Genomic DNA, 54,111 nt, shown 5'->3' with positions numbered 1-54,111 from the left:
ACCGGGGTGGGGTTCTTCGGGATTTATAAGCAATTAAGCGAACTTGATATGACTCGGTAAGCGATATATGTGCAGCTTGCGTGCATTCACATCTAAAACCCAATAATCTACGATACCAGATTGAGCATAAGCTGGAGCTTTGACCTCTCGGTCATATTTGAGACTGCTATCGGCTATCTCAATCATCAGAAAGACTTCAGACGCAGTTGGATGATGGTCATCGTAATCTAGCGGATTGGGCATAACCACCGCAATATCTGGCTCTGGTTCTGAGTAATCATCAAGTTGAACAGGTGACTGAAGCCTTAGCAAAACTTGTTCACCCAAACGTTGGCGAAATAATCTCTCTGTTCTGGTAATTGCTGATTCGTGAGCAGTTCCTTTCGCTGACATTCGGATGAGTTGTCCTGCAATTAACTCAACTCGTTCCTCTGGATGAAAAATTCCAATTTCCGCCATGCGATGATATTCTTGAACGTTTAAAAGGCGAATACCAAGAACCATACCACTATTCCTCGCTCAACTCAAAATTCACCCGCTCATAAATATCACTAAAGCTAATTTGAAAATCTAGAGAATTTAGGGCTAAAATGGCATTTTTCCCTTCATGCTCTTTAAAAGTCCATTCTCCTTCTGCTTTTTTCACATATTGTTCCACAGAGAAACTGTACTGGTCAATCATAATATATTCTTGAAATTCAGCAATGGAACGGTAATATTTAAACTTGTCTGTTTTGTCATAATTTTTAGTGGAATTTGATAAAACTTCAACAATTAACAAGGGATTAGTAATAGTTGTCGTATTCGTTCCTTCGTATATCGGTTCACCTTTGACGACCATCACATTAGGATAAGTGTAGAGACGGTAACGAGGTATCCATACCTTTACATCTGTAAAATATATTTCATAAGCTTGTCCTTGTACTGTTAAAGGAAATTTTCTACAAAAGTTTCCAGCAATTTTATTATGGTTGGTTGTTCCCCCTGGGATTGGGATAATTTCTCCATCTCTATATTCACTTGTGTACTCGGCTTGCTCTTCTAATTCCAGATATTCTTCTGGGGTGTAATGGCGCTTTTGTGTTTGTAATACCATATTAAGTATCTCAAGTGAAAATAGCTACAGTCATTTGAATATGAATTTGTTGTAATCTGTTTATATTAAGCTTGTCACTCCGGCTTCTAGGGAGTGGTTACAGCAGATACTTATCCCTGCGATTGACCAAGCTCTGTGTGCAGCCAACAATGAATATGCTCAAAAACGAGAGTCCAAGAGATTGCAACCCTTGTGCCTTCATCTGATGCAATCAGGTTGGTCAGAAGCCGAATTGCACAGATTTGTAGCTAGCGGTAAGCGTGATGTTCAGTACAAATGGAAAATCTTGCGATCGCAGTTATCTCCGGAAGATAGACAAGCGATCGCCATCACGATTGATTGACACTCCCCACAGCATAGTAATGATGTTGTTGGTCAATTTACAAGGGTTTTATTGACATTCCAGCGTTTGCCCTGCCTAGCTGAGGCAGCTTATTTGGTTGATCTAGCTTTTTTCGAGTAGGTGCTTGAAATCTTGACGCCAGCCATCAAATTCTGTGATAAAGTTGTAGCCGCATACAGTCTCAAGCGATCGCTTGGAAATAACCTCTAGTATCCGTGCTGCACGGTCACGCGTTTCGTCTTGCGGTCCAAAAGGGTTGAGTCGCATCCTAGACCCTGGAGGGAATGCATAGTCACAAATAAACAACACCTTGCCATAAATATACATGGTAAAGCCTGGTGAGTGCCCACCAATATGGAAAGCTTCGATGCCATGCTCGCTGAAGTCACTCTTAAATTGTTGATCGACTGGAAACGTTCTAGCAAGCGGATGTTCGGCATCCAGAACGTGCAGATAAACTTTCGCATCAAAGAGCTCACGATACTGGTTGGATGCACCCAGAAAATCCTTGTGAGTGAAGTAGATAGCTTCTACTGGCTGCAAGTCTCGATTGAATGCTGATGGACAATCAATCCAGACCGCACCATCATCTGTTTCAATGCGATAAGCAGCATGTTCCAAACCAAGACGAGGCACAGATAGCAACTGCGTCACGTAGTCATTTACGTGATGCGGTGTGACTCGATACGTCTGCTCTGCCTCATCCCAAGTAACAAACTTATCATGGTGTACTCCGCAGAACGGACAGATATCAGGCATCTCACCAATCATGTTATAGCCACAAACGGTGCAAACCCACTGTCTATGGTACATAGTAAATTCCTCCGAAAATGTCAGGTTTGTTGTTATCTTCAACAAAGAGGCAACGGAAAGGGGAGCTTTCTTGCATGGGGTAATAATTCCCCTGCTAAAAAGTTTCAAGCCCCTAGATTTATTTATGGAAAAAGTGACGGTTCTTTGTTTCGACTTTCTAAAGAAAATTCTTTAGAAACTAATTGTATGGGGCTGTTTTCACGGAGTCTTGCACGTTCCTACTTTTTTAAACATATTCTTACTGACTTTTGAGAAATGCTTTGGGTGTGACTCCAATTAACCGTTTGAAGTGACGACTGAGATGGCTTTGATGAGTGAAGCCAAGACTGTAAGCAATTTCTGCAACAGTCAGTTCACCTTGCAGCAACAACTGTTTAGCCCGATTAATTCTGCGCTGGATCACATACTGATGCGGGGCAAACCCTGTTGACTGTTTGAATAAACTTGAAAAATAACTCGGACTCATTTGAGCGATCGCCGCTAACTTCGCTAGCGTCAAGTCTTGGTCAAGATGCTGATGAATATAGTCCACCACTTGCTGTAACGTACGCCTTGCCAAGCAGTTGGTGATTGGGGGTGGCGAATATTGGTGGACAGAATAACGCCGCAACAGATGAGCCATTAATGCTGTCGTCATTGCATCGACATACAAACGACCCCCAATTCCACCCGATTCCAATTCTGTTTTGAGGGTTAGCCCAATGCTGTGAATGAGAGGATCTGACGGGTTCAAGATGGGAAGCAGTTCTACATCGTTGGCATCGGTTGTCTCAACCATGTGCCGTGCCAATAAATCTGGTTCAAATGCCAGCACCATAAACTGATGCTCTGTCTCCCAATACGCCCAGGTTCGAGTATTGGCGGGTAACACTCTAACCGTCCCACGGCTCACCGGATTTAACAGGTTGAGTCCTTCAAAGGTTTCAACAATGGGCGATCGCAAGGTGCGATCGCTAATGATGATGCGATGCTGCGGACAGGAATGTTCAACCATTTCAGGGGGTGGCTGACGGTGATATTGCAGGTAGAGTCCGTCCCAATCGGTTGAATTGCTGGACAGGAGTGCTTTGTTTGGGTAAAGCATTGAAAGATCATCACCTGCAGCCAGATTAACCTGAATAGCCTCGTTTACCACCATAACTCATAGCCTTCCCTAGCCAGCTAAGCTGCCATCTTTTAACGTAGTCGAAATGACTTCATTTTAGCATAGAATTAGCTTTAGCTTTAGCTAAGTTTATGAATCAACAAACTTGGGTCTTGCTTTTTGAGTAAACTGTAACTGTTGTTCTAAAGCTGCCCAATCTTCGTGCTCAATCAAATGAATCAATTCATCTAGATTGTGGCGATACTGCTGGAGTGAATTGAGCAATGCTTGCCGATTGTACCGCGCCATCATCACTTTTAACTCTGGATTGCCACCACCAACACGACTTGTATCTCTAAAGCCAGAGCTAGCAAACTTTTGAGCTAATTGCAAGACATTTGTGTCCGTTTCACTCATACAAGCAGCAATTAATGAGGCACTAATTATTCCAGGTAAATGAGAAATCCAACTCACTGCTTTGTCATGATCTTCTGGAGAACAATGGTAGAGAGTTGCCCCAAGTTCATACACTATTTTCTCTACAATTGTGATTGCATCTGGTGGTGTTGTTGGCAGTGGTGTGAGGACATAAGGGTTTTTTTCAAATAAATTGGGGATTGCTGCTTCTATACCACTATCGGCTGTACCCGCCATTGGGTGTCCGCCGATAAAATTATCCCAAAGAGGAGCTATTGCTTTGACTATCGGTGTTTTAACTGAACCGACATCAGTAACGACTGTATCGGAAGGCAAATGAGCGATAAGCTGTTCTAATGTAGGAACAATCAGCCCTATGGGTGTACAGATAAAAACGACCTCTGCTTTTGCTAGCAAACTCATGTCAACAGAGGACTCATCTGTGCAGCCTAGGGCGATTGCTCGCTGACAGGTTGATTCTCGACGGCTAACGCCTAAAACATAATGTCCTTGCGATCGCAAGTCTAAACCTAAAGAGCCGCCTATCAGTCCTAGTCCTAAAATACCAATATTCATCTGTGTGTGATTTTGTGATTCTATATCATGTATATCTTGCAAAGCGCTGCTCAAAGACTGAAAATTTGGAGCTATGAAGTGAATTTCGCCTTTGTTCGTGCTTTTGACCAGAAGGATTACATTATATAAGTCATTAGTGAATGCTTATTCATCAATAACTAACAATCTTCAAAAGGAGGAATTAAAGATGCGTGATACCTTTAATAAAATGATGGGCAAGACCCGCTATGTGGTCTGTCGTATCATGCTACATTTAGGTGGTTCTGAGGTAGCACCAATTTTAGGAGTTTTGAATCGTGCTGCCAGAGAAGCCATAGATACCGAAGGTGACATAGAAACTTTGGGGGAAGGATTGGTAGAAATCTGCCAAACCCTACTGCAATACGATGAATATTGGCTTTCTGCAGCGAATGAAGGCGACGTTTTTTGGAGTGAAGGGGAGGCGGGAGATTATGTGAATGAATTATTTACAGATTCCGCTCAACGTTACCTCAGTGAACCAGATTTTGGTTCTGATTCGGCATACGATCAACCTTTATCGATTCCTGTCACGCGCAACGTCGTTGTCATGATTACAGTTGCTTATGAAGGAGAAGTTCCAGATTTAGAAACTGACTTAACTAACATGAATGCACTCAAAGAAGGCTTTAAAGCTTTAATAAACTTACACTACAAACATAAATTACGGGCAATTCAAGTGCATTTTTCACCAGCTAGGTTGGGCGACGAACTCACCAACGATCAGCTCTTACAATTTTACCCGGAATTAATTCCCCTGTAATTGGTTGGGTAGTCCGTACCTACCACTCAACTGAGAAATTGTTAAGCTCGGAGATAGGATGATAGTCAAATGTTGATGACAATCGTGCGTAAATTCACAGCCGTTTTTTTAGCCTTGAGTTTGTGTGTGACAACTGTCGCCTGCGGTGGCGGGGGCGCAAACCAAGCTACATCTCAAGTTAGAAACACTAATCAAAGTCAAACGACAGCAACCACCAAACTGAATGATGGTCAGTATCCGGTACAACAAGCGACCTACAATGATGCTGACGGCGAGTACACGCTATTTTTACTCAACGCCACGCCTCCCAATTTTAGAACCCAAAATTTACAAATGGCGCGGCTAACTGATGATGAAATCAAGGAAGGCAAGAAAAGTTACCTAAAGGTAGAGAATGGACAGCCAGCCTTGTACATCACAGAAGATTTCAAAATTGAGTACGTCCACAACGTTACCGAGACGAAAACGAATCCTCAAACTGGACAACCAGAAACAGTCGTCGTCCGTCAAGAAAATAGCTTTTGGGCACCTTTTGCTGGATCTGTTGCTGGTTCTTTAGCAGGACAGGCTCTTGGTAGTCTGTTGTTTAGACCTCAATATTATGTACCGCCTGCATACCAGCCTGGTGGAGTCTTGACTGGCTACGGTGGCTATGGTAGAAGTTATGGTGATGCGGTTCAAAGTTATCGCACTCGCTATAATGCAGCCCCAGCAGTAGAGAGAAACCGCACAGCTTTCCGCAGTACAGGAACAATTAGAAGGTCATATCCTGGTGATTCTTCAACTGTACGACGCACTACTCCAAATACAGGCAGTCGTGCTACTGGTTCCGGTTATGGTGGTAGTACCCTAACGCCTTCTGGTAGATCTAGTACGACTAGACGTGATTCTAGTCGTGGTTTTGGTAGTGGTGGTCGTTCTCGAGTCCCCCGCTCAACTGGTTTTGGTGGTAGAAGGCGATAAGAAAGGTTTTCTCATTACCTATACTTTGAGTAGAATCCCTCCCCATAAATGGATAAATGGGGAGGGTTTTTTGGAGCATGGATAATTGTGATTGACTTTTTGTACTTTTTATGCTAGCAACTTATGCTATGGACACAACTGGCTGCTGCCAACGCCCAACTGCTTTCCCAACCACTGCAAGTTCTTGCATCAAGCGATCGAAATGTTCTGGTGTGAGAGATTGTGGTCCATCAGACAAGGCTTTTGCTGGGTTGGGATGAACTTCAATCATCAAAGAGTCACATCCAGAGGCGATCGCCCCTAAACACATTGAAGGGACATAAGCAGCCCAGCCTGTACCGTGGCTGGGGTCAACCATAATTGGTAGGTGAGTTAACTTGCGCAGCACTGGTATAGCTGACAAATCCAAAGTATTCCGGGTGTACTGACGGTCAAAGGTGCGAATACCCCGCTCACACAAAATCACATTTGGATTTCCTGCGGCTAAAATATACTCCGCCGCCATCAACCAATCTTCAATAGTTGCAGACATTCCTCGCTTAAGGAGAACTGGTTTTGGCTGTGCTCCTACTTTCTTCAACAAGGAGAAGTTCTGCATATTCCTTGCGCCTACTTGGACAACATCTGCAACATCTGCAACTTTCTCCAGGTCTGCACTGTCCATGACTTCTGTAATAATACCCAGTCCGGTGACTTCGCGTGCCTTTACCAATAATTCCAAAGCACTCTCGCCGTGTCCTTGGAAGGCGTAAGGCGAGGTTCGGGGTTTATATGCGCCACCACGCAAAAACTGTGCCCCAGCTGCTTTGACTCGCCGCGCTGTCTCTACGATCATTTCTTCATTTTCTACTGAGCAGGGACCAGCAACAACGACCACAGGGTGATGTTCACCAAAAGGAACTACTCCATCGGGAGTGTTAACCATAACTTCAGAAGATTCCCCATGTCGAAACTGGCGGCTAGCCCGTTTAAAAGGTTGTTCTACTCGCAGCACTTGCTCAATCCAAGGGCTAATTTCTTGAATTTGTAGGGGATCTAAGTCAGCGGTGTCACCAACAAGACCAACGACTACCTTGTGTTTACCAACAATTTTTTCTGGTGTCAGCCCCCAAGTGCCTAGTTCCTTGCTTAGACGGTCTATTTCCACCTCAGGGGAACCAATTTTCATGACTATAATCATCTCTTCGTTCCTGCTTAGTTGAGTTCTTGCTTAGAATATTTGCTAAGTGACAATGTTTTTGTCGTTTCAAATATCAAGTTCGCTAAAGTCACAAAATCAATTTTTGAATATAGCGCTTAGTAGTCTCGTAAATAAAATCTTGAATCGAAAAAAAATCATAAATTTTAAATTTGTAATGTTGAAGTTACAAAATTTAAACTTCAACATTATTTTGTTTCAAATTTACTTAACACCACAGTGATTGGCTCACTGAGAACTGGTCATCATACGTTTTTTTGCCGAGTTTCTCGCCAAGCTGTCACCATTCGTTCCCAATTGGTAGTAAACTCATTCCAGCCCAACAGACCCCCAACTCTGTGTTCATCCCAAGAGGCTGAGAGAACACCATAAGTTATCCCTAGCACTCCCAAACCGAAAAAAGCCATGTTCACCAGTAACACAGCGATGGGAGGCAGTTTAACGTCAGCATAGATTAATAGCAAGTAACTGATAATGAGAGTGCTGATTCCCAAAGCTGTTGGTATGCCACAAAAACCAGCTACTCGGCGAATCATCCGTTGGCTAACGACTTGAGGCATTGCCATCTCTTGTTTGGTAAAAGGTGGCTTTTTATCGTCCTTTTTTCCAGATTCGGGCTTGGTTTCTGGTTGTTTGCCTTTTGCTTTGGCTGGTTTTTGACGCTTGTTGTTTGGTTCAAAAGGCAAGCCACTGCGTTCAGATTCAGCAGACATAAGCGATAGTCTCTATCCACGAATGCCGAGACGACCAATCAAAGCTTGATAATGTTCTCGGCTGTCCTCTTGAATATAAGATAAAAGACGCTTACGTTGGCCAATGAGCTTCAACAATCCTCGACGCGAGGAATGGTCTTTCTTGTTTGCCTGGAGATGTTCGCTAAGACGGTTAATGCGCGCTGTTAGCATTGCGACTTGAACATCAGCAGAGCCAGTGTCAGTTTCGTGAACTTGGTACTGTGTGATGATCTCTTGTTTGCGGTGTTGCGTTAAAGCCATGATCTGGTGAATGAATTTTTAGTGTATGCAGCAGTTTCCCATAATATCACAGCCATCCTGTTTAGAGTGTGGGGATAAGGAAGATAAAGAGAATTAGTGAACTACCTACACCTATATGCATCACTACCCGGAAAATTCAGGAAGTTTTTGAGACCTTAGGACTTACCATCTGCCACCAAACCGGTTTGGTGAGTTCGTATTTGGTTGCGAAACAAACGATTTTTGGTAGAAACCGGGTAACTTTTGCGTAAGTCCTAGTATTTTTTAAGCAGCTGGTGCAGAGACAGTTGTTACAGTGCGATTGTCTAAGATCGGCTTGCGGGTTTTCAGGTCAAATTTGTATCCATGTGGCAGGATATGAAGCTTTGCTCCGCAAACTGCCAAAGGTTCATCCTTCAAAATGTCGTCAACGTTGCTGTGCATGACCTCTGAATCATCAACAACTGTCACACAACCTTCCCCAATCACTTCAAACTCGCTATCTGTGACTACCATCGCGGTGTTCTCATCAATACCAAACCCTAAGACAACAGGCTGCTGTGCTAAAGCTGCGACTAGGCGTCCCAACCGCCCGCGTTGAGAGAAATGTTGGTCTATCACCACTCCTGGTAAGAAAGCTAAACCAGGACCTAGCTGCACAATTTCCATTCGAGGATTTGTCTCGGAGTCGCCTTCTACAATCATCACGTCTGGCATGACAGCGGCTCCCGCGCTTGTACCTCCTATAACTATACCTTCAGAAAATCGTTTGTGTATTGCGGCATTCAGTTCAGTATCCTTAAGAACATGAGTAATCCGGGCTTGGTCTCCTCCAGTAAAAAATATACCAGTAGCTTTATTAACCGCTTCTAACGCTGTAGATGAAGATGCATCTTCACGGGTTTCAGTATCAACTATACGAACATCCTCGGCACCTAGCCGTTCAAACACTTTAATATAATTTTCTCCGACTTCTCTTGGCAGTTCCGTTGCAGCCGTCATGATCACGAGCCTAGCTTTTGTACTCCCAGCGCGGCGAACAAATTCCCGAAGAATCTGGCAATCTGCCTCTTTATCTTCTGCTCCTCCAATAATGACTAATTGTCGCCGAATTTCACTGGCTACCATAGAGCCTCCTGATAAGAGTTATTTTTTTTATAAAACATGATGATTATAAAAGAAAAAACATCCATTTGGTAGATTTTAATACAAAAATATGATGCTTTTTATAGTAAAGAACGTTTGCGTGTAATAAAGACTAAGAACAACGACTCTTTGTTGACGTATTGTCCCCCACGTGTAAAATCCCCGTGACATCAAGTCAGAACAAATAAAGCGTTCAAATTTATGATGGAACGCGGTTTTGGGTTCCCCAGATTCAAAAAAGTTGGTCAGTATCGCTCTTTTGTGTTTCCGCAGTTCAAATCCAACCCAGTAACAGGTTTTCAAATCAAGTTGCCCAAGATTGGGGCGATGCCAATCAATTTGCATCGCCCAATTCCAGAGAGTTTTGTAGTCAAGCAGGTTAGAGTTGGAAGCATTGCGTCGGGATGGTACGCTCAATTGGTTTTGCAATCTGATGTTTCCGTACCAGATGTCATGCCAAATGGAAATTCCATTGGTATTGACGTAGGTTTGGAAAAGTTCTTGGCTGTATCTGACGGACGGCTGGTAGAAAGACCCCGGTTTTTCAATTCTTTGCAAGGCAAGCTCAAATCGCTGCAACGCAAGTTGAAAAACAAGACCAAAGGCTCTGCCAACTACCGGAAAGCGCAGCACAAGATACGTAGACTGCATGAACGCATTTATGACACACGCAAACAGTTCCACATCAATACGGCACACGCACTTTGTAACGATGTTGGCATGGTCTTTGCAGAAGATCTGAACCTGAAAGCGACTAGTCGCGGAATGTTGGCAAAACATTGTCTTGATGCTAGTTGGGGTAGCTTCCTTGAGATTCTTTCTTGGGTTTGTTGGAAGCGTGGGGTCTATTTTGCGAAAGTAAACCCTAACGGGACTAGTCAAACTTGCCCTCAATGTGGAACTCATACCGGGAAAAAGAAACTGTCTGAACGTGTTCATGTGTGTCATGAATGTGGGTATACAACAGACCGCGATGTTGCTGCCGCTATGGTGGTGGAACAAAGAGGTCTTGCAGCCGTGGGACTCACGGTCAAGCTGCCTGTGGAGGTGAGACAGCCCTGCAGGAGGGTTTCCCGACAGAGGGGACTGCGAACCCGAAGGGTATCGTTGTCCGGGGACGCAAGTCTAGGCACGACCCGTGAAACAGGAAGAACCAAGAAGTAATTCGAGGATACGCCCCCACTGTACTTGGTACTCCAAGTCAGTGGTGGGAGGATGTCACCTTTTGACCAAACTAAGGTTTGTATTGACTTTTGTATAAGTCTTGAATGCAACGTTTGCAATTTAAAAGCCTCCGAGACATTTTCTAGAGGCTTGAGTGCGTTGACTAGTTAAGCATTACCTATTCTTTGTCATCAGTCTTGACCCATTCCGAATATAAATCTTCCTTGATTGAAGTTGTTTGATGAGTATCGTTTTGGCTAGAGACGAGTACTTTGAGGGTGGTTTGGTAAGCATTATTCACTAGCTCATGACCGTAACCTATCACGACGCCAGACTCGCGTGTTTTTTGATGAATTGCACAATCGCCAACAGTAAGCATAATTACTGCCTTTTTGTTAAGTTTAATGTATTTTTCGTATTGTTCTCTGAGTGTTAAATTAGTCACATCATCCTTTTGAAGGATGTGTGTCAAGAAAAATTAACAAACTGATTCTATCTAAAGGTAGATGAAACTTTCTGCTAGGTCAAAAAATATTTGTTTACAAATGAATTTGTAAATACTGGCGATATAAATTACAGCGTGGTAATACACTATCTCCTTGGAGTTTTACCAGTCCAATACAGTGTAATTTAAATTTAGTTACTGTCGGTAGTTTGGCAGAGTTATTAATAACTACATCTTTCATCGCAATTGCTAATTCCGGCTGCTGCGTAAGAATTAAACTTTGACGACGTAAATGATCTGCGTAAATACTTGATGAACTCGTGGGATTTTGTAGTATCTGTGTTAAAGTCACATTTCTATTGGCTATATGATAAAGAGTAAGACGCACTAAAAATGGATGTCCACCCACTAGCATCATTAATTTTTCAACTTCGGTTTCATCCCAGTCGAGTTGATACCTTTGAGCTAGATCTAAAATCTGTTTATGATTAAATTCCGGCAATTCTACAGACAAACCTACATTAAATGGTGATTGATTAATATCAAGAGGCACGTAAACTTCTGTAGAATGTACAATTACCAATCGCAGTTTTTTCCAAATCTCTCGCCGTTTGCCTTCTTCATGTAAAGCGCGTAGCAGCCCAAAAAAATCTCGGTAAATTTCTGGATATTCAAAAACTTTATCAACCTCATCTAAACCAAGCGTTAGCGAATTATCAATTGTTCGTAGTACATATTCCTCAAAATAGGCTTTACATGCCATGCTGCTACCAACAATTTCCACTAAATCCCAATATTCATCGATTTGATTCGGGATATTTAAAGCTAAAGCAACGCTAATATAGGACTCCGATTTGAATCTTGAAAGCATATTGAGACTCAAAAGCTTGTTTTACAAAGGTTATAAGGTCAAAATCTTTTCAAGAATCAAACAGGATTCCTATAGATGCTGGTTTATCATTGTTTTCTCTTACACGTGTACACCCCTAATAACTGGTTAAGTAGCCATTATGAACCGCATACACCAGCACTTAGCTCACAACGACTACTTAATTTTGATCAAAAATGTTTTATCTAGAAATACAAAAATCTCCTGATTTTAAAAAATCATAAACTGCTTTATCTCACAGAATGCCACTCACTATCTATCGTAATTGTGACGTTCTGTATCCAACGCTAAACACTCAATTCTTCTGAACATTGACTCGCCTGTTTCTCGAACAGTAAGTCGCATAAGAAAGAACGTGCGTGTTCTAGAGAGAAATGCCTAGGTTTACCTTGAAATACGATTTGATACTCGTGATTGTCTGGACCCTCTCCATATCCAGAAATAAGCTTGCGGTGGAAAGCTTCCTCAGCAAGATGCTGCACTTCTTTTTTGAGAACAGCTTCTGCGTTACTCATACTTGCCGTCTCCTTAACGCTTTCTAGTATTTACTATTTATAAGTTAATTAGTATCTAATTGCACCCTTCAATAGTTATATATTCAGCAGTTTGTAAATAATAAAGGTTCAAATTCAATTAATCCACAACTTTAACATTATTTTAATTTTTTTTGTAAAGTTACTTAACTATACCTTTAGATAGCTGCAAATATTGGCAATATGAGTGTAACTAGCTAGTATAGGCGTTGCGATTAATGCTTTGGTATTAAGCGCGTAATGTACAGGTGTAGCATGGGCTTTAGCCATCGCTTACCAAACAGTACTAAATTCGCAAGACAACAAATTCGTCTGGGAAAACGCTAGTATTTGTCCAGATTCGGTGGGTGTTTAGCCAGAGGTTATAATCAATGGTTCAAGACAAAATCGTCGATACGGCTCGCGTTAATGCAAGAAAAACTGATGCATTTGATATCTTCAAATTCAAGCATTACATGGGACCAAATCCCTACTTAGAAACAGGGGCACTAGTATTTGATTTTGCTCTAACTGGGTTTACAAGACCTCTGCCTATTGAGGATTACGTTTCAATTATTAGCGATCGCTACCCACACCTGGGCGACGAAACATACGATTCCTACGCTCATCTGTTTGCCCGCACAGTGTCAGAAGCAGGAAAGTTGGATATGGGCTTGCATCTTGACCGTTGGAATGTCAAGCCATATGAAAGTTATACGACCATTAGTATACAATCACTTCATGAGCGTACCACGCGGGGTGTACTTTACTTTGTTTGGGATTGGTTTGAAGCGATCACCCAAGACGAAGATATTGCCTTTGAAGAGCGAGTTTCAACCTTTCAAAGTAAATTCCGACTATCTGTTTACGGTGGTCCTACAGTCTACGCTTTGTTGCGTGCAGCTAACACAAAAGGTATTCCCACTTTTTACTTATGGGATGAAGGACTCACTCAGTACGGATACGGAAAAAAACAGGTTCGCGGTGTCGCAACAACATTTGACTGTGATAGCCATTTAGATTCAGACTTCACCACGCGCAAAGATGACTGCAAAGCATTTCTAAAAACTTTAGGTTTTCCAGTGCCGAAAGGTGATATAGTAGCTTCCCAGAAACAAGCTGTTGCAGTCGCAGCAGATATTGGCTACCCAGTCGCCGTCAAACCTGTAGCTGGTCATAAAGGAATTGGAGTAACGGCAGAAGTTCGAGATGAGTACGAATTAGAATCTGCTTATAAAAGAGCACTTCAGGCAATTCCAGAAAACGAGCCAATCCGAGTGATTGTTGAGAAGAGCATTGCTGGTTCAGATTTCCGCTTATTGTGCGTTAATGGCAGATTTGTTGCTGCTGTTGAACGTCGCCCTGCATGGGTTGTGGGTGATGGTGACTCAACCATTGAAGAGTTAATCCGAGACGAAAACCGAAAACCTGCGCGTCTGGATACACCTACCTCGCCTATGGCTAAGATTCAGTGCGACGAGGCGATGGAACAATATCTTGAACAACAAGGCTTGTCATTAAACAGCGTGCTTGATAAAAACCAAAAGATTTATCTTCGCAAAGTCGCCAATCTTTCAGCTGGAGGTGTGAGCATTGATGCAACTCGCACTGTTCATCCTGACAATATTATTTTGGCACAAGACATTGCCCAACACTTGAGCCTTGTTTGCTTGGGGATTGATGTCATTGCTAGAAATCTTAACGAATCTTGGAAGTCTGGCGATTTTTCGATTCTGGAAATCAATGCTGCACCAGGAATTTTGATGCATCTTAACCCTGCAATAGGTGAAAGCGTTGATGTACCTTCACACATTTTGGAAACCTTTTATAAATTTGGTACAGATGCCAGAATACCGATAATTACATTCAACCACATCTCGGTTCATGAAATTCAAGAAACGATTGACCATATTCTTTTACTACACCCCGACTGGACAATAGGCGCTGTCTGTCGTGATGGTACTTTCATAAATCGTTCAGAAAAAATCTTGAGCAAAGACTATAACACCAATATTCTTTCTTTGTTGCGTAATCCCAAACTTGACTTGTTGATTGCTGAATATAAAGAAGATATTTTGGAAAACGAAGGAATGTTTTACTACGGAAGTAACATGGTAGTTTTAAACAATCCTACCGAAATCGAGATGACTTTAGCACGCGATGTTTTCGATAGTTCAACTGTTGTTATTAAGAATGGAGACAATATTTCTATTAGACGCAAGGGTTTGATTGAAGAGTATACTCTTGGCGTAGATGAACCATTTACACGGGTTTATTTGAAGGAAATTGGCACGGTTTTGTGAAGTCTTAGCACAGTTGAGGCAATTTAAAACAGTGAACAGTGACCAGTGAAGGAGTCAGGAGTCAGGAGTCAGGAGTCAGGAGCGGAGCCGGAGCCGCTCCGCCTCCGGTCAGAAGTCGCAATTCTTTATTTCTTCCTTCTGAATACTGAATTCAGAATTGCTGAATTCTTCTTCAAACTGATAACTGGTAACTGTTAAAAAAAGACAGCGGGAAAGCCCATCTCTTCTGGAGATGGGATAATTGTCAATACGGTTTTGGTGTCAGCAGAATCAACTGGCGTTTTTGGAGCGATCGCACTCCTTCTAAATCTATCCCCGTATCTTGCATTAATGTCTCAACCGTTTGCTGTCCCGCAACATTGTCACACGCGTTTAAAAAGGCATACTCTACTTCAGAGAGTTTGGCGACTTGATAGTTAAAGTCCAAAATGACTTGACTGGGCCACCCTTGCATGCATGGACTGCGTTCAGGAATAGATTTGAGGAGAATGGCGTCGTTTGACCAGTCCATGTAGATTAAAGGAGGACGACCGAGGAAGAACTCGTAATGACTCAAATCTGGATCAAGCAGTTCAGTCAGACGATAGCGTTGGCGATCGCTCAAGTTTGCTGCTCGTTCCATTAAATCAGGTTGTTGACCTATCAACCGTTCTAATTCCCAGTACTGAGGATTTGAGAAGCCGATGAATTCTAATCCAGAAGCGTCAATCAGCTCAAATAAAGTATCGATGTTGTAGTCAATTTCCTGGGGATGGACGTACATGTCGGCAAAGTAGCCATCTCGCTGGTTTTCCAGCGACCAACGCTCTTTTTCTCGCTTCAACAACCGATTGTTTTCCGGTAGATTGGCAAAGATTTGCCGACCGACTTTAACACCATCTTGGTAGTCTCCACGGCGATCGCCTTGCAGGAGTGCGATCGCTTTTTGCATCAGGGTAATTTCCCATCGTCCTAATTCGGCATAGACAAAGATGTGTATTAGTCCTCCTGGTGCTAGCTTTGATGCTAGAGCTTGTATGCCTTTGATCGGGTCGGGCAGATGGTGAAGAACGCCAACACAATTAATATAGTCGAACTGACCAGGAATTTGCTCGACATCATAAAGACTAATGTTGTGGAATTCTACACCATTCGCTCCTGAACGCTGACAACGTTCGCGGGCGACTGCGATCGCTCCTGCACTCAAATCAATTCCCACTACTTGAGCATGAGGATTCAGGTGTACTAAATACTCTGTCCCCGCGCCCGTTCCACATCCCGCATCAAGTAAGCGAATATTTTCTTGCTCAGGTTTGCGCCCCGTACAAAAGTTATAAGCTGTCTGCCAATTCCAGCGCCAGTTGTATCCGGGTGGGGGTTCGTCTAAAAGGGGATCTGGTGGGAAGGGATAGGTGTTATAAAGTTTGGCAACTGCTGAACTAATCGTATTAGATGTGTCCATAGTGTTATTTAAATGTGGCACTACAATTGATTTAGAACGAATTTGACAACCCCACCTTTAGGCGAGATAAAGACGATGGTCACTGAAGCCAAAAGCCTAGCTTTACCCGACCACACTCAGCTACCAGAGTCTGATGGTACTTTTGTGAAGAATTTTCAGGAACATCCTCAAAGTATTTTACTCACAGATGCGATTCAACCGCGTCTACAAAAAATTCATTCTGATAGTCAATATTGTATTGGTCAGGATTGCGGTATTTATTGGCGAATGACTGATCCACCAGAACGTGGTGCCCAGGCTCCTGATTGGTTTTATGTGCCGAATGTACCGCCAACTCTTAACGGCGAACTCCGACGTTCATATGTTCTTTGGCAGGAATTAATTGCGCCGTTGATTGTGTTGGAGTTTGTTTCAGGCGATGGTAGTGAGGAACGGGATAAAACACCTTACAAAGGGAAATTTTGGATTTATGAACAGGTGATTCATCCGGCTTATTACGGAATTTATGAGGTCAAAAAAGCTTCCGTGGAAGTTTATCGACTGGTTGCTGGATATTATGAACGTATGGAGCCTAATCTTAATGGACGATATGCGATCGCTCCCCTAGGTGTAGAGCTTGGAATTTGGCAAGGCTATTATTTGAATGCGGAGTTACCTTGGTTACGTTGGTGGGATAACGAAGGTCATTTGTTACTCACTGGAGATGAGCGAGCAAAAACTGAACACCAGCGAGCAGAAACTGAACACCAGCGAGCAGAAACTGAACGCCAGCGCGCTGAGCAAGCTGAACAGGAAAATGCCCGCTTGCGCGAACAATTGCGCTCGCTGGGCGTGAATCCAAATTCGTAACAGAAGTTTTGCAACTAACCATCCTTCGATTCTTTTGTAAAAGATTTGAGTTGAGTGATGAGGTGGTCAAAATAGGGAGCGCAGGCTGCTTGCTGATCAGAGTCTATACGCTTCAAACTAGCAATTTTTATATTTTCCAAACCGACTACCATTGCATCTAAAGGTACTTGTAATTCTTTATATAACTCTTTCATGGATTCAAGTCCGGTGCGGCTTGTGTAATCAGTGCTGTGACCGGCAATACCATAAGTGATGCAGCGCAAGAAGTGCCAAAAGTCACGCCAACAAGCTTCGGCACGTTCTGGTGGGTAAAGACCGCCACCAGGCTGAGTAATATCAGGAAAGGTTGTCAGCACTTGTTCTCTGGCTTCGTTGACAATTTCGCTAGAGCGATCGCGCAACAGTTGTACGACTGGAATCAATTCTGAAGTTTGAGGGGAAATGGTTTGAATCTGCTGTAAATCTTCATCGCTGAGATATCGTCCTTGATCGTCAGCTGCTTGGAACAGGGGAATAACGGCTGCTGAGTGAGTCGCCTCCCAACCTGCAAAACTGACAATTCTTGCTTTTTGAATAAGTTCTTTGACTGCTTGACGGAGTTCAGGCTTCATGGTACACATCCGATGATTTTAATGACTAACTTACTCGACGTTCGGTCACCAAGGTTAAGTGACTCCACTTCCCCTGGTCATTATATGCACGGATCATACGCTCTTTGTAACCTCGGCTGAAACAACCAACCAACTTGCAGAAAAAATGGGTGTCCTGGCTTTATTTGGGTTGGACAGGTCGAAGATACGCCATCGGGTAATAGCAAATTTTTGAAGTAGCTTTTGAGAATCTAGAGAGTTTTCCTTTATCGTAATCAGTGTCTCCTGACTAGACTAATTTTGCATTTTGTTAGCGCAGCGGGACGCAGCTGCGCCTGCGCCGCGCAGCCTCCGGTCCATTTTGAATTAAGCAAAGGGGTGACTCATGTCTAGTGAAATTCGTGCTATTTTTAACCGCATTGCTCCTGTATATGACCAGTTGAATGATTGGTTTAGTTTAGGACAACACCGCATATGGAAAGAAATGACGGTGAAATGGAGTGCAGCCAAACCAGAAGATACAGTTGTTGATTTGTGTTGTGGTAGTGGAGACTTATCTTTCCGCCTGGCGCGGCGTGTAGGAAAAACAGGACAGGTATATGGAGTGGATTTTTCTCCACAGTTGTTAGCAGTTGCCAGAGAACGTTCTCAAAGTCAGTATCCCCAACATAATATTGATTGGGTGGAAGCCGACGTTCTGGACTTACCTTTTGAGGATAACCGATTTGGTGCTGCAACAATGGGTTATGGTTTAAGAAATGTAACAGATATTCCCCTTAGTTTGAAAGAGTTACACCGTGTTCTGAAAACGGGTGCTAAGGCTGCAATTTTAGACTTTCATCGTCCCAGTCATCCTCAAGCACGAGCAATTCAGCAGTGGTATCTGGACAATCTTGTGGTTCCAGTGGCGAACTCCTTGGGTTTAAAAGAAGAATACGCTTACATCAGTCCCAGCTTAGATCGCTTTCCTACAGGAAAGAAGCTTGTAGAGATAGCTTATCAAGTTGGTTTTGCAGCAGCAACACACTACCCCATTGCGAACGGTATGATGGGAGTGCTAGTAATAACGAAAGCTTAGTGGTTAATGATTGGTGATTAGTAATTTGCTAATCACTAGTGATTAATAACTAATGACTCATGACAAATGACTTTGGATTGGTCTCATCTTTGGCTTTATGTCTCTCCCCCAATCGCGGGCGGAATTATTGGCTATTTCACGAATGATATAGCCATTAAGATGTTATTTCGTCCTTACCGTGCTATTTATATCGGTGGACGACAGTTACCTTTTACGCCTGGATTGATTCCCCGCAACCAGGAACGGCTTGCTAAAAATATTTCAGATACAATCATGGGGTCGCTATTGACACCAGAAGAGTTGCAAAAACTAGCACGGCGATTGTTACAGACAGAACGCGTGCAAGGAGCAATTCTTTGGATATTGCGACTGGCAATTGACCAACTAAAATCTGATAAAGAGCAGAAAACTGCGAAGATTTTGTCAGGAATATTGCGGGATTTGTTAGGAGAATCTTTACCACGTCTTTTAAGGGTTTTAGCGCGGCGGGAAGACTTTTTAGAGGCGCAAGTCAATCAAATTTTTGACCAGATATTACTGGACTTTCAATTAACTGAAGAACAAGCTATTCGCCTGGCTGATTGGCTGTTGCAAGTTGTCATACCACCTGATATATTGCGACTAGCAGTTATTGACTTTTTGACAGATCGCACGATTCAAACGATTGACGAAAGTTTTCGAGAAAAAACCAGCGGTACCTATTGGGTTGTGGCAAATTTATTTGGTTTACGCAATACTTTAACCCGCTTACGGACTTACTGCTTGGATGAAAAAGATGCGACTAATGCTCGCTTGCAAGAACTGACTCAAGAATTGCAGGTGCGCGATCGCATTCAGAAATTTCTGCAAAGTTTATCTTTACAAAGTTTACCAATAGGTACGGTACGACAATTGCGAAAGACGACACGCGAAAGCGTCCGTAATTATCTACAAACACGCGGGAGTGATTTACTCCAAGGATTAAGTGGTTCCGTTGATTGGGAAAATATTGCGATGTTGCTAGTGAGTCGCCTCAGTTCTTCTCCTGTTGTGAGTGCGTCACTGGAAGTTGTCAGTAAAGAATTAGCTCTTGTTTTAGAGCGGTATTTGGAGAAAGATTTAGAAGCAATAGTAACTCAGGCAATTCCCATTTTGGCAATTGACCAAGTGATTGTTGACCGCGTGAAATCAACTTCACCTGCTGATTTAGAAGCAGCAATAGAAGGAATTGTTAAAAATGAGTTGCAGGCAATTGTAAATTTAGGCGGTATTTTAGGCTTTATTGTGGGATTGATGCAAACATCGTTTTTGTTCTTTGGTCAATAGTTCTCTGCCTGTCTTCAATCACACTGCTGTTGCAAAGCAGTACCCATTTGACACTCTCCGCCCTATAAGTGCGGAGATTCTTCGTTCACAGATTCAACTTGCTGAGATAGGTTTGCACCTAAGACAGTAGAGGCTAAGTCTCCCGAAGCGTTCGGATCTAAGATCCAAGTTCCCACATGCCCTGTGGTACTTAAGGCTCGATTCAGAATATTTAGAGCAGCATTATAATCCCGATCCAACACAAATCCACACTGACAAACGTGGGTTCTCATGGACAGAGACTTTTTAACATGAGTGCCACATTTAGAGCATTCTTGTGATGTATAAGCAGGGTTGACAGCAACCGTAACTCTGCCAAACTTAACTCCAAGATACTCTAACCATTTCCTAAACTGATACCAACCTGCATCATTAATAGACTTGGCGAGACAGTGATTTTTGACCAAGTTCTTAATCCTCAAGTCTTCGTAGGCAACCAAATCGTTAGATTGGATTACGCAACGCGCCACTCTCTTGGCATGTTCTTCACGTTGCCTACTTATTTTAAGGTGTACTCGCCCTAGCTTATTAATGGCGCTCAAGCGGTTAGCAGAGCCTTTCTTTTTACGAGAAACACGACGTTGACGAAATTTCAATCGTTTCTCGCCAGTTCGATAAAACTTAGGGTTAGGTTCGCTATGTCCGTTGCTATCAGTGTAGAACTCCTTAAGTCCTACATCCAATCCAATGGTTCTGCCAGTAGGTTGTGTATCTACCTTATTTTCAGATCTGACTAAAAACTGAACGTAGTACCCATCAGATTTCTTGACTAACCTAACCCGTTTTATCTGATCTAATTGATAGAAGTTTAAATCCCACGTTCCTTTGAGCTTAAGCTTGCCAATCCCCTTTTTATCGGTGAATGTGATTTGCTTCCTAGTTTCAGAAAGTGACCAACCTGAAGTTTTGTACTCTACTGAACGGCAATTCTTTTTGAATTGAGGATAGCCTTTTTTACCCGGGATAGACTTTCTACAGTTATCGTAAAATCGAGCAATAGAACTATAAGCTCTTTCCACTGCAGATTGGCAAGCATGAGAGTTCAAGTCTTTAACAAAAGGATATTCTGCTCTTAATGCTGTATTGTGACGATACAGATCTTTCTGTCCTACACCTCGGTTATCCATCCAAAAACGAATACACTTGTTGCGAACAAATTGAGCCGTTTTAATCGCCTCATCTATAGCACTATATTGAGTTGTCCTTCCCTTAGCCTTGAACTCTAAAACTATCATTTGACGTGGACAAGCCCTACGTCAATCATGTTAACACAAAAAAGCCGCTCATGCGCGGACGGGGCTTGTACCATTAATTTCGGTCAAAATGCTAGTTTTTTCCAGCATTGCTTTCACCACTTGCTATTGAAGAAACGTGAACAAAAATGTACAATTTAGCGCTGCACGCCGTCGTGAAAATTTCTCTCCTGTCGTGCAGCATTTTTTCAAGGTGAGTGAGAAACTAGCTTTTGATGCTATATCGAACAAAAATTATTTTTAAGCTAATAAGTGTTGTCGAACTTGCGTCACCAATTCATTTGTCCAGTAATTGACAAGTTCAGCGGCTTCAGCTTCCACCATAACTCGAATGAGTGGCTCTGTACCAGAAGCGCGGACTAAAACTCTGCCAGAATCTCCCATTGCTGCTTCGGCGCGGGCGATCGCCACCTGCAAAGCCTCACATTCTTTCCATCCCAAACGCTTGGACTTGTCCTCAACTCGGACATTTTGCAACAGTTGCGGGTAGGTTTGAAAGCTTTGAGTCACCATTTCAGATAGGGAAACGCCAGCTTGTTTGACCAAGGCTGTTATGTGTAAGGCTGTCAGTAAACCATCTCCAGTCATGCCATAATGACGGCAGAGGATATGACCAGATTGTTCGCCTCCAAGCATTCCTCCAGTCCGCATCATTTCCGCCTGGACGTGCTGATCACCGACTGCTGTACGAGTAAATTGCCCCCCAATTTGCTTCCATGCTCTCTCAAAACCTAAGTTTGCCATAACAGTGGAAACAATCAGATCACTCGGGAGTTCTTGTTTTTGCTTTAGCTGTTGTCCCCACAGATAGAGGATGTAATCACCATTAACTTGTCTTCCGGTGTTATCTACAGCCAAAACGCGATCTGCATCGCCATCAAAGGCAAAACCCAAATCAGCATTGTGTTCTTGGACTGCTGCTTGGAGAATTCCTAGGTGAGTGGAACCGCAGTTGACGTTGATGCGATCGCCATCTGGTTTATTATGCAAGCAGATGAGTTGAGCTCCCATCTCCTTGAATACGGATGGCGCTAAACCAACAACGGCTCCCCATGCCAAATCTAAAACAATTTTCATGCCCTGAAAATTGACAGCACCATGCAGAGGTTTTTTCAACGCCTCAACATAGTTCCCCACTAAATCCAAGCGCGAGTAATACCGTCCGCACTGGTTACAATTCGCAGAAGCAACACCTCTCAACCCTGCTTCTATTTCCGTTTGCAACCTTTGGGATAGCTTCATCCCATCTGCACCAAAAATTTTAATGCCATTGTCTTCTGGTGGGTTGTGGCTTGCAGAAATCATGACTCCACCTATTGCATCGGTGACGTTGGTGAGATACGCAACGCAAGGAGTTGGACATAGCCCCAAATGCCAAACTTCTAATCCTGCTGCTGTTAACCCTGCACTCAAGGACATCGCCAGCATATCGCTAGAGTTTCTAGAGTCCTGTCCTAGGATCACTGGTCCTGGGTTTAATGCGTGACTACGCAAAACAGTACCTGCCCAAAAGCCAATTTGCAATGCCAAGGGTGCAGTGAGCAATTCTCCCACTCGTCCCCGGATACCGTCTGTACCAAATAAGGGTGTTGCCAGAACTGATGTTAAATTAAGCCCTAAACTGCTCTCATTCACTTCCTTTTTCAATTCATCAATTTTGGAAGTTGAGCTTCCTAATATACCGTTTTGAGTTTGAGTTATGTATGAAACCATAAATAAAAAAACTCCACACAGTCACACTGGAGAATAACACTATAAATTCTATTCAACAATTCCTGCTGGATACCTTTTAATCGGGATACTTTATTATTTCTTGTTTTTACATTGTTTCATTTTTTGTCAAAATCCTTGTCAGTATTTTTAAGTATTTTCTTGTACTTATAAAGATTTTGTAAACTAAAGATTTTTACTGTGATGAAATAAAAACTTACTCTCAAGATTTATCACAAGAGCACGGGAGCATTTCAAAAACCTGGTTTTTGCTGGAAAGAACGAGTTTTCGTGAGCGAAACTCAAACAAACCAGGCTTTTTACCCGAATGCGTGACTCATGTACCGGCTCTGTGGGAACTCAGAAATATGTTTGATCCATCTAAACTTAAAAAATTTTAATATAAATTCTCATCAAATAGTTCTACTGTAACGTTTTAGTGGCTTTTGTAGCCGTTCGTCAATTAGACTTCAGCAGTTGACATTTTAAAGTTGAGCAAATTTAGCATGAGCAGCAATTTAGCAACAAAATTACGTGTCGGGACGAAAAAAGCCCACACCATGGCAGAAAACGTTGGTTTTGTCAAATGTTTTTTAAAAGGAGTCGTAGAAAAAAACTCCTATCGGAAGCTAGTCGCTAACTTCTACTTCATCTACTCAGCAATGGAAGAGGAGATGGAGAAGCACGCCAATCATCCGATTGTTTCAAAAATTAATTTTCCTCAACTTCACCGTAAGCATACTTTAGAGCAAGACCTTACCTACTACTATGGGGTAAACTGGCGCGAGCAAATCCAACTATCTGCAGCGGGTAAAGCTTATGTGCAGCGCATCCGGGAAATCTCTGAAAAAGAACCAGAACTGTTAGTTGCCCACTCCTACACGCGATATCTTGGAGACTTGTCTGGTGGACAAATTCTCAAAGGCATTGCTCAAACTGCGATGAACCTTTCTGATGGGCAAGGAACTGCCTTCTATGAGTTTGATGACATTCCTGATGAGAAGGGTTTCAAAGCAAAATACCGTCAAGTTTTGGATGAACTACCAATAGATGATGCGACAGGCGATTGCATTGTCGATGAAGCAAACGCCGCCTTTGGCATGAACATGAAGATGTTCCAAGAGTTGGAAGGCAATCTCATTAAAGCGATTGGGCTAATGCTTTACAACAGCATCACACGTCGTCGTACACGTGGTAGTACCGAACTCGCAACTGCTGAGTAAATACAATTAGAATAATCTTTTCATCAATTGCTAGGGGCGGCGTCCCTGGGATGACTCTTGTAGAAAGGGAAATCGCGGGGAAGTTGTCCCTAGTTGCGTCTTGAGTAATTCACGCATTCGCAATCCGGAGAAATTCAAAAATAAGAAACAAGCGTGCTGGTAAGCACTGTACCTAATACCTGTACGCACTTCTTTCGGCGTGATAGCTTAGCTTGATTGTAGAGTTGGGGTACTTCCAGCAGCTTAAGATAAAATCGCAATGGTGCTCTCTAATCTATCCCCAACTTGATGAAAGCTGATCGCAAACCAACCCCTAAAATGACTTTACCTAAGTTTGCTCGCCCTGAACTACTCGCCCCTGCAGGTCACTGGGACTGTGCAAAAGCTGCTGTCGAAAATGGGGCAGATGCTATCTATTTTGGGTTGGATCGGTTTAATGCACGAATGCGGGCGCAAAACTTTACAGAGGCAGATTTACCCAAGTTGATAGAATTTCTGCATCGTCGAGGGGTAAAAGGATATGTCACTCTAAATACACTAATCTTTCCGCAAGAACTAAGAGAAGCAGAGCAATATCTTCGTACGATTATTACTGCAGGCGTGGATGCAGTTATTGTCCAAGATATCGGAATTTGTCGTCTTATTCGTCACTTCTCTCCAGATTTTCCCATCCATGCTTCCACGCAAATGACTATCACTAGTGCAGCAGGGGTGGAATTTGCGAAACTCTTGGGATGTCAGTTAGTAGTACTTGCTCGTGAATGCTCCTTAAAAGAAATTGAGAAAATCCAGCGTCAAATAGCACAACAAGAAACCTCACTTCCTCTGGAAGTCTTTGTTCATGGTGCCCTGTGTGTCGCATATTCCGGTCAGTGTTTGACGAGTGAGGCCTTAGGAGGACGTTCTGCAAACCGTGGCGAATGTGCCCAAGCTTGCCGAATGCCCTATGAGTTGGTTTCTGATGGTAAAATAGTAGACTTGGAAAATCGTAAATATTTACTCAGCCCTCAAGACTTGGCTGGGTTAGAGGTGTTGCCAGAATTGGTGAAAGCAGGGGTGAGTTGTCTCAAGATTGAAGGTCGCTTGAAAACGCCAGAGTATGTCGCGAATGTGACCCGCGTTTACCGAGAAGCCTTGGATCGAGTCATGGCAGATTTGGATGGAGGGGACAAGAAGACAACAAAACAAGAAGACAAGGAGAAATTCTCCACATCTTTTCAAGAACACTACAACTTGGAAATGGCGTTTTCTCGCGGACTGTATACAGGTTGGTTTCGCGGTGTTAACAATCAGGAACTGGTTCATGCTCACTTTGGTAAAAAACGCGGAGTGTATTTGGGCGAAGTCACCCGCATCAGCAATGAAAAAGTAACAGTACGGTTACAAGCCCCGGTGAAAGCAGGTGATGGTGTTGTTTTTGACTGCCGTCACCCACAAGCGCAAGAAGAAGGCGGTCGAGTTTATGCGGTGGAACACAAAGGAAAGGAAGCTGTGCTGACGTTTGGTCGCCGTGACCTCAACTTGCGACGCATACACGCGGGAGATAAGATTTGGAAAACCAGCGACCCAGAACTTGAGAAACAACTACGTCAGAGTTTTGCTGGAGAGAACCCACAATTTCAGCGTCCAATTCACATAGAGGTGTATGGAGAAGTTGGTCAATATTTAAGGGCGATCGCCCGCGACGAACTAGGTCACATTGTCCAGGTAGAGTCTACAATCCCCCTTCAAGAGGCGCACACTAAACCCCTCACCAAAGAACGTTTACAAGAACAGTTCGGTCGTCTTGGCAACACACCCTTTTGTTTGGGAACCTTGACAAATCACCTCAATGGTGCATTCATGCTACCCGTCAGCGAATTGAACCGTCTACGACGGGAGATTGTAGTGCAGTTGGAAGAGTTGCGTTCTCAACCCAAACGCTGGCAACTCCATCCTCAAGCCTCCCTCTCAGATTTACTTCCTCCTCCCTCCCTCCCTCTCTCGCTCGCTCCCTCCCTCTCTCGCTCGCTCGCTCCCTCCCTAATTGTGTTAGTGCGAAACTTAAAGCAACTACAAGCTTCACTGGAAGCGGGAATCAAAACACTCTACTGTGAATTTGAAGATCCCCGCGCTTATCAGCAAGCAGTGCAGATGGTACGCCAGGCAAGCAGAGGAAATACTCAGCACTCCATCTGGGTTGCACCTCCAAGAATCACCAAACCTGGAGAAAACTGGATTTTGCAACAGGTGCGTTCTTCTGAGGCGGATGGCTATTTGATACGGAACTATGACCAACTCCAGTTTTTTGCCAATGACCGTTGTGTAGGAGATTTCTCTCTCAACGTTGCTAATCCCTTAACAGCGGATTACTTTCAGCATCAATTTGGTTTAGAACGAGTAACAGCGTCTTACGATTTGAACGTCACTCAGTTGGAAGACTTGCTGACAAGTTGTCCACCCCAATGGTTTGAGGTGACGATTCATCAACATATGCCCATGTTCCACATGGAGCATTGTGTTTTTTGTGCCTTTCTCTCTCAGGGAACTGACTACACCAACTGCGGACGCCCTTGTGAGAAGCATGAAGTGAAATTGCGGGACAGGGTGGGGACAGAACACATTTTGCAAGCTGATGCCGGTTGTCGAAATACAGTGTTTAATGGCACTGCTCAAACGGGAGCCGAATACGTACAGCACCTGATAGAGTTTGGTGTACAGCATTTTCGTATTGAGTTTGTTAATGAAATACCAGAAAAAGTGACACAAACGATACATTATTATCAGCGACTGCTACAGGGGGAAATGACTGGCTCTCAACTGTGGCGGGAGTTGAAGCTACAAAATCAGCTTGGTGTGACTCGTGGTCCAATGGGAGTGAATCCAAGTCGGTGACATACTCCTACACTGACTCTTCGAGTACAGTGTAGGCTTCCAAGACAATCCGGCTATCGCTTAGGAGGCTCTTGGCTTTAGAAAGAACGGAATGCCCTACCGCTCTCTCTTACAAAGCTTGGATCGGAGGAAGCCTCCGCTCCAACTTTGCGCTATTTTTGATGTTTATCGCTGCATTATGGTCACGGTCTAGCGAACAACCACATTGGCAAGAATGCCATCTTTCATGCAGTTTTTTTGGAACTTTAATACCACAACTAGAGCAATCTTGCGATGTGTTTTTAGGATTTACAGCTACAATTAGCAAACCAGCATTTTCGCAAAGTCTGCCGGGGAGAGTACTCTCTCCGGCGAGCTTTGCGGCTTTGTTTGATAGTATTGATAAGAAGCTTGACCATCCAGCGTCATGTACAGATTTAGCTAGTTTGGACTTTGAAAGCCCTTTAACGTTGAGGTCTTCATGAACTACAACATCATGTTTTGACAGCAATTGTTTTGCTGTTTTGAAGTGAAAATTCTTACGTTTATCCGCAACTTTTTTGTGCTGCTTACCCAGTTGTTTAATGGCTTTCTGCCTACGTTTACTCCCTTTCTTTCTTCGAGAAACACGTTTTTGAATAACACGTAATCGCTTCTGAGATTTGCGGTAGTGTTGAGGAATAGCAACTGTTTCACCCTCGGAAGTTGTTAGAAATTCCTTTAAACCAAGGTCAATACCTGTTATCAAATCAGGATTAATGTCTGGTTTTACTGTTGGAACAGTTAGGTCTTCTAGACTCAGAGTTACATAGTAACCATCAGCTTTTTTCGTGATAGAAGCAGTTTTTACCTTGAATCCATCTGGTATTGGGCGATGAAAGATAACTTTGATTTTCCCTAGTTTTGGGAGATTTATCAAATTACCTTGAATACAATCATCCTTTATCTGTGGATAGGTAAAAGTCCGGTAACGGTCACGAGACTTAAACCGAGGTCTACCACTTCTCTTTCCATTACTATCTCCACTTAGAAAACGGTCAAATGTTATTTTTACTCGCTTGACCACATCTTGTAATACTTGTGAATGAATTTCACCGTAATGAGGATGAGTCTTTTTAAGGCTGGGTAACGTTTTCTTTTGAGAGTAATAATCTGGGTTCTCTCGTAATTCACCGAAGTGACAAACAAGTGGGCAAGCGTTGATTGGACAACGATTTTGCTCATACCAATGGAACCTATCCGCCAACAAATAGTTATATTGCGCTGCAAGCATTGATAGCCATCTATCTATTTCAACAGCTTGTTGTTTTGTTGGACGTAGTTTGTACTGGTATGAAGTTCTCACTTGTTTCTCACCTCCTTTGTTATAAACATGATAGCATAAACGCAAATACGTTGTGTAGGCAGCCATGAAAAATAAAGCATTGAATTTAAGAATCTCCGAACGCAGATTAAACAAGTTGCGCTGGTATTCAGCTTGGAAAGATAAGACTATGACTCAAATACTTGAAGACTTCATTGATTCGTTACCAACTCCAGAGATAGGGAATCAAGTCGCTGTCTCCACTCCCGCGTTAACTGACAGTCAACATAGGTCGGGAGATGCGACTTGATTCCCCGCCTTATATCCCGACACCAAGCTGAGTACAGCTATGGTGCGGGGCTTACGGCGAACAAGCTAAACACCACGTTTCTCAATAATCTCTTGGTAAATCTGTGCTGAATGAGTAGGTTGGCGCTGCAGGTCTGGGTCAGTATCTAGGTCAATGTGATACAATCCAAAATCACTGTGGTGGTCAAACTTCAGACCCCACTCACGGTTAGAGGTCATGCTCCAACACATGTAACCTTTCACATTCACACCTTCGTGACAAGCGCGTTGCACTTCACGCATATGCTGGCGGATGTAGTCTTCTCGCTTGACTGTACTATCTGCCACATCAACGCAGCCATTCTCGACAATCAAAATCTCTTTGCCAGGGAACAGCTTGGCGTGAAACTTAAGCATGTCGTATAAGACACCAGACCAGACTGGCGCATTAGCATAGCGCCCAACGGCTGCATCCATTAATTGCTTGATGCGGTTGATGCGCAAATTGCTGATGCCCCAGTAGTAGTCAAATCCGACAAAATCCTGTTGACCGACGCACTCTTGAGGACAGAGAAATGTTGGCAATTTCCCAGCCATGCCAAGATGCCACCAGTTACTCGTCAGCGACGTTGAGAGAATGCTAAAAATCTTCTGGATGGGGTCAAAGATTCTCAGCATAGAGTGCAGCAAGGGCAGACGTTCTTCACTTTTAACGGGACGAAACATGACTTTGTTTGGATCGCCAAAAATTTGTTGTGCTACAGCACGAGCCAGATCAATTTCTAAGCCGCTGTATTTCCCAGCCTCAGGATCGCGGTAACCAAAGCCAGGAACATTATCTTTGACAGCAACAATCAAGTAACCCCGCTTTTGAATGCGACTGAGTAGGCGTTTGGGCAAGGGTTGGTCAGGTATAATTGGGCGTCCAACGTCTCGACCAGTAATGTCACCTAAGGTGGAGCGCCTACCTAAGCGTGGGGGTTCTGGTGGCACGGGTTGACTGGGGAAGTAGCGAGAGAAGCTGTCTGCCCAAGCTCCAGATTCCTTGAATTGTCTGACTGCTATGTCTACTTGGTTGAGCAATTCGCGATCGCCCTTAACAACAGCTACAGCATAAGGCTCTTGAGAAAGCTTATCATTCAGCAAGCGATACTGTCCTGGATATTGCTGTATTAGTCCTAACAGAATCGTGTCATCAGACAGGATCGCGCTCACCTGTTCGTTGTCCAGGGCTCTGAGTGCTTCTGGATAATTCGGCAAGACTTTAACACCACTGACCGAGGGAAGCAGTTGCTCCACCATCATTTCAGCAGTCGTACTTTTAACCACTGCCACCGTTTGACCAGTCAAATCTTGAGGGTGTTGAATTGAACTTTCAGACTTCACAAGCAGGGTTTGTTCTGCTATGTAATAAGCCTCCGAGAACGCCACTTCCTCTTGTCGTTCCTCGGTTACAGTCAAGGTAGCAATAAGCATGTCTACCTGCCCTTTGTCAAGCATTGCACGCTCTGTAAAGCGTTTGCCTTGAGCAACTAAGTCTTCTTTACTGCGCAGACGCGTCACATTGAAATCTACAATTCTTTGCAACCACAGGGGTAAACCTAGAAGCATGGGGTTTGCTCCTACCTGTGCATTTGGATTGAACTGCTTGATGATAGTTCTGGCTTTGGTGTGTGCCACAAACAAATTTCGCATCAAATCACCTACAGCATTCATCTGCTGTCCCATCGATGCACCTCTTGGCAAACCGGGGGGCATAAAGTATGCTCTTTCCCACCAAGGTTTCACGTAGCCGTAGATCAGCTGACTTGGTTCATTAAAAGTAATCCAGTAGCGCACTAAATTGCCAAAACGCTTAGCAACTTCAGTTGCGTAACTAGCGTACATTGTCGGAAAATTCTCAGCAATCAGACCGCCTCGTCCTTCCACATGCAGAGGATGAGTGAAGTGGTGCAGCGTCAAAATTGGTTCCATGCCATGTGACCGGATAGTTGAAATGAGTTCCCGGTAGTGGTCAAAGGCTTCTTCATTGAACTCTCCAGGTTGCGGTTCTATCCGCGACCAAGCCAGAGAAAAACGGAATGCTTTACAACCAAGAGACTTTGCAAGGGCAATATCTTCGGCGTAGCGGTTCCAAAAATCAGTTGCACGACCGCGTGCTGTGAGACCACGGCGTTCCTCCCATTCATCTCGAATGTCTCGATAGCGTGGGTCGTAGGCTTCAACTTGGTGGTCGGCGGTGGCAACACCGAACAGAAATGATTTGCTTAAGGGTGAGAAGTTCGACATGAGGTAACTCCTTTTGAGATGATACTTAAAGTGCAAATATAGTTAAACTGATACAATAGTGCGCTCCGCTAAGCGCTGAGCTGCACCGTGGTCGTGACTAGGAAGATAGACTGTGGGAAATTCTTGCACGTACTGCAAAATACGCTTTAGGGTTTCTCGAGATGTTTCCTCATCTTGAGCAACGCCGTCAACAATCTGATCCAACAACAGTTGCAGAGTGTAAGAGGCATCACCGGCAAAAAAGAAAGATAGCCCATCAGTTTGCACCAACACTGATAAATGCCCTCCAGTATGACCTTCTGTAGGAATTAAGAAGACATCTCCAGCCTTTGTCAGCGTGAAACTCTCTGGGAAAGGTCCTATTGGCTTTGGTTCATAATCAATCAAGCGAGGGGATAGCCACTCTGGCAAACGGTGGGTCAAATAACCTCTTAGCTGTCCGCGCCAACCATCAGTCAGCTCGATCTCTCTACGAGAGAGAATAATTTCTGCGTTGGGAAAATGGTGCAGACCACCAATATGATCTGTGTGCAGATGGGTCAGGATGACCTTGCGTACATCGTTGGGTTCGATCCCCAAGGCTCGCAACCGAAAACCAACCTCATCTTCAGGTTGTACACATGGTTTTATGCTCATTTGAAAATAGGGGTTCCACCAAGGAAAGTAGCCTGGTTCCATGGCGCGTGCAGTTTCCCCCGTATCGACTAAGATAATCCCTTCTGGATGCTCAATCGCCCAGCTATAAATAGGTAAAGGCTCAGTCCAAGTCCGGTCAAGAATCGTATTGACCAGACGCATTGTTCCACGACCTTTGCCGTGGCACTGACAGTTTTTGATTGTTACAAGTCCGCTTTGAACAGCATGAATACGCATTGTTACTTTACACTTTGGTGGTTAAAGTCATTAGGTTTTCTGGCGGGATCAGATTTTCTTTAGCAACAGTCTCTGATCTATCGCGCCTATTTCAGTATTTTTCACTCTGCTAGCGTAAGCTTTTGCAACACAAGCACAGATCAGACGGTCGGCGGATACATCTGTTGCATTTATCCTACTGACCTAGATACTTTGCGTTGTAGAGATGAACCAGCCGTTCAGGCGTATCCCATCCTGGGCAAGAAATTTTATAGCTCAACCCCAGCTCTTGCTTGAGGTTAGTCCACAGCCCTGGCCGCTTCGGCGCAATTACTAGCCGCACCGAATTCGCTACTACTAAAAGGTATAGCAGCAAGACGATGGCGCTCAGCCAGATAAACATATTCACGATATTCACAGCACTACTCCTTTAAATAATCGCCCGCTTGGAATGTTCAGGTTGAATAAATATCAAACCGTACCTTCAACCCATCACGCGGGGTTGGAAACAAGTCCCGGTTCAATTCCAGATTCTGCGGCAGCAGTTCCCAGGTATAGCGACGCAGCAAATGCACCGCCATTACCTTGAGCAGCACAGTAATCATGTCTTCGCCAGCGCAGCGATGACCGTCTTTTGGTCCTGCGCCTTGCGGTACATAGCTGTTTTCCGGTAGCGCTGTCAAGTTTTGCGGAGCAAAGCGACAAGGCTTGAAACGTTCCGGTTCGGGAAAGATTTGGGAAATATGCATGGTGGTATGGATTCCGGCGACTGCGCCCCAACCTTTCGGAATGCGGAAGTTTTGAAACTCGCAGTCTTTCTTGACTGTGGCGAAAAAAGTGGCAGCGTTGATGGGATAAAAGCGGCGGAGTTCATAAGTGATTTGCTCCAGATATACCAGCTGCTGCAACCGCGCCATATTCAGAGAGCCATCGGGAACGTGTTGGCGGACTTCTTCCCTGGCGCGTGCCATAATCTCCGGATGTTGAGCCAGGGTTAGGGAGAGCAAGGTGAGCACGACATAAAAACCTGAATAAGCCGCAAATAAGAGGTGCATGACCTCGCCGCCTAGCTGTTCGTCGGTGAGGGTGGTACCATCCTCACCATGCGCTGTTAACAGTACTCCCAGTATATCTTGCTGAGGTTGCTGACGGTGGTGACGGATCGCCTGGGCGACGTAATCGAGCAACCAGTCACGGCTTTGCAGCGCCCGTCCGTAGGCATTCCAACGCAGGTTAATTGGTACTGTGGAGAAACCTTTGATAAAAGTGTCCATGATTTCTCCCACGGCTTCACTTGGCGTATCAGGGGATGCACCGGCAAACAGAGCATTACTCAGAGAAGCCCCCAGCTTCCGGTATTCAGGTAACCAGGCAAAGCTGCCGAGCTGTTCCCAGCGCTCAAGGTAGTAAGTGGCAGTCTGCTCTATGAGGGGTATGTATTTGTCGAAAGCCTGCGGAGTAAAAGCCTGGAGAATCAGGCGTTTCCGGCGGCGATGTTCGTCACCGTCCAACAAGGGCAGGGAATCCCAGTCGAACAGTTCCTGTATCGGGTGAGGATTGGCATCCTTACGAGTGAAATATTCCTGATTAAGAAAGAAGGTAAAAGCTTGCGGACCGATAAAGGCGATGACGGGTTTGCCGAACAGGTGGGTTTTAAAGACTGGACCGTACTTTTGAAAGCGCTGCCGGTAAAAGCTATGGATATCCCAGGCCAGAGCAATAGTCTCCCCAATCAGGGGTAGACCCAAGGAACCGGGCGGCAGGGGCTTATTGTCGGTGTTTTCTTCTCTATCTTTACCATTAAGGGTCTTTTTAACTCGAACGAGTAAGCTGATCACAACAGCGACCGCCAATATGATTCCCAAAGCGCGGGTAAATCCCTGTTGCAGAATCAGAGTGGCTACCAGGAAGCTCAACTCAATGTAAATATGCGCTCCGATTCTTTGGATTTTAATCCAGGTTGCTTGAGAAGCACTAAACCATCCTAAACCTACATCCAATCCCCACCATAATATTAGAATTAAATTGCTCGTAGCAATCATAGCTTCAAAAGCTGCAAAAGTCTCTTTGAGACTGCCATCTATGACAAACAGATCGTAGAATGAATGAACTAAATAAGCCAAAAAGCTAAACGTCCATAATAGTAGCCAATACTTGTACGTTTTTTCTGACTCTCCAGGCAATATATACAAACAAATTGCTGGAATCAATAGCACAATACTAGCCCAAAATGAGTAAAGAGAACGGTAGAAGTTCAAGTTTTGGGAAAGTTCGGGTGCTAATAAAACTGCAATAATTAGAATTCCAAAAACAACGTAAGTATTGGCAAATTCATCAATGGAAATATTTTTTCTTGCTTTAGTAATTGCCATTTGTTCATCCCTGAAGTTTTTGAAGTCTGTTGGAAGTAAATAGGTGAATGATGTTGATTGCTAATAGCCACTGGCTAATTTTTATTTGTTAGAACTGACAAATCGACCACTTTTTTTACGAAAAACATTGGTTTTCTCTGTGAGTTTCTAGGCATAAACCCCGCTTCTTTCATGCCTGTACGTAAGTCCTGTTGTTCATTGTCTTTCTGCCATTAGCTATTAGCCTGAGCTACCCAAAAATCTTAAAGTGTCTTTAGATACTCCAATAAATCTTCTAGAGCGGCCTTGTCCCAACCAGTTCCCCGATAAGGCCAAGGATAGTCATGCCCTTTGTTAGAGTTGCCCTTAGCATCGGTATCGAATGTAAAGTAGTGTTTCTCATCTGGTTCAGTGGGTGAAGCCAAACCGACATCAACCGAGTCGTAAAGGTTTTCTCCCCGATAAAAAATCTCTCGACGAGGTTTGAGATTAATTAACTCTGCCAATGTCAGGACACTACCATTGTGCAAGTATGGAGTGCGGGCAAAAACTGATTCCAGGGGAGCATTTATGTAACCTTTGGTGTCTCCTAGAGGTCCCGGTCTGATGTTTTCTCGCTTAGGCTTTAAGGGGTTAGTATCAGAAAAGTAAACCTCAACAGCATCGGGCAGCTCCTTATAATAACGATAGTTAAGTCGTTGTGAATCGGTTTTAATTTCCTCGATCGGCGTAATCAGACCTTGAAGTTCTCCTTTCACCCAATTGCCATCTTCAAGATTGCGATACCCGTGACAAGTGCTGCAATGCTGCATAAAGACAGCACGACCGCGTTCTACCTTCTGTGCATCAAGCTGGATGCCTTGGTTTTTGAATACCTCTGTATATTTGGGTCCCTGTAAGTTCACCGTATATTCATTGGCTTGGACAACATTGTGAGAAATTTCTGGCACTACTAAGTTATTAGGGGTGGCTCCTGCTGCCACGGCAGCAAGCACGCTGCGACTGAGACTATCTCTGATGCTACCGTCATACTGCGCCCACTGACGATTTTTCTGCTCGTACAAGGACGGGAGTTTGGAAAAAGACCTGTCCGACGCGGCGGGGCGATCCATAACAAAATGTACCAATTCTTTGAAAGGTTGGGTGCGGGCAGGACCATTGGGTTCAAACTCAGAGTTTCTCAGGTCTTTGCCACTATAAGGAGCATCCCATTTAGGCAGTGAAGCCTGTATTAACGGCCTAGCATTCAACAACCAAAAACCAATCATAGTCTTCTCAATAACTCCTAAAGGTTTTTGGTACTTAGTTTCATAAGCCTGCACAATGTTGTCTAGGGTGAGACGCTTTTCATCAAGAAGGGACGTTTTAACAGCGTCGAGCCATGCAAACAAGTCTAGAGAGGTACTTCCCATTCCAGTGACTACGACGCCCTCATCTCCCTCAAACCTTCTGATCTTGGATGTGTGACACAACGCACAGCTAAAGCCTACGAATTTCACAGGGGAGGACCCTCCAGATTGAGGACGATAGTTAGAAAGGCTAAAACCCACTGGTAGTCCTTCGTTCTCGTCCGGCTTGCCCCTGACAAATCCGAACTGCTGAATCCAATCTCCTGCGTCTTTGCCTGCTGGTTGAAATTGATCGCGAAACAGATCGGGAAGAACTTGAAAAACTGGCAAGGGCATTAACTCAGTGCCGATACTCCCGTGTAAAAATGCCTCTTTTGGGGATCTAAATTCTGGTTTGACCCAAGTTAATTCAAAGAACAAAAATCCAAAGGTCAGCACCAGTAACAGAGAAATGAGGGATATAGCAGAAATACGGATGATTTTTAGCATAGTTGACCCTAATAAAAGCGTGAGGACAGTCACTTAATGTGGTATTTGATACCAAGTTGCAGTCAAACAGCCAACTTGTCATACTGTAGACGCTTTGCGGTGAGCCAGTCCGGTGGTAGTCGCCGAGGTCTTGGTGGTTTCCCCAAGGAGGAACTGCGGTGCAAAGTCCCAAATCCGACGGTTAGTGCTTACCCCAAAGCTCCGAATGTTGAGCTTGACGATCGAACAGAGCCGGATCGTAGAATTTCTGGTAGTACTCCAACTCTAAGTGGGAAAACTGGAGCCAGATGCCAGGAACATGGAAGGCATCAATGTGTGCTGGAAAGCGACCATAGGTTTCGTAGATATAGTTGCAGATATCTTTGGTGTACTGAATCGTTTCCTTGGAGTGGGGTTCGGCGTGCCGTAGGAAACCTTCTGCACTTCCCATCGCTCTGTAAGAGCGAGCAAACACTTCCTTGTCTCCATAGGCTCCTTGGCTACCGTACTTGTCCTCAATGACCCGATCAACAGCCTCATCCATAGACTGAACATAGGGCGGACATAGCCCTTCTAGCAAGCCATCAATACCCACGGGGTTAGGTTGAGAAGCGGGTGGCGGTGACCAACGACTGTTCTTAGGAGTAGGTTTTTCCATACGGAAGCCTAGACCATACCACTCTTTGGCGGAATTGCGTTCTAGAATGTAGGGCTGGAAGACTGACCCATGCACCCAGCCACCCAAGCCCATTGCCTGACCGATGAGCATCAAATTCTGCAAGATAAAGAAGCACTCGTGTTCGGTACGCATCGTGTGGGCAAGCCCCAAGGGGACGGTGTTGTTAGGATTGACAAAACCACCTTGAATTCTCTCAATTCCGCCGATAGGTTGATAGGGAATCTTGGGAGTTAGTCCCAGGTGCATTCCTACCCAAGCTAACCAATCTGCCCAACTTCTGGGGCGAAACTTCTGCCAGTCATCCATAAACAGTGGTCGTTGACCGTCAGGTTCAGAAAGCAGAATCAGCAGAACATTAATGTATTGACGGGTACAATCGACCACTGGGAAAAAGATGGTTGTACCCGGAAGGTTAGAAATTTGCTTATTCCAGCCAAGGTAGTAGGGATAAATGCGCGGGAAATCCAAGCGGCGATCGCTGATTTGATGCTTGAGTGCAGCAGCAGCTTTCAGCCAGTGTTCTTCTGACCAATCCTCCCATTTGGGAGGTAAATTGCCGAGGGCTTCTAGCGCCTCGCGACCCTTGAGCCGCTTAATCAGCCAGATGCCTTCGTCGTCGATCATGAAAAAGGAGGTCGCTTGAGAATTGTCAGCGCTACTGCCTGATCGGGCAGGTATGTTGAGAAAGGGAGTTCCCAGTTCCTTACCGCCTTCAGGTTTATACAGAGGTCCATCGTGGGTTGTGATTCCAGTCATCCCCGTGGCGACAATCAAAATCGCCTGTTCCAGGGGACTGAGGGGGTCTGGCTCATTTTCGCTGCTATAGCTGAGTTCGCCTGCCGAAATCGAGGTACCACGGGCTAATCTGCGGGTCCGTCGCTCAACAATTGCTTCCATCAACGGGTAGCGAAATAGCTCTTTTAGACCAGGGTGTTGCTTCGCACTCGATGATAGTGGTTCACTGACTAGCTGATTAATCTCACTCATTTGAAGTTGCCTCAAGATTGGACTGAGAATTGGGTAGGACTAATGCACAACAGGCAAAGAAACCGGGTTTCACCGAAACAGACTCCAAACTGTAACAAGCGTTTTTCTCAAACAAATCCGGTTTCTGCATCAGTTAATTTTTCAAGACTGATTGAACTTGTCTAGTTCTGTCACGATGGTGGGAAAAACGTCCATTGCCGCGTTTTTGCCCATGAAACAGTCCATGTGCGCGTAATGAGGAATGACGTGGCGCACATACAAATCGCTGCCATTTTTCTCGCGCAACAACTTGTAAGTGATTTCCGAACCCTCAGGCAGGAAAAAGTCGTTTTCCGCACCGTGAATAAAAGCAATGGGAATGGCTAGGCGTTCCAGGTGAGGTAGGTAGACATCTTGACCATGCTTGTTAACAATGTGCCCTCGATTCAGGATGAGAGAGATATGTCTGAAGAAGGTCATATTACCTGGCCCAAACATCTCGTGGATGGCATTGTGGGTCGCTTCGTTCAGTTGCTCGTGCTTGTACACTTCTCCATACATGAAGAGAATGCGTCGGCAAACAGGACTATTGCAGCGCTCGTTGGTAGGATACAGCTTTAAAACCTTGTCATAAAGCCGATCCTGCCAATCGGCACCCTTATCAAAATCTGGGGTCAGGGTCTCTACCCCTAGCACCGTCAGAAATGAAGCTAGACGCAAACCCGCTTTGATCTCGCTTAAAGCTGGACCTCTAGGATGGGTGGTTAGTTGGGAGCAAACAGCCGAACGCACTCCTTTTAGACCCGCCAGTCCAGCCATTAGGAAGGACATGGAACCGACGCAGTGACCTACAACCTGAACTGTTTGAGCTCCAGTTAGGGCACGCACTTGGTCAATTGCTGCCGGCCAATCGTAAAGCGCTATTTCATCAGCCGAAAACTGGGTAGTGGCAGATGCTAGGTCGGCACTGGCACGATAATCAAATAGCCAAACATCATAGTTGTTAGCATACAAAAGTTCCGGGAGGTTTGTCTCCACGGTATCGATGGAAAATGCCAAGGTAGAAGTGCCAAAGCCCGGAGCTAGGATAACTGGTCCTTTTGTTCCGCCTTGATACCGGGTTAGTCGTAGTTGCACTCCGTCACTGGTCTTGAAGAAATGAACCTGGGGAGCTGCCATCCGCAGGGGTCGCTTTCGGCGGGGTGGAGCGTCTGCATTGAATACCTTCGAGGGGGCAAATATTCCACCGTAAGTGTTAAACAAGATTCCGGCAAAGAAACGTCCAAAGCGAGCAGTTTCTTTGAGCCGTTGCTCAACACTATCAGTATTGGTTATCCGCAATGTAGACATTTGACGCATGAAATCTGCTGGTTGAATCTTCAAAATTCCCCGACCCAAGACGGGACTGTCAATACTGTCGCCGTCATACACAGTGATGTACAGTGTGGTAGTATCTGCCCACAAGTCAATACCAGGGTCATCTCGTACGACTTTAAAGCCTTCAAGGTAATAAACTTTACCGTTCTCCGCAGTCATTTTCATCCGATAGACCATTCGCCGAGTATTGACCTGCTCTGGGTCGATGATAAACAGGTTGAATTCTCCATCGGAAACTGTTAATGCTTCAGGCGAAATAGCTGATGCAGCGACAGTACCAACTATTCTGGCTTTGTGGTTCTCATCGGTGAGCATTTTCTCCAAATCGTGGGAGATGACGGTAAGCGTGAATTCGAACTCTGAGCTATCCTGCTTCCCTTGGTGTGCTGCACGTTGATAGTCCTCTTTCACTTGAGTGGAAAAGTAACCGCGCATTGTTTCAGTAAACTCAATCCCCGGTCGCAGTGGTAGCTGCGGTGTTACGGGAGTCGAGGGTAAATCGTAGTTAATGTGCCATCCGTGGTCTTTGGCAATCAAAGCGCAGCATCGTTCTGCTATTGCTGAAATGGTCAGCAGGGGATTAACGCCAAGAGAACGAGGAATGATTGAGCCATCGCAAACATAAAAACTGTCATGAACTGCTGTACCATGACTGCCAGAAAACACTTGTCCTTTATGGTTGACAACACCCCGTTCAGCGTCTTCTGCCATGGTGCATCCACCTAAAGGATGTACGGTAATCAAGTCTTTTTGGAACAGTTTGCTCCAAATGGGGTTGGGAATTTGGGTACCACCCAAAGGTATCGTAGCTTCCACTAGACGGTTATTCACGCGCTCAAAAATGGGTTGCTTGCCTACATAGTCCCAGTCGATACGCAGGCGATCATTCTCCAAGTACATCCGACCATTCGCATCGTCATGGGTCATAACCAAGTAGGTTTGAGTGTTCTTGACTGCTCCTTTGTATGGTCCAAACAGTAAACTTTCTAATTCGCGCTTTTGTTCTTTGACAAGGTCCGCAAAGCCGGTGTCTGTATCCTTACCTAACAGCTTGGCTGCTTTAGCAAAGGCTACAGAGAGTAAGGACGAGATTCCACCAGGAATAGAACCCTCCTCAATAACCATGCCGTTATCTAACTGCGGCTGTTCCCGCATATCAATAATTCCGGTGATGCAAGGTCCTACGGGTTTCATGTCCTTTGCGGGACGGCTACCAAAACCGATACCATTAATGGTTTGATCAGTGTTGTAACCAAATGCCAGCACATCACCGTTACCGGTAAGGTGATTTCCTAACTGCTCTGACACAGGTAAACCATGAGCGGCAGACCGCAGGAGAATTTCTGTAGAGCCAAGGGTACCTGCAGCCAAAATAACAATATCAGCGCTGACGAACAAAGTTGGAGCATTAAATTTCTCGCGTCCTGAGTCGAGCAATTGGTAGTGAACCAGCCAGCGAGCCTTCTGCGAAGGAGATGCGCTCACGTCCTGCCGTTCAATTCGCCGCACGGAAACTTGTGTATAAATTTCTGCGCCGTGGTTTTTGGCATCCGGCAGGTAATTCATCAAAACAGTGTTTTTTGCTTTGTGATTGCAGCCAGACACGCAATCACCACAGAGATTACATTTCTTTTGTTCTACACCCACATGATTGACTCCATCTTGGAAAGTGACATTAATGGGTGGTCGATAAAAATTTTCATTTAAGTATTTCGCGCTCTTTTCCAATGCTTGTAACTTTGGCAAGGGCGAAAAATCTTGGGGATACGGCGTGGGTTTGAGCATCTCCTCAGCACGACGGTACCCTTGTGCCAATAAGGTATCTACATCATCGCGTAACCCTTGAGGCCAGTGCGGATCAGCAAAGACGCGAGGTTCGGCTTGTAACGACACATTGGCGTTGACAAGCGATGTGCCACCTAACCCACACCCAACAAATACATTAATATCTTTATTAACGTGAAAATCATACAAGCCTGTACGTGAACCAATATGCTGCTGAGGTAAGTCTACCTGCATTTCGGAAACTGCTTCTACCTCGGTGTCTGGGTACTCTCCGGGTTGAAATTCTTTACCTCGCTCTAGCACACATACCTGCTGTCCGGCGCGTGCTAAGCGTGAAGCGGCGATCGCACCACCATATCCGGAGCCAATCACAACAACTGTATAGTGATTTTTTAAATTTTCAATCGGGCTTGATAAACGCGTCATTGTATTCATCCCTTGGGATACTAACAATTGCTTAATAGCCTTGTTCTCAAAGGACTATCAAACTCTAGTTTTTGATTGCTAAGACTTAAGCATTGACAAAAGTGCGAAAATGTGTTTTTCCTACATATTTCCGTAACAGAAGTTAAGCTTGGAGAACTTTCCTTCTGTATTCCTATATAAGTGTTAGCAAAAACAACTTATGCACTTTTGGGAGAGCAAGACTTGTTGCTTAAGGAATACAATTCCTACGTCAAAACCAAATTATCCCGATGAACCACGGTTTCCGCGTTAACATAACCTAAGATAGCGGGAATTTCACTGGAACGGCGTCCGCGAATCTTTTGTAGTTCAGTGCTGTTGTAGTTTACCAATCCTCTGGCAATTTCATGACCGTTTTGATCGCACAGCTGTACTGCTTCTTGAGTGTCAAATTCTCCTTCCACTGCGGTAATACCAGCAGCTAACAACGATTTGCCAGAACCAGAAATTGCTCGCACTGCTCCCTCATCCAAATAAAGTTTGCCTGCAGGAACCAAACCGTATGCTATCCAACGTTTACGAGCAGAAGTTGGTTCTGGTTGCGCCTCAAAGTGAGTGCCAATGGCTTCGCCTTGTAAAATTTTTTCTATATTATGGGGATATCGTCCTTCAGTAATGACGGTGCGAACACCAGCAGCAATCGCAATTCGTGCTGCAGAAATTTTGGTCACCATACCACCAGTACCCCATTGGGAACCTTGTGTACCTGTTTGTACCTGTAATTGTGCTAACTCTTTGATGTTGCTCACTAAAGCTATAGGTTGCGCATCAGGTACAGAACGGGGATCGGCTGAGTAAAGTCTATCAACATCGGTGAGCAAAAATAACCAATCTGCTTCTACTAAGCTAGCAACGAGGGCAGACAGGGTGTCATTGTCCCCAAATTTCAGTTCCTCAACTGCGACTGTATCATTTTCGTTGACCACTGGAATGACTCCTAGTTCGAGTAATTCCCTAAATGTGTTGTAAACGTTAAGGTAACGACTGCGCTGAACCAAGTCACTACGGGTGAGCAAAACTTGGGCAATTGGTTGTTGCAGTGTCGTAAATAAATCATCGTATACCCGTATTAACCTGCCTTGCCCGACTGCTGCAACTGCTTGTTTGAGGGCGATCGCCTTGGGGCGTTCTGTTAAACCTAGCCGTCCACAACCAACTCCTACAGCGCCAGAGGATACTAAAATGATTTTGTACCCCTGTCGTCTCAGATGTGAAAGAGTTTCTGCTAAAGTCGCAATTGTGGAAAGTGCCAGTTGTCCGGTTTCTGGTTGAGTCAGGCTGGACGTACCAATTTTGACGACAATTGTTTTAGTCATGAGTTCTTTTGTTAAACCCTTTTACTCATCCGCCTACGAGCTACAAATTCAATTATGTCCCTTGTGCGTACACGCAGGACATATTCTGGCTGCTGACACCTTCGTTTTTTCTTGGTGAATTCTTCTTTATATCAGTCAGAGATGGTTTCGTCGTTGCTAAAATGTGAAGCGCCAGACCCTCTATAATGTTGAGGCTGACGCTTCACTTTTTTATACTGACTTGTTATTGTTTGGAGTCTTTATTTTGGCTGACCCCTTTGTTATTTATACTTATTATGATTGCAGGTTTTTATTTGAAACAAAGTTTTTTTTATTTTTTCTTTAGATTTACTTTCCTGACTATTTATCAACTTTTGTAACTCTCTTTGTTTTAGGAGTAATCGAAGCACCGAGAATTTCAGAGATCCAAACTTCAAAGTTGCGTATCGGATGGGAACGCAGAGCAACATCTGGATGAATGATCGGTTCTACCAAAATCGTAAACATTCCTAAACGATTACCTGCTAAAACATCAGTAAATAACCGATCCCCCACCATCCCTACCTGGTGTACGGGTAAATTCATTGCTTTGAGTGCTTCTCGAATTTTACGTCCTGAAGGCTTGGCAGCACCCAGGAAGTAAGGTAGATTGAGCGATCGCGCAATTCCACCAATCCGGGTTTCACTCAGGTTATTACTCACTAACCACAACTTGACAAAAGGGCGCATTTGTTCTACCCACTGCTGCAATTCTACAGAGGCTGATGCGACTCTAATGGGTACTAATGTTTCATCTACATCCAACACTAGCCCCTCTAGCCCGTATTTTTGGATCATGTCTGGTGTGAGGTTCAACACTGAACCTTCTAAAATTAAGTTAGGCTCTAGGAGATTGTTGCAGCGCATAGTCATTAGTCATTAGTCATTACTCATTGGCTTCAAACAAAGAACACTCCCAGCCAAATGTTTTTTTGGGCGAGGGCGCAAAGCTGTGCGATTTTCTCAGAAATGGGCGAACGAATCAAACCAGTCTTTTCTAAACAAAGACTGATTTTCTGTAAACCCGTTCCTGGAGAGATTTGAATTTGCACCCATTTTTCCTTTGTTATCTGCTATTGCACCTGCTTTGAGCGCGAGGGCTGGGTGTGCTTATTCTACTTCACTACACCCAACGAGCGCCATGTGCAAAATCAAATGGTAAATGGTAGAAAAGCCAAAATGAATGAGTGCTTGTGTGAATTTTGCCAACAATTCATCCAAGTACAAGATGATCATAAAATTCCTAATTCAAAATTAGAATCTTTTATTTTTCTAATTTTTCATTTGGATTTTTTTTACTCGACTTCATTAAACAAATGTTCTTCCAACAGCGGTTGGACTTGGCGAAACTCTTCTGGGGAGAGCAATTCTGGTTTACCAGTTTTAGATATTCGTGCGAAAAACAGGAGTGGATCGAGGGGAGTGTAAATTGCATACTCCTGTTCGTCGTGGTAAAAGCTCGATAGCAATTGTAATTGCTCTGGCTCTAAATCTGCTCCTTCGTCTTCAATCTCTAGGGTAAAAAGTTCTGACTCTTCGACTGGTGGTAACTCACCTGCAACAGTCAGAGCATAAGCTGTATGCTTCAAAAGCAAATTTTGCTCAGAAAGAACAGCCTGGGCGATTGTAAAAATCTGGTCAATGATCGTTTCATCTTCTACCAAAATAGCTTCTTCTTCTTCTTCTTCACCTTGCCAAGCAAAAATCTCTATTGGTGAGTCAACAGGAAGCAGTAAAACATATTCTTGACCATCTACGGTGAGTGAATGTTCAATGTAACATTCGAGTGTTCTGCCTTTGTCATCAGTCAAAGTGATAGAACCAGTACGAGTCTGATCATTTTCTTCTGGGAAGTCTGAGGAAAACATAGCCGAGATATTGATTTTTTTACTAAAAACTACTAGCAATTGTCAGAATAGCAGTGATTGTTTCTTTTAACAGATATTATTAATCAAAATAAAAGCAAAACTGATTAATACATTTTAGAATATCATGTCAAAAGCTTGCATCAATCAGCCGAAACCAATGTGTCTTTTAAACGAGAGCGTCTTGTATCCAGCCATTGTTGTAAGATGAGAGATGCTGCTTTACGGTCAATTAAGGGTTTATGACGAGAGGGCGAGCGATTCTCTGCTATAAGCATCTGCTCTGCCTGAAATGAGGTTAATCGCTCATCAACGTATTCTAGAGGTAGTTTGAGAACCTTGGCAAGTTTTGTCGCAAATTTCTGCACTTGACGAGCCTGAAACCCTAAAGAACCATCCATAGAATAAGGTAACCCAATAATTAAAATTTGCACTTGCCGCTCATTGATCAGTTGTCGCATTTGCTCCACATCCCGCTCAAATGAGGTGCGCTCTATGGTCATGATACCAGTTGCTATCAAACCAGTGCGATCGCACCCTGCCACACCAATACGTTTGCGCCCAACGTCTAACCCTAAAGCAGAAATAAGCTTCTGCTGTTGCTTTTTCTCTGGATGAGGAGGTGGTGAGGAAGCGACAAATGGCAGAGAGGACAAAGCAAAAGGTTGTCCTTCTATCCCCTTGTCTGTTTCTTCGCTTGTTTGTTTGTCTGTTTGTCCTTGTTTAAAAACCACTACGAACTACTCCTGTTGTGCATCTGCCGACTCTTGCTGGCTAGATGCTTCCATGCTACAGTTATTGCGCAAAAATACAACAGTTTCTTTTGTCGTATTCGGTTGTGCTTTTCTGTCTGGTGACACTGGCTGTCCTGGTTGTACCCATGACATACCACCAGGAATGGGTTTACGTGCTGGTTGTAAACCTTGCAACATTTCTGGTAATTGAATTCCTTCTAGAGATACGAATTTTGATTCCCGCAGTTTATGCCACACTGAGCGAGACATCATTAAAGTGTGCTCTATACGAGCTGCACCCATTCTCTCCAAATACTCTTCTCTCTCTGGGTGATAGTCTGCTGAGATGAGTTGTAAAGCCTGTGGAGGAAAATCCTGTGCTATTCGAGCTAATTGAGATAGTAACTCTGGATACAACCAGGTATAAGCTGGGTTAACTGTCAAGGTTGCCACATGGGGCTGTTGACCTTTACGATCTAGTCGCACCTGAAAATAGCCGATCGCTGCTTTGCGTTGAGGTTCAAAAACGTAACCACTTACGACTTCTACTTTCGTCACCCACTGCTTGATTGCTTCTGTCAAAGTGCCAAACAGACTTGTTTTAAAGTCATCAGCGTTACGGTCAAACACTTGCCGTACCAATGGTGGCATTGATGCCGTATCAAGTTGATAAAGCAGCTGAGCATCAGCATTACTCACTGGTAACAGATTCGGTAAGTCTGGTTGTGATTTCGCCAATTCTTGAAGTAACTCTGGTTCTATTTCCCAGTATGTCATTTCTGCTAGGCGCTGAAACCCATTTTTGCGATAAAGCGCCAATGCATCTTTGTCGTTGACATCGACTTCTAAAAGCCAAGTCCGAGCTTCTAAAATTGATTCAAAGCAATAGCGTAAAAGCTGTGAGCCTATTCCTTGTTTCTCGATCCCACACTCTAGCATCACGCGGTCAACCCTCCAGGTGCTACGAGTGCGGTTGAAAGGTGATATTTGAATCATCCCCAAAAGGGTACGCCCTTGTTCTGCTACATATGCACAAAAACGATACCGTAATGGATTAGGAAACCAACTCACAAACTTGAGTAATCCATACCACCGGCGCAGCCATTGCATCTGCCGCGTTGCATCACAGGCTCCCTTGGGGGTTTGGGCTGCGAATGACTCTTGAGTTAGGCGCTCCAAGACGTCCAAGTCCCGATATTGGACTGGTCGGATAATAACGCTAAGATTTCGCTGAAGTAATGAAGTCATTTTCATTCGAGCCGCCATTCAGCTTGTAATAACTGGGTCAAAGGAACTGCTGCAATAATCTTAACGGCTTTGGGCGACTTTCTATTGAGTCAAAAGGGTGATTTTCGTAACTTGAAAATGAAAAGCCAGATTCTACGAGAACAGTATGAGCTTTCTCCTCACAAAATCTACTTCTATTTTACTCGATCTTAACATGAACTTAATATGACATCTGACTCGAACTAAATTGCTCTACGAGAAACTAACTTTTCAAAATGAGCTTGTGTTTGATGGAGTAACTGCTCCCTGCTGTCTTCCAAAGACTGCTTTAGGGGTGGAACCAGATTGCGAGCTTGCAGAGCCATGTGAAGCTGTAGATGAGCAACATATTCACTAAAATCATCACGTACTGTATTTGTGCTCATTAAGGAATTTGATTCCGTTACCACTGTGTTCTCCTTTAGTTTTTTCCGGTTGTCACTGCACATTACCAATAATTATCACGTTGTTTTGCTTATCTTCTTACTTCGCAATGAAGTTTAATGTATGGCAGAAAGAATGTTGCAAAATTTTAATTCCCACGGCTGTTAAACTATAGCAAGCGGATGTTTAACAGCCGTGGGATTCTTGAATTATAGGGGTTCTTGTGAACTTACCCTCCTGCTTTGCATCTTGGTTGTCTGCTCGACGGCTGGCTGCACACCCTGGATTTAGGACGGGATTTAGGACGACTTGAGCGGGCTGCGGCATCCCTATCAGTTGTGTCGCCGTAATTTTCAAATACATGAACACGTTCTGACAAATCCTTTTTGCCTGTTTGGGTTCCACAGCTCGGGCAAATCTGACTTATCTTTCTACTATCAACTTTTGTATTCGTTGGGATATTTCGCGATTGTCCGAACTTAACCTACCCAATCACAGTTCGTTTAACAAACCCAGACTTCAATGATTCTTTTTGTTCTTGCAGACCGCAACTTATGAGAAAATAGTATTAATAGATACACAATCTCAAACCACTGATCTCTTCAATACAAGCGGCAAAAGTTGAGTTTTTATAGTATAAACCATGTAGATTTAGGTAACTGTTGCTGATTTATTCTTATAGAAACAATGTCAATTAACCGCTTCTTCAACGAAACAGTAGAGCAACAGGTCAACCTAAGAACTGTGGGACGAGGTGTAAAGTTACAAGCCAGTTACGCAAAATTGGCTTTAAGCCAGAGGATAATTATGCCATTTCTTCTGGTGTTCTTCAGCATTATGGTGGTATTGGTGATTAGCTTTGCTTTTTGGTTTAGTGATCAAATGGAACAGCAAATAACATCATCTATGGAGACAACTGCTTCAATAGTTTTGCAAGAATTGTATAAAGAAAAACAGCAGTTAAGTTCTTGGGTACAGTTGATGGCAGATCGAGATGACGTGCGCCTCGCACTCAAGCAGGCAAATACTTTACCACTGCTGAAGTTGCTATTACCACAAAAAACAACTTTAGAACTTGATATACTCAAAATTGTTAATCAAAATGGCGGCGTTCTGCTGGATTTAGGACAGCCAGAATTAGAAAATTCAATTCTAGAAGATAAAAGAATCTTTTCTCAAGCACTGAGCGGTTTGTATCCTTCGGATGTCATTAACTTCTCTACGACAAAAGGACAAATGCAGTCAGTTCTTGTTGGACTAGCACCTGTTAAGTTCAAAGAAGAAGTGATTGGCGCAATTGAAATTGGTATTGTTATTAAACAAGAATTGTTTCAACACCTAGATACTACAAACAGCGAACATATTGTTGCATTCAACATAGACAAAACAGCAATATTAGATAACCAAGATTTAATATGTGTTTATGCTTCTACTTTACCAGAAGCTTGTGAAACTCATTGGGAATTACCCTTAGCTTTCCAAGCGCCACAACGTCTGATCATTGCGGGTGAAGATTACTTAGCTAAAAGAGTAACTCTTCCAGGCTTGAGCAATACTTTGTTTACTGTTGTAGTGTTGAAGTCACTTTTTGCTTTGAACAAAAAACTACAGTTTTTGTGGTTAGCACTATGGGGTTTTTTTGTATTAAAAGGTCTGCTGACAATTTTTATTGGTAGGAAGATAGCCCGAAAAATTTCTGACCCTGTATTAGCTTTAGCTCAAGTCGCGCAAAAAGTCACAATAGAATCAAATTTTGATTTGCAAATTCCTGTGAGTAGTTATGATGAAATGGGGATATTAGCAACTTCTCTCAACAGCCTCATTAGCAGAGTTGCAGAATATACCAAGCAATTAGAGTTAGCACGACAAACTTTAGAAAAACGAGTTCAAGAACGGACTCAGCAACTTCTGCAAAAAAATCAGGAATTGAATCAAGCTTATGAACAACTCAGCCAAGCACTAAACGAACTTCAGCAAACTCAAGCACAATTAATTCAGACTGAAAAAATGTCTTCGCTGGGTAATATGGTAGCAGGAGTCGCTCATGAAATAAATAATCCTATCAATTTTGTCTCTGGCAATATAACTTATGCTAAACAGTACACGGAAGAACTTTTGAAATTACTGTTTTTTTACCAAAACGAATATCCACAACCAAGTGCTGTTATTCAAAACCAACTCGGTGAAATGGATATTGATTTTATCCGTGAGGATTTACCCAAACTCATGTCTTCAATGCAAATGGGTGCTCAACGTATCCAAGATATTGTTTTATCATTAAGAAATTTCTCACGTCTTGATGAAGCTGAAATGAAAGCTGTAAATATCCATGAAGGAATTGACAGCACTTTATTAATCCTCAATCATCGCATTAAAGAGGGAATTCAAGTTATTAAAAAATATGGGAATTTACCCTTGGTTGAGTGCTATCCGGCACAACTCAATCAAGTATTTATGAATATACTGAGCAATGCAATAGATGCTTTAGAGGAGAAAATGGAAAAGAAGAAGTCAGCAATTGTAAAAGAAGGATTGCCGACTCCTACAATTATAATTCAAACTGAAATTAGGACTTTTGTTAGCTCTGAGAAAAACTCTATTCCATGTGTTTGCATCAACATTATTGATAATGGTTTGGGAATACAGTCAAAATTTAAAGATAAAATATTTGACCCTTTCTTCACGACAAAAGCTGTAGGTAAAGGGACTGGTTTAGGACTGTGGATTTGTTATCAAATTATTCAGAAGCATAAAGGCAAAATTGAAGTGAGTTCTAACCCAGTTCAAGGAACAACATTTCTCATCATTGTGCCGCTTTCACAATCAGGGATAGCTGGTTAATAAACTTGTAGTGCTATTTAATACCATTTCACTTTAACACGAAAGAACTCACGCCCGTCAGGAGTGTTCCCCCTGCTTATATCATGTCCGAATGAACACTTATAAGAAGGGATGACACACCGGACACACCGGACGCGGAGAGTTTTGAATTAATTTGTCATTAGGTGGACATGATATGACTCCAAAGCTGCAACCAGAATTGCTGCGTCACACTCTTGCGAAATATTAAGGAACATTGCATTTCTATCAAATCTCGCAGCGAGAGCGCGAAATTAGCCAAAAGAGCGTGATACCATTCTTTCGGTAAATGTCAAGATTGGGAGAAAACCTTTGACACTACGGGTTGCTGTTGTTGGGTCGGGCCCAGCAGGTTCATCAGCTGCAGAAACGCTTGCCAAAGCTGGAATCGAAACTTACCTCTTTGAACGCAAGCTAGACAATGCTAAGCCATGTGGCGGTGCAATTCCCCTGTGTATGGTGAGTGAATTTGACTTGCCGCCGGATATCATTGATCGTCAAGTGCGGAAGATGAAAATGATTTCGCCCTCTAATCGTGAGGTTGATATCAATCTAGTAAACGAAGCTGAATATATAGGAATGTGCCGCCGTGAGGTGCTGGATGGTTACCTGCGGAACCGTGCGGCAAAACTGGGGGCTAATTTAATCAATGCCACTGTTCATAAACTCAATTTTCCCACTAACAATACAGACCCCTACACCATTAATTACCTAGATCATACAGAAGGTGGTGCTCAGGGTATTGCGAAAACTCTAAAAGTTGATCTGATTATTGGGGCAGATGGCGCAAATTCCCGCATTGCCAAAGAAATGGATGCTGGAGATTATAATTATGCGATCGCCTTCCAAGAACGCATTCGCCTACCCCAAGATAAAATGGTCTACTACGAAGACCTCGCGGAAATGTATGTCGGTGACGATGTGTCCCCTGACTTCTACGCTTGGGTGTTCCCGAAATACGACCACGTCGCAGTCGGCACTGGTACAATGCACGTGAATAAAGCGAGCATTAAACAATTGCAAGCTGGCATTCGTGCCCGTGCAGCTCGTAAACTCATTGGTGGTCAAATTATCAAAGTAGAAGCACACCCCATCCCAGAACATCCTCGTCCCCGTCGCGTTGTCGGAAGAATCGCTTTGGTGGGTGATGCTGCTGGCTATGTGACGAAATCGTCTGGTGAAGGCATTTATTTTGCTGCGAAGTCCGGACGGATGTGTGCTGAAACAATCGTAGAAATGTCCAACGGTGGTAGCCGCATTCCTACAGAGGCTGATCTCAAAGTGTACTTGAAGCGCTGGGATCGGAAATACGGACTCACTTACAAGGTCTTAGACCTTCTGCAAACCGTATTTTATCGTTCTGATGCCACCCGTGAAGCTTTTGTAGAAATGTGTGGCGATCGCGATGTTCAAAGGCTCACTTTTGACAGCTATCTCTACAAGACAGTTGTACCAGCTAATCCCATCACTCAGATGAAAATTACTGCCAAGACGATTGGTAGCTTACTTCGCGGTAACGCCCTTGCTCCATAAAAGGAACACGCAAACCTGCTGAGTGACAAACAGACGGGCTTAAGTTCTCAAAAAACTCCGCTCTTCTGCGTCACTTTAACAATGAACAGTTACCTGTTATCTGTAAGTAGTTCTCATGTCATCCACAAATTTATATATTACATATAGTATTTGTACGGATTGACAATCAACGAAAAAGTCAGCAAATTGTTCATGAATTAATTCGTGGATAAATCAAAAAAATCTGATTAAATTGATAACAGATAACTGTTCACTTTCATCTGCAATGCACATAATATACGAATCTTTATTTTCTTTAAAAACAAACTAATATCTTTTAGATTATATCATTTATTTTTAATACTAATTATCTTGTGAAACCCTTAGAATAAGGTCGTTATACAAAATTTTCAAATAACTTTGGTTGAAGAAAATTTTGCAAAGTTTATACAAAGGTTTCATGAAAACTTGATGAATTTATTGGCAAATCTTTTATAGATTTACTAATGTGGACTGGGTACTTATTTGAGACTAACTCCTGGATAGGAGTGAAAGCCTAGCTATGAAACTAAGTTCAGTTTTTGCTACTGTTTTATCAACTTCTATTGTGACTTTTCTTACAGCACTGGGTTTTTCCAGTCAAGCTCAGGGTCTAACTTTTTTAGGCAATTCGAGTGGTATCTGGGGAACACCTGATCCAGGGAGCAATACCGAACCCGTTTTTTCTGGGGTGGAAACGAACAAATTTACTTGGGGACGTTCTCGTCCAGATGATCGTGAGAACAACTATGGAACTGCTGCAAATCAGCTAACCTTTACTGGAAATTCCTTTTCCGCAGATGACGTTGGTTCGCTGTTTAAAATAGGCGATTTAGAGTATTACAATGGCAAGGTTGAGGGAGATACAAACGTTGATTCCGTACCTTTAAAGCTCACTCTACCATTCACTAATCCCAATACTTTCAGCGAAGTTTTCAACTTTGGTTTTCAGCTAGTGAATACACCGAACTTAGGAAACTCTCCTGAAGAGGATGCAGATATTGTCTACATCAAGGACAACTTTGGCACTCGCAGTTTTAAGTTTGATGGGAATGAGTATTTACTGAATTTAATTGGTTTTAGTCAAGACGGTGGGAATACAAGTGTTAACAAATTTAGCGTTATTGAAGATCAGAGAACTACGGCAGGTATTTATGCCACAATCACTCGGGTAACACCACCGCAACAAGTTCCTGAACCAGCAAGTTTTGTTGGGTTATCACTTCTAGGCATCTACTTTATTACTAATAAGAAATCCTTGATTGCGAAAAAAAGAATAGGCTGATATATAGTCTACAGTCATCTATCTTTTTTGAACCCTCCCCGACTATCGCGGTACGGGGAATCACGCCACATCCCCGTTTAGCTTTTCGTCCTTAATGACTATCTGGCTAACGGTTAGTGGTTCGTTGGAAACCCGCTCTGACGGAGAATCAGACTGCGTACTTTCAGGCTTGCCTACTTGTTCGCGGATTATTTTTTGCTGGTACGCTTCCAACAGGATTGGTTCCAACCCCAAGTACTCGTTCTGAGCACTTTGCAATACCAGCTTGTTCTGATTAACATGTCTACTCAAAAATGCACTGAACAAATCACGATGATGTTCTGGAAGACCCGTTACATCCCGATGAACTCGTTGAGACAAGGTTTTTTTGATGCGCGACCCGTCCAAATGAGTTTGGCTTAGCGCAGTTGTTTGAGTAGAAAACTTGATAACTGACCCGCCAGCATTCTCGGCTTTACGGAGCAGTTCGGATTGTACAAAACCTGGAGACTTGGCAGAGATGGCTTTACCGTATCTTTTCTGCCATCCCTTCACTGAAACATTCTCGGTTTTTATGTGCTTGCCATGTCGAAGAATTTCGTTAACAACACGCCGATTTTGAGCTTTAGCATAAGCAGCTTTGCGACGTTCTAATTCGCGTTTCTTGTTTGCGGCTTTGAGGTAGTTGCTTGATTTCTTCCATTGCGCTTTACCTTTCTTGACCTTACCTTTCTTGACGATGGTCTTTCGACCTTTTCTTGAATCAAAGTTGGGTTCAAAGTTATCAGGATTGTTGGTACGTTGGGAGCGCTGCATTTTTTGTTGCAGCTTGGTTATCTCAGACTGGAAGATTGGGACAAGTTCCGCAAAAGGCAACAAACCAGCATGGTTATCACCGACATATGCAATATTACTTATGTTGAGGTCTAGACCGACCAATCCATCAGCAACGTAGTTTTGAGGCTTCTGATAAGGACTGCCTTCATTAACTAGCTGGGCGTACCAACGGCGTTTACCATTCAGAATCCGCCACAATAAACGAACATACTTAACTGGAGATTCAAGACCATGCTTAATAACTGGATTTGTTGAGTCGATGATTGGTTGAATGACGAGCTTGCCCCATACCAAACAATCGTCTTTCCATCTAAGACCTTGCTTGTTGGTCTTACCTTCTACCGAGCGAAATCGGCTTGGTACTTTGTACCGCACGTCTTTCGCGAAACCCAGCATAACTCGCTCACTAGCTTTAAATGCCCTTGTAGCTAATTTCTGTTGAGTATTAGAATCAATCTTTTCAGCTATCCACTTGGCATTTTTACTTGTCAAACTTGCAAATGAATGCAAGTCATACTCGGAATATCGGTACTGTTCACGTGCTTTTTTGAATGCGTCGCTACGTTCTTTCTTTTCTGCCTTGGGCAATTGTCTAGCTGCCTGGTATAGTTCGGAGTTACGCACTAATTCCAATCGCTTCATCGCTTCATTCAAACAAGCATTGTATAGCTGTCTACCAGCTTGAAAACGAGACAGCAATTCTGCCTCTTGTTTGCTATCTACAATTAACGGTACTTCTGTAATGAACGATAAAGTTGAACTCCGAATCACCTTGACATCACCTCCCGTTTGTTTGCTAG

At 43.7% G+C, this 54,111-nt stretch carries 44 protein-coding genes and 2 pseudogenes; 14 read left to right on the top strand and 32 right to left on the bottom strand.

Annotated features, from left to right (window positions below; translation table 11 throughout):
• Positions 1-33 precede the first annotated feature (33 nt).
• Positions 34-504 carry a Uma2 family endonuclease gene (locus DP117_RS06345; protein WP_169217471.1) on the bottom strand — a complete coding sequence of 157 codons (471 nt, stop codon included), beginning with the start codon at positions 502-504 and terminating at the stop codon, positions 34-36.
• A 4-nt stretch (positions 505-508) separates the two neighbouring features.
• Positions 509-1,096, bottom strand: coding sequence for a Uma2 family endonuclease (locus tag DP117_RS06340; RefSeq protein WP_169217470.1), 588 nt, complete (start codon positions 1,094-1,096; stop codon positions 509-511).
• A 64-nt stretch (positions 1,097-1,160) separates the two neighbouring features.
• On the opposite strand from DP117_RS06340, the gene DP117_RS06335 reads away from it, so the two are divergent.
• A complete protein-coding gene (locus DP117_RS06335; RefSeq protein WP_169217484.1) occupies positions 1,161-1,439 on the top strand; it encodes a GH3 auxin-responsive promoter family protein in 279 nt (92 codons plus the stop codon).
• Between the two features lie 102 nt (positions 1,440-1,541).
• Here DP117_RS06335 and DP117_RS06330 read toward each other — a convergent pair whose 3' ends face one another.
• From DP117_RS06330 to DP117_RS06320, 3 genes are all read right to left on the bottom strand, one after another.
• The gene (locus DP117_RS06330) at positions 1,542-2,252 is read right to left on the bottom strand and encodes an MBL fold metallo-hydrolase (RefSeq protein WP_169217469.1); all 711 of its coding nucleotides are present in this window, start codon (positions 2,250-2,252) and stop codon (positions 1,542-1,544) included.
• 238 nt (positions 2,253-2,490) lie between these two features.
• Positions 2,491-3,390 (bottom strand): AraC family transcriptional regulator, encoded by a 900-nt coding sequence (locus DP117_RS06325; RefSeq protein WP_169217468.1) that lies wholly within the window; start codon positions 3,388-3,390, stop codon positions 2,491-2,493.
• Between the two features lie 96 nt (positions 3,391-3,486).
• Positions 3,487-4,329, bottom strand: a complete 843-nt coding sequence (locus DP117_RS06320) for a prephenate/arogenate dehydrogenase (protein ID WP_169217483.1) — start codon at positions 4,327-4,329, stop codon at positions 3,487-3,489.
• Positions 4,330-4,516: 187 nt separating this feature from the next.
• On the opposite strand from DP117_RS06320, the gene DP117_RS06315 reads away from it, so the two are divergent.
• Complete coding sequence (locus DP117_RS06315) at positions 4,517-5,110, top strand: DUF1517 domain-containing protein (RefSeq protein ID WP_169217467.1); 594 nt, start codon at positions 4,517-4,519, stop codon at positions 5,108-5,110.
• Positions 5,111-5,179: 69 nt separating this feature from the next.
• The gene (locus DP117_RS06310) at positions 5,180-6,073 is read left to right on the top strand and encodes a hypothetical protein (protein WP_169217466.1); all 894 of its coding nucleotides are present in this window, start codon (positions 5,180-5,182) and stop codon (positions 6,071-6,073) included.
• A 121-nt stretch (positions 6,074-6,194) separates the two neighbouring features.
• Here the strand turns inward: DP117_RS06310 and aroF are convergent, their stop codons facing one another.
• The 4 genes from aroF to DP117_RS06290 form a co-directional block, all read right to left on the bottom strand.
• The gene (gene aroF, locus DP117_RS06305; protein WP_169217465.1) at positions 6,195-7,253 is read right to left on the bottom strand and encodes a 3-deoxy-7-phosphoheptulonate synthase; all 1,059 of its coding nucleotides are present in this window, start codon (positions 7,251-7,253) and stop codon (positions 6,195-6,197) included.
• 263 nt (positions 7,254-7,516) lie between these two features.
• Positions 7,517-7,984 carry a PAM68 family protein gene (locus DP117_RS06300; protein ID WP_169217464.1) on the bottom strand — a complete coding sequence of 156 codons (468 nt, stop codon included), beginning with the start codon at positions 7,982-7,984 and terminating at the stop codon, positions 7,517-7,519.
• Between the two features lie 12 nt (positions 7,985-7,996).
• Positions 7,997-8,266, bottom strand: coding sequence for a 30S ribosomal protein S15 (gene rpsO, locus DP117_RS06295; protein WP_169217463.1), 270 nt, complete (start codon positions 8,264-8,266; stop codon positions 7,997-7,999).
• Positions 8,267-8,530: 264 nt separating this feature from the next.
• Positions 8,531-9,373, bottom strand: a complete 843-nt coding sequence (locus DP117_RS06290; RefSeq protein WP_169217462.1) for a cyanophycinase — start codon at positions 9,371-9,373, stop codon at positions 8,531-8,533.
• Positions 9,374-9,586: 213 nt separating this feature from the next.
• On the opposite strand from DP117_RS06290, the pseudogene DP117_RS06285 reads away from it, so the two are divergent.
• A pseudogene (locus DP117_RS06285) lies at positions 9,587-10,555 on the top strand (transposase); the annotation flags it as partial.
• A 178-nt stretch (positions 10,556-10,733) separates the two neighbouring features.
• On the opposite strand, the gene DP117_RS06280 reads toward DP117_RS06285, so the two are convergent.
• The 3 genes from DP117_RS06280 to DP117_RS06270 all read right to left on the bottom strand — a co-directional run bounded on the left by DP117_RS06280 (position 10,734) and on the right by DP117_RS06270 (position 12,404).
• Entirely contained in the window at positions 10,734-11,000 is a 267-nt protein-coding gene (locus tag DP117_RS06280; RefSeq protein WP_248277547.1) for a hypothetical protein, read from the bottom strand.
• A gap of 94 nt (positions 11,001-11,094) precedes the next feature.
• A complete protein-coding gene (locus tag DP117_RS06275) occupies positions 11,095-11,871 on the bottom strand; it encodes an AAA-like domain-containing protein (protein WP_169217461.1) in 777 nt (258 codons plus the stop codon).
• Positions 11,872-12,176: 305 nt separating this feature from the next.
• Complete coding sequence (locus tag DP117_RS06270) at positions 12,177-12,404, bottom strand: hypothetical protein (RefSeq protein WP_169217460.1); 228 nt, start codon at positions 12,402-12,404, stop codon at positions 12,177-12,179.
• 389 nt (positions 12,405-12,793) lie between these two features.
• Here DP117_RS06270 and DP117_RS06265 point away from each other — a divergent pair, with 389 nt between their 5' ends.
• On the top strand, positions 12,794-14,704 hold the full coding sequence (locus DP117_RS06265) for an acetate--CoA ligase family protein (protein WP_169217459.1): 1,911 nt from the start codon (positions 12,794-12,796) through the stop codon (positions 14,702-14,704).
• 244 nt (positions 14,705-14,948) lie between these two features.
• Here DP117_RS06265 and DP117_RS06260 read toward each other — a convergent pair whose 3' ends face one another.
• Positions 14,949-16,145 (bottom strand): class I SAM-dependent methyltransferase, encoded by a 1,197-nt coding sequence (locus tag DP117_RS06260; RefSeq protein WP_169217458.1) that lies wholly within the window; start codon positions 16,143-16,145, stop codon positions 14,949-14,951.
• A gap of 75 nt (positions 16,146-16,220) precedes the next feature.
• Between DP117_RS06260 and DP117_RS06255 the strand changes: the two genes are divergently transcribed.
• Positions 16,221-16,994, top strand: coding sequence for a Uma2 family endonuclease (locus DP117_RS06255; RefSeq protein WP_169217481.1), 774 nt, complete (start codon positions 16,221-16,223; stop codon positions 16,992-16,994).
• Between the two features lie 14 nt (positions 16,995-17,008).
• Here the strand turns inward: DP117_RS06255 and DP117_RS06250 are convergent, their stop codons facing one another.
• Complete coding sequence (locus tag DP117_RS06250) at positions 17,009-17,605, bottom strand: phycobilisome protein (RefSeq protein WP_169217457.1); 597 nt, start codon at positions 17,603-17,605, stop codon at positions 17,009-17,011.
• A 364-nt stretch (positions 17,606-17,969) separates the two neighbouring features.
• Here DP117_RS06250 and ubiE point away from each other — a divergent pair, with 364 nt between their 5' ends.
• Positions 17,970-18,662 carry a bifunctional demethylmenaquinone methyltransferase/2-methoxy-6-polyprenyl-1,4-benzoquinol methylase UbiE gene (gene ubiE, locus DP117_RS06240; RefSeq protein ID WP_169217456.1) on the top strand — a complete coding sequence of 231 codons (693 nt, stop codon included), beginning with the start codon at positions 17,970-17,972 and terminating at the stop codon, positions 18,660-18,662.
• A 66-nt stretch (positions 18,663-18,728) separates the two neighbouring features.
• Positions 18,729-19,967, top strand: a complete 1,239-nt coding sequence (locus DP117_RS06235; protein WP_169217455.1) for a DUF445 domain-containing protein — start codon at positions 18,729-18,731, stop codon at positions 19,965-19,967.
• 62 nt (positions 19,968-20,029) lie between these two features.
• Here DP117_RS06235 and DP117_RS06230 read toward each other — a convergent pair whose 3' ends face one another.
• Together DP117_RS06230 and glmM are read right to left on the bottom strand one after the other, a co-directional pair.
• Positions 20,030-21,241, bottom strand: coding sequence for an RNA-guided endonuclease TnpB family protein (locus DP117_RS06230; RefSeq protein WP_169217454.1), 1,212 nt, complete (start codon positions 21,239-21,241; stop codon positions 20,030-20,032).
• A 258-nt stretch (positions 21,242-21,499) separates the two neighbouring features.
• Positions 21,500-22,972, bottom strand: coding sequence for a phosphoglucosamine mutase (glmM, locus tag DP117_RS06225; protein WP_169217453.1), 1,473 nt, complete (start codon positions 22,970-22,972; stop codon positions 21,500-21,502).
• Between the two features lie 503 nt (positions 22,973-23,475).
• On the opposite strand from glmM, the gene DP117_RS06220 reads away from it, so the two are divergent.
• Both DP117_RS06220 and DP117_RS06215 read left to right on the top strand, forming a co-directional pair.
• Positions 23,476-24,192 carry a heme oxygenase (biliverdin-producing) gene (locus tag DP117_RS06220; protein WP_169217452.1) on the top strand — a complete coding sequence of 239 codons (717 nt, stop codon included), beginning with the start codon at positions 23,476-23,478 and terminating at the stop codon, positions 24,190-24,192.
• Positions 24,193-24,480: 288 nt separating this feature from the next.
• Positions 24,481-27,066 carry a U32 family peptidase gene (locus DP117_RS06215; protein ID WP_169217451.1) on the top strand — a complete coding sequence of 862 codons (2,586 nt, stop codon included), beginning with the start codon at positions 24,481-24,483 and terminating at the stop codon, positions 27,064-27,066.
• 7 nt (positions 27,067-27,073) lie between these two features.
• Here the strand turns inward: DP117_RS06215 and DP117_RS06210 are convergent.
• Positions 27,074-28,390 (bottom strand): annotated as a pseudogene (locus tag DP117_RS06210) (transposase).
• A gap of 64 nt (positions 28,391-28,454) precedes the next feature.
• Here DP117_RS06210 and DP117_RS06205 point away from each other — a divergent pair.
• Positions 28,455-28,658, top strand: a complete 204-nt coding sequence (locus DP117_RS06205; RefSeq protein ID WP_169217450.1) for a hypothetical protein — start codon at positions 28,455-28,457, stop codon at positions 28,656-28,658.
• A 65-nt stretch (positions 28,659-28,723) separates the two neighbouring features.
• Here the strand turns inward: DP117_RS06205 and DP117_RS06200 are convergent, their stop codons facing one another.
• The 14 genes from DP117_RS06200 to DP117_RS06135 all read right to left on the bottom strand — a co-directional run bounded on the left by DP117_RS06200 (position 28,724) and on the right by DP117_RS06135 (position 46,802).
• Positions 28,724-30,925, bottom strand: coding sequence for a family 1 glycosylhydrolase (locus tag DP117_RS06200; protein WP_169217449.1), 2,202 nt, complete (start codon positions 30,923-30,925; stop codon positions 28,724-28,726).
• Positions 30,926-30,967: 42 nt separating this feature from the next.
• Complete coding sequence (locus DP117_RS06195; RefSeq protein WP_169217448.1) at positions 30,968-31,798, bottom strand: N-acyl homoserine lactonase family protein; 831 nt, start codon at positions 31,796-31,798, stop codon at positions 30,968-30,970.
• A gap of 434 nt (positions 31,799-32,232) precedes the next feature.
• On the bottom strand, positions 32,233-34,149 hold the full coding sequence (locus tag DP117_RS06185) for a cytochrome P450 (RefSeq protein WP_248277546.1): 1,917 nt from the start codon (positions 34,147-34,149) through the stop codon (positions 32,233-32,235).
• A gap of 242 nt (positions 34,150-34,391) precedes the next feature.
• On the bottom strand, positions 34,392-35,966 hold the full coding sequence (locus tag DP117_RS06180; protein ID WP_169217447.1) for a cytochrome c: 1,575 nt from the start codon (positions 35,964-35,966) through the stop codon (positions 34,392-34,394).
• Between the two features lie 181 nt (positions 35,967-36,147).
• A complete protein-coding gene (locus tag DP117_RS06175) occupies positions 36,148-37,611 on the bottom strand; it encodes a hypothetical protein (protein ID WP_169217446.1) in 1,464 nt (487 codons plus the stop codon).
• A 141-nt stretch (positions 37,612-37,752) separates the two neighbouring features.
• Positions 37,753-41,178, bottom strand: a complete 3,426-nt coding sequence (locus DP117_RS06170) for an alpha/beta fold hydrolase (RefSeq protein ID WP_169217445.1) — start codon at positions 41,176-41,178, stop codon at positions 37,753-37,755.
• Positions 41,179-41,423: 245 nt separating this feature from the next.
• Positions 41,424-42,533: a glutamate 5-kinase gene (gene proB / locus DP117_RS06165; RefSeq protein WP_169217444.1), complete on the bottom strand. Its 1,110-nt coding sequence runs from the start codon at positions 42,531-42,533 to the stop codon at positions 41,424-41,426.
• Positions 42,534-42,872: 339 nt separating this feature from the next.
• Positions 42,873-43,418: a YqeG family HAD IIIA-type phosphatase gene (locus tag DP117_RS06160; protein ID WP_169217479.1), complete on the bottom strand. Its 546-nt coding sequence runs from the start codon at positions 43,416-43,418 to the stop codon at positions 42,873-42,875.
• Between the two features lie 32 nt (positions 43,419-43,450).
• Entirely contained in the window at positions 43,451-43,603 is a 153-nt protein-coding gene (locus DP117_RS06155; protein WP_169217443.1) for a hypothetical protein, read from the bottom strand.
• Positions 43,604-43,661: 58 nt separating this feature from the next.
• Entirely contained in the window at positions 43,662-43,787 is a 126-nt protein-coding gene (locus DP117_RS36885) for a hypothetical protein (protein ID WP_282440257.1), read from the bottom strand.
• Positions 43,788-43,846: 59 nt separating this feature from the next.
• Positions 43,847-44,419 (bottom strand): DUF3727 domain-containing protein, encoded by a 573-nt coding sequence (locus tag DP117_RS06150; protein ID WP_169217442.1) that lies wholly within the window; start codon positions 44,417-44,419, stop codon positions 43,847-43,849.
• A 140-nt stretch (positions 44,420-44,559) separates the two neighbouring features.
• Entirely contained in the window at positions 44,560-45,063 is a 504-nt protein-coding gene (gene ruvX / locus DP117_RS06145; RefSeq protein ID WP_248277550.1) for a Holliday junction resolvase RuvX, read from the bottom strand.
• A gap of 93 nt (positions 45,064-45,156) precedes the next feature.
• Positions 45,157-46,416 carry a GNAT family N-acetyltransferase gene (locus tag DP117_RS06140; RefSeq protein WP_169217441.1) on the bottom strand — a complete coding sequence of 420 codons (1,260 nt, stop codon included), beginning with the start codon at positions 46,414-46,416 and terminating at the stop codon, positions 45,157-45,159.
• Positions 46,417-46,619: 203 nt separating this feature from the next.
• Positions 46,620-46,802, bottom strand: coding sequence for a hypothetical protein (locus tag DP117_RS06135; RefSeq protein ID WP_169217440.1), 183 nt, complete (start codon positions 46,800-46,802; stop codon positions 46,620-46,622).
• 685 nt (positions 46,803-47,487) lie between these two features.
• Between DP117_RS06135 and DP117_RS06125 the strand changes: the two genes are divergently transcribed.
• From DP117_RS06125 to DP117_RS06115, 3 genes are all read left to right on the top strand, one after another.
• Positions 47,488-49,641: an ATP-binding protein gene (locus tag DP117_RS06125; protein WP_169217439.1), complete on the top strand. Its 2,154-nt coding sequence runs from the start codon at positions 47,488-47,490 to the stop codon at positions 49,639-49,641.
• A gap of 330 nt (positions 49,642-49,971) precedes the next feature.
• Positions 49,972-51,192 carry a geranylgeranyl reductase gene (gene chlP / locus DP117_RS06120; protein ID WP_169217438.1) on the top strand — a complete coding sequence of 407 codons (1,221 nt, stop codon included), beginning with the start codon at positions 49,972-49,974 and terminating at the stop codon, positions 51,190-51,192.
• Positions 51,193-51,733: 541 nt separating this feature from the next.
• Positions 51,734-52,495 (top strand): choice-of-anchor K domain-containing protein, encoded by a 762-nt coding sequence (locus DP117_RS06115; protein ID WP_169217437.1) that lies wholly within the window; start codon positions 51,734-51,736, stop codon positions 52,493-52,495.
• 60 nt (positions 52,496-52,555) lie between these two features.
• On the opposite strand, the gene DP117_RS06110 is transcribed toward DP117_RS06115, so the two are convergent.
• The gene (locus DP117_RS06110; RefSeq protein WP_169217436.1) at positions 52,556-54,082 is read right to left on the bottom strand and encodes a transposase; all 1,527 of its coding nucleotides are present in this window, start codon (positions 54,080-54,082) and stop codon (positions 52,556-52,558) included.
• Positions 54,083-54,111 lie beyond the last annotated feature (29 nt).

The organism is Brasilonema sp. UFV-L1, from assembly GCF_012912105.1.
Taxonomy (GTDB): domain Bacteria; phylum Cyanobacteriota; class Cyanobacteriia; order Cyanobacteriales; family Nostocaceae; genus Brasilonema.
Note: the sequence above shows the minus strand (reverse complement) of the source record. Positions and strands in the feature narration are given on the sequence as shown.

What these genes read in the sequence shown, in the direction of transcription:
- DP117_RS06345 (WP_169217471.1), bottom strand. Translation starts at nt 504, where the DNA reads ATGGTTCTTGGTATTCGCCTTTTAAACGTTCAAGAATATCATCGCATG.
- DP117_RS06340 (WP_169217470.1), bottom strand. Translation starts at nt 1,096, where the DNA reads ATGGTATTACAAACACAAAAGCGCCATTACACCCCAGAAGAATATCTG.
- DP117_RS06330 (WP_169217469.1), bottom strand. Translation starts at nt 2,252, where the DNA reads ATGTACCATAGACAGTGGGTTTGCACCGTTTGTGGCTATAACATGATT.
- DP117_RS06325 (WP_169217468.1), bottom strand. Translation starts at nt 3,390, where the DNA reads ATGGTGGTAAACGAGGCTATTCAGGTTAATCTGGCTGCAGGTGATGAT.
- DP117_RS06320 (WP_169217483.1), bottom strand. Translation starts at nt 4,329, where the DNA reads ATGAATATTGGTATTTTAGGACTAGGACTGATAGGCGGCTCTTTAGGT.
- DP117_RS06315 (WP_169217467.1), top strand. Translation starts at nt 4,517, where the DNA reads ATGCGTGATACCTTTAATAAAATGATGGGCAAGACCCGCTATGTGGTC.
- DP117_RS06310 (WP_169217466.1), top strand. Translation starts at nt 5,180, where the DNA reads ATGTTGATGACAATCGTGCGTAAATTCACAGCCGTTTTTTTAGCCTTG.
- aroF (WP_169217465.1), bottom strand. Translation starts at nt 7,253, where the DNA reads ATGATTATAGTCATGAAAATTGGTTCCCCTGAGGTGGAAATAGACCGT.
- DP117_RS06300 (WP_169217464.1), bottom strand. Translation starts at nt 7,984, where the DNA reads ATGTCTGCTGAATCTGAACGCAGTGGCTTGCCTTTTGAACCAAACAAC.
- rpsO (WP_169217463.1), bottom strand. Translation starts at nt 8,266, where the DNA reads ATGGCTTTAACGCAACACCGCAAACAAGAGATCATCACACAGTACCAA.
- DP117_RS06290 (WP_169217462.1), bottom strand. Translation starts at nt 9,373, where the DNA reads ATGGTAGCCAGTGAAATTCGGCGACAATTAGTCATTATTGGAGGAGCA.
- DP117_RS06275 (WP_169217461.1), bottom strand. Translation starts at nt 11,871, where the DNA reads ATGCTTTCAAGATTCAAATCGGAGTCCTATATTAGCGTTGCTTTAGCT.
- DP117_RS06270 (WP_169217460.1), bottom strand. Translation starts at nt 12,404, where the DNA reads ATGAGTAACGCAGAAGCTGTTCTCAAAAAAGAAGTGCAGCATCTTGCT.
- DP117_RS06265 (WP_169217459.1), top strand. Translation starts at nt 12,794, where the DNA reads ATGGTTCAAGACAAAATCGTCGATACGGCTCGCGTTAATGCAAGAAAA.
- DP117_RS06260 (WP_169217458.1), bottom strand. Translation starts at nt 16,145, where the DNA reads ATGGACACATCTAATACGATTAGTTCAGCAGTTGCCAAACTTTATAAC.
- DP117_RS06255 (WP_169217481.1), top strand. Translation starts at nt 16,221, where the DNA reads ATGGTCACTGAAGCCAAAAGCCTAGCTTTACCCGACCACACTCAGCTA.
- DP117_RS06250 (WP_169217457.1), bottom strand. Translation starts at nt 17,605, where the DNA reads ATGAAGCCTGAACTCCGTCAAGCAGTCAAAGAACTTATTCAAAAAGCA.
- ubiE (WP_169217456.1), top strand. Translation starts at nt 17,970, where the DNA reads ATGTCTAGTGAAATTCGTGCTATTTTTAACCGCATTGCTCCTGTATAT.
- DP117_RS06235 (WP_169217455.1), top strand. Translation starts at nt 18,729, where the DNA reads ATGACTTTGGATTGGTCTCATCTTTGGCTTTATGTCTCTCCCCCAATC.
- DP117_RS06230 (WP_169217454.1), bottom strand. Translation starts at nt 21,241, where the DNA reads ATGATAGTTTTAGAGTTCAAGGCTAAGGGAAGGACAACTCAATATAGT.
- glmM (WP_169217453.1), bottom strand. Translation starts at nt 22,972, where the DNA reads ATGGTTTCATACATAACTCAAACTCAAAACGGTATATTAGGAAGCTCA.
- DP117_RS06220 (WP_169217452.1), top strand. Translation starts at nt 23,476, where the DNA reads ATGAGCAGCAATTTAGCAACAAAATTACGTGTCGGGACGAAAAAAGCC.
- DP117_RS06215 (WP_169217451.1), top strand. Translation starts at nt 24,481, where the DNA reads ATGAAAGCTGATCGCAAACCAACCCCTAAAATGACTTTACCTAAGTTT.
- DP117_RS06205 (WP_169217450.1), top strand. Translation starts at nt 28,455, where the DNA reads ATGAAAAATAAAGCATTGAATTTAAGAATCTCCGAACGCAGATTAAAC.
- DP117_RS06200 (WP_169217449.1), bottom strand. Translation starts at nt 30,925, where the DNA reads ATGTCGAACTTCTCACCCTTAAGCAAATCATTTCTGTTCGGTGTTGCC.
- DP117_RS06195 (WP_169217448.1), bottom strand. Translation starts at nt 31,798, where the DNA reads ATGCGTATTCATGCTGTTCAAAGCGGACTTGTAACAATCAAAAACTGT.
- DP117_RS06185 (WP_248277546.1), bottom strand. Translation starts at nt 34,149, where the DNA reads ATGGCAATTACTAAAGCAAGAAAAAATATTTCCATTGATGAATTTGCC.
- DP117_RS06180 (WP_169217447.1), bottom strand. Translation starts at nt 35,966, where the DNA reads ATGCTAAAAATCATCCGTATTTCTGCTATATCCCTCATTTCTCTGTTA.
- DP117_RS06175 (WP_169217446.1), bottom strand. Translation starts at nt 37,611, where the DNA reads ATGAGTGAGATTAATCAGCTAGTCAGTGAACCACTATCATCGAGTGCG.
- DP117_RS06170 (WP_169217445.1), bottom strand. Translation starts at nt 41,178, where the DNA reads ATGACGCGTTTATCAAGCCCGATTGAAAATTTAAAAAATCACTATACA.
- proB (WP_169217444.1), bottom strand. Translation starts at nt 42,533, where the DNA reads ATGACTAAAACAATTGTCGTCAAAATTGGTACGTCCAGCCTGACTCAA.
- DP117_RS06160 (WP_169217479.1), bottom strand. Translation starts at nt 43,418, where the DNA reads ATGCGCTGCAACAATCTCCTAGAGCCTAACTTAATTTTAGAAGGTTCA.
- DP117_RS36885 (WP_282440257.1), bottom strand. Translation starts at nt 43,787, where the DNA reads ATGATCATCTTGTACTTGGATGAATTGTTGGCAAAATTCACACAAGCA.
- DP117_RS06150 (WP_169217442.1), bottom strand. Translation starts at nt 44,419, where the DNA reads ATGTTTTCCTCAGACTTCCCAGAAGAAAATGATCAGACTCGTACTGGT.
- DP117_RS06140 (WP_169217441.1), bottom strand. Translation starts at nt 46,416, where the DNA reads ATGGCGGCTCGAATGAAAATGACTTCATTACTTCAGCGAAATCTTAGC.
- DP117_RS06135 (WP_169217440.1), bottom strand. Translation starts at nt 46,802, where the DNA reads ATGAGCACAAATACAGTACGTGATGATTTTAGTGAATATGTTGCTCAT.
- DP117_RS06125 (WP_169217439.1), top strand. Translation starts at nt 47,488, where the DNA reads ATGTCAATTAACCGCTTCTTCAACGAAACAGTAGAGCAACAGGTCAAC.
- DP117_RS06115 (WP_169217437.1), top strand. Translation starts at nt 51,734, where the DNA reads ATGAAACTAAGTTCAGTTTTTGCTACTGTTTTATCAACTTCTATTGTG.